Annotated in this window: 45 protein-coding genes and 1 tRNA gene (1 of these 46 running past the window's edge); 17 read left to right on the forward strand and 29 right to left on the reverse strand. The window is 71.4% G+C overall.

What is annotated here, in order from left to right:
* Both ACIP94_RS17740 and ACIP94_RS17745 read right to left on the reverse strand, forming a co-directional pair.
* Nucleotides 1-440 carry the beginning of an MMPL family transporter gene (locus tag ACIP94_RS17740; RefSeq protein ID WP_402425990.1) on the reverse strand. The gene continues 1,786 nt to the left of window position 1, outside the view, so the window shows 440 of its 2,226 coding nt (coding positions 1-440); it begins with the start codon at nucleotides 438-440; its stop codon lies beyond the left edge, outside the window.
* A gap of 115 nt (nucleotides 441-555) precedes the next feature.
* Complete coding sequence (locus tag ACIP94_RS17745; protein ID WP_402425992.1) at nucleotides 556-1,155, reverse strand: TetR/AcrR family transcriptional regulator; 600 nt, start codon at nucleotides 1,153-1,155, stop codon at nucleotides 556-558.
* Nucleotides 1,156-1,433: 278 nt separating this feature from the next.
* Between ACIP94_RS17745 and ACIP94_RS17750 the strand changes: the two genes are divergently transcribed.
* Nucleotides 1,434-4,943 carry a S41 family peptidase gene (locus ACIP94_RS17750; protein ID WP_402425994.1) on the forward strand — a complete coding sequence of 1,170 codons (3,510 nt, stop codon included), beginning with the start codon at nucleotides 1,434-1,436 and terminating at the stop codon, nucleotides 4,941-4,943.
* Between the two features lie 110 nt (nucleotides 4,944-5,053).
* Here the strand turns inward: ACIP94_RS17750 and ACIP94_RS17755 are convergent, their stop codons facing one another.
* From ACIP94_RS17755 to ACIP94_RS17770, 4 genes are all read right to left on the reverse strand, one after another.
* Nucleotides 5,054-5,311 (reverse strand): hypothetical protein, encoded by a 258-nt coding sequence (locus ACIP94_RS17755; protein ID WP_402425996.1) that lies wholly within the window; start codon nucleotides 5,309-5,311, stop codon nucleotides 5,054-5,056.
* 76 nt (nucleotides 5,312-5,387) lie between these two features.
* Nucleotides 5,388-6,272, reverse strand: a complete 885-nt coding sequence (locus tag ACIP94_RS17760; RefSeq protein WP_402425998.1) for an SDR family oxidoreductase — start codon at nucleotides 6,270-6,272, stop codon at nucleotides 5,388-5,390.
* A complete protein-coding gene (locus ACIP94_RS17765) occupies nucleotides 6,269-7,195 on the reverse strand; it encodes an alpha/beta fold hydrolase (RefSeq protein ID WP_402426000.1) in 927 nt (308 codons plus the stop codon). The genes ACIP94_RS17760 and ACIP94_RS17765 overlap by 4 nt, the downstream gene beginning before the upstream one ends.
* Nucleotides 7,192-8,727 carry a flavin-containing monooxygenase gene (locus tag ACIP94_RS17770; protein WP_402426002.1) on the reverse strand — a complete coding sequence of 512 codons (1,536 nt, stop codon included), beginning with the start codon at nucleotides 8,725-8,727 and terminating at the stop codon, nucleotides 7,192-7,194. The genes ACIP94_RS17765 and ACIP94_RS17770 overlap by 4 nt, the downstream gene beginning before the upstream one ends.
* A gap of 168 nt (nucleotides 8,728-8,895) precedes the next feature.
* Between ACIP94_RS17770 and ACIP94_RS17775 the strand changes: the two genes are divergently transcribed.
* Nucleotides 8,896-9,549 (forward strand): MerR family transcriptional regulator, encoded by a 654-nt coding sequence (locus ACIP94_RS17775; RefSeq protein WP_402426004.1) that lies wholly within the window; start codon nucleotides 8,896-8,898, stop codon nucleotides 9,547-9,549.
* A gap of 19 nt (nucleotides 9,550-9,568) precedes the next feature.
* Here ACIP94_RS17775 and ACIP94_RS17780 read toward each other — a convergent pair whose 3' ends face one another.
* A complete protein-coding gene (locus ACIP94_RS17780; protein ID WP_402426006.1) occupies nucleotides 9,569-10,369 on the reverse strand; it encodes an exodeoxyribonuclease III in 801 nt (266 codons plus the stop codon).
* 68 nt (nucleotides 10,370-10,437) lie between these two features.
* On the opposite strand from ACIP94_RS17780, the gene ACIP94_RS17785 reads away from it, so the two are divergent.
* A complete protein-coding gene (locus ACIP94_RS17785) occupies nucleotides 10,438-10,914 on the forward strand; it encodes a GNAT family N-acetyltransferase (RefSeq protein ID WP_402426008.1) in 477 nt (158 codons plus the stop codon).
* Nucleotides 10,915-11,191: 277 nt separating this feature from the next.
* On the opposite strand, the gene ACIP94_RS17790 is transcribed toward ACIP94_RS17785, so the two are convergent.
* The 7 genes from ACIP94_RS17790 to galU all read right to left on the reverse strand — a co-directional run bounded on the left by ACIP94_RS17790 (nucleotide 11,192) and on the right by galU (nucleotide 16,947).
* Nucleotides 11,192-11,265, reverse strand: a tRNA-Ala gene (locus tag ACIP94_RS17790).
* Between the two features lie 95 nt (nucleotides 11,266-11,360).
* On the reverse strand, nucleotides 11,361-12,590 hold the full coding sequence (glpR, locus tag ACIP94_RS17795) for a gephyrin-like molybdotransferase receptor GlpR (RefSeq protein ID WP_402426009.1): 1,230 nt from the start codon (nucleotides 12,588-12,590) through the stop codon (nucleotides 11,361-11,363).
* A gap of 173 nt (nucleotides 12,591-12,763) precedes the next feature.
* A complete protein-coding gene (locus tag ACIP94_RS17800) occupies nucleotides 12,764-13,396 on the reverse strand; it encodes a GNAT family N-acetyltransferase (protein WP_402426251.1) in 633 nt (210 codons plus the stop codon).
* Nucleotides 13,393-13,974, reverse strand: coding sequence for a molybdenum cofactor biosynthesis protein B (locus tag ACIP94_RS17805; RefSeq protein ID WP_402426011.1), 582 nt, complete (start codon nucleotides 13,972-13,974; stop codon nucleotides 13,393-13,395). The genes ACIP94_RS17800 and ACIP94_RS17805 overlap by 4 nt, the downstream gene beginning before the upstream one ends.
* Complete coding sequence (gene moaC / locus ACIP94_RS17810) at nucleotides 13,971-14,450, reverse strand: cyclic pyranopterin monophosphate synthase MoaC (protein ID WP_402426013.1); 480 nt, start codon at nucleotides 14,448-14,450, stop codon at nucleotides 13,971-13,973. The genes ACIP94_RS17805 and moaC overlap by 4 nt, the downstream gene beginning before the upstream one ends.
* A 267-nt stretch (nucleotides 14,451-14,717) precedes the next feature.
* Nucleotides 14,718-16,040: a gephyrin-like molybdotransferase Glp gene (glp, locus tag ACIP94_RS17815; protein WP_402426015.1), complete on the reverse strand. Its 1,323-nt coding sequence runs from the start codon at nucleotides 16,038-16,040 to the stop codon at nucleotides 14,718-14,720.
* A 4-nt stretch (nucleotides 16,041-16,044) separates the two neighbouring features.
* The gene (gene galU, locus ACIP94_RS17820; protein ID WP_402426017.1) at nucleotides 16,045-16,947 is read right to left on the reverse strand and encodes a UTP--glucose-1-phosphate uridylyltransferase GalU; all 903 of its coding nucleotides are present in this window, start codon (nucleotides 16,945-16,947) and stop codon (nucleotides 16,045-16,047) included.
* 157 nt (nucleotides 16,948-17,104) lie between these two features.
* Between galU and ACIP94_RS17825 the strand changes: the two genes are divergently transcribed.
* A complete protein-coding gene (locus ACIP94_RS17825; RefSeq protein WP_402426019.1) occupies nucleotides 17,105-17,656 on the forward strand; it encodes a 5-formyltetrahydrofolate cyclo-ligase in 552 nt (183 codons plus the stop codon).
* Nucleotides 17,657-17,802: 146 nt separating this feature from the next.
* Here ACIP94_RS17825 and ACIP94_RS17830 read toward each other — a convergent pair whose 3' ends face one another.
* Nucleotides 17,803-20,631, reverse strand: a complete 2,829-nt coding sequence (locus ACIP94_RS17830; RefSeq protein ID WP_402426021.1) for a penicillin acylase family protein — start codon at nucleotides 20,629-20,631, stop codon at nucleotides 17,803-17,805.
* Between the two features lie 256 nt (nucleotides 20,632-20,887).
* Here ACIP94_RS17830 and ACIP94_RS17835 point away from each other — a divergent pair, with 256 nt between their 5' ends.
* From ACIP94_RS17835 to mscL, 6 genes are all read left to right on the forward strand, one after another.
* Nucleotides 20,888-22,414, forward strand: a complete 1,527-nt coding sequence (locus tag ACIP94_RS17835; RefSeq protein WP_402426023.1) for a potassium/proton antiporter — start codon at nucleotides 20,888-20,890, stop codon at nucleotides 22,412-22,414.
* A gap of 486 nt (nucleotides 22,415-22,900) precedes the next feature.
* On the forward strand, nucleotides 22,901-24,169 hold the full coding sequence (locus ACIP94_RS17840) for an MFS transporter (RefSeq protein WP_402426025.1): 1,269 nt from the start codon (nucleotides 22,901-22,903) through the stop codon (nucleotides 24,167-24,169).
* A 68-nt stretch (nucleotides 24,170-24,237) separates the two neighbouring features.
* Nucleotides 24,238-24,522 (forward strand): FmdB family zinc ribbon protein, encoded by a 285-nt coding sequence (locus tag ACIP94_RS17845; protein ID WP_402426027.1) that lies wholly within the window; start codon nucleotides 24,238-24,240, stop codon nucleotides 24,520-24,522.
* Nucleotides 24,523-24,693: 171 nt separating this feature from the next.
* Nucleotides 24,694-25,527: an S-methyl-5'-thioadenosine phosphorylase gene (locus tag ACIP94_RS17850; RefSeq protein ID WP_402426029.1), complete on the forward strand. Its 834-nt coding sequence runs from the start codon at nucleotides 24,694-24,696 to the stop codon at nucleotides 25,525-25,527.
* Nucleotides 25,528-25,921: 394 nt separating this feature from the next.
* Nucleotides 25,922-26,452, forward strand: a complete 531-nt coding sequence (locus tag ACIP94_RS17855; RefSeq protein ID WP_402426253.1) for a hypothetical protein — start codon at nucleotides 25,922-25,924, stop codon at nucleotides 26,450-26,452.
* A gap of 134 nt (nucleotides 26,453-26,586) precedes the next feature.
* Nucleotides 26,587-27,057, forward strand: a complete 471-nt coding sequence (gene mscL, locus ACIP94_RS17860) for a large conductance mechanosensitive channel protein MscL (RefSeq protein WP_402426031.1) — start codon at nucleotides 26,587-26,589, stop codon at nucleotides 27,055-27,057.
* A gap of 54 nt (nucleotides 27,058-27,111) precedes the next feature.
* Here mscL and ACIP94_RS17865 read toward each other — a convergent pair whose 3' ends face one another.
* A complete protein-coding gene (locus ACIP94_RS17865; RefSeq protein ID WP_311695516.1) occupies nucleotides 27,112-27,306 on the reverse strand; it encodes a hypothetical protein in 195 nt (64 codons plus the stop codon).
* Nucleotides 27,307-27,714: 408 nt separating this feature from the next.
* On the opposite strand from ACIP94_RS17865, the gene ACIP94_RS17870 reads away from it, so the two are divergent.
* The 3 genes from ACIP94_RS17870 to ACIP94_RS17880 all read left to right on the forward strand — a co-directional run bounded on the left by ACIP94_RS17870 (nucleotide 27,715) and on the right by ACIP94_RS17880 (nucleotide 31,021).
* Entirely contained in the window at nucleotides 27,715-28,743 is a 1,029-nt protein-coding gene (locus ACIP94_RS17870; RefSeq protein WP_402426033.1) for a P1 family peptidase, read from the forward strand.
* 138 nt (nucleotides 28,744-28,881) lie between these two features.
* Entirely contained in the window at nucleotides 28,882-30,105 is a 1,224-nt protein-coding gene (locus ACIP94_RS17875) for an Ig-like domain-containing protein (RefSeq protein WP_402426035.1), read from the forward strand.
* 157 nt (nucleotides 30,106-30,262) lie between these two features.
* Nucleotides 30,263-31,021 carry a DUF6227 family protein gene (locus tag ACIP94_RS17880; protein ID WP_402426037.1) on the forward strand — a complete coding sequence of 253 codons (759 nt, stop codon included), beginning with the start codon at nucleotides 30,263-30,265 and terminating at the stop codon, nucleotides 31,019-31,021.
* Nucleotides 31,022-31,267: 246 nt separating this feature from the next.
* Here the strand turns inward: ACIP94_RS17880 and ACIP94_RS17885 are convergent, their stop codons facing one another.
* The 5 genes from ACIP94_RS17885 to ACIP94_RS17905 all read right to left on the reverse strand — a co-directional run bounded on the left by ACIP94_RS17885 (nucleotide 31,268) and on the right by ACIP94_RS17905 (nucleotide 37,636).
* A complete protein-coding gene (locus tag ACIP94_RS17885; RefSeq protein ID WP_402426039.1) occupies nucleotides 31,268-31,555 on the reverse strand; it encodes a hypothetical protein in 288 nt (95 codons plus the stop codon).
* 208 nt (nucleotides 31,556-31,763) lie between these two features.
* A complete protein-coding gene (locus ACIP94_RS17890; RefSeq protein ID WP_402426041.1) occupies nucleotides 31,764-33,974 on the reverse strand; it encodes a fructose-specific PTS transporter subunit EIIC in 2,211 nt (736 codons plus the stop codon).
* Between the two features lie 208 nt (nucleotides 33,975-34,182).
* Nucleotides 34,183-35,136, reverse strand: a complete 954-nt coding sequence (pfkB, locus tag ACIP94_RS17895) for a 1-phosphofructokinase (protein WP_402426043.1) — start codon at nucleotides 35,134-35,136, stop codon at nucleotides 34,183-34,185.
* Nucleotides 35,133-35,894, reverse strand: a complete 762-nt coding sequence (locus tag ACIP94_RS17900) for a DeoR/GlpR family DNA-binding transcription regulator (RefSeq protein ID WP_402426045.1) — start codon at nucleotides 35,892-35,894, stop codon at nucleotides 35,133-35,135. Before ACIP94_RS17900 ends, pfkB begins: the two co-directional genes overlap by 4 nt.
* Before the next feature lie 230 nt (nucleotides 35,895-36,124).
* Entirely contained in the window at nucleotides 36,125-37,636 is a 1,512-nt protein-coding gene (locus ACIP94_RS17905) for an MFS transporter (protein WP_402426047.1), read from the reverse strand.
* Nucleotides 37,637-37,697: 61 nt separating this feature from the next.
* Here ACIP94_RS17905 and ACIP94_RS17910 point away from each other — a divergent pair, with 61 nt between their 5' ends.
* Complete coding sequence (locus tag ACIP94_RS17910; protein ID WP_402426049.1) at nucleotides 37,698-38,669, forward strand: helix-turn-helix transcriptional regulator; 972 nt, start codon at nucleotides 37,698-37,700, stop codon at nucleotides 38,667-38,669.
* Between the two features lie 93 nt (nucleotides 38,670-38,762).
* Here the strand turns inward: ACIP94_RS17910 and ACIP94_RS17915 are convergent, their stop codons facing one another.
* Together ACIP94_RS17915 and ACIP94_RS17920 are read right to left on the reverse strand one after the other, a co-directional pair.
* Complete coding sequence (locus ACIP94_RS17915; RefSeq protein ID WP_402426255.1) at nucleotides 38,763-39,353, reverse strand: TetR family transcriptional regulator; 591 nt, start codon at nucleotides 39,351-39,353, stop codon at nucleotides 38,763-38,765.
* A 475-nt stretch (nucleotides 39,354-39,828) separates the two neighbouring features.
* Complete coding sequence (locus tag ACIP94_RS17920; protein WP_402426051.1) at nucleotides 39,829-40,827, reverse strand: RNA polymerase sigma factor RpoD/SigA; 999 nt, start codon at nucleotides 40,825-40,827, stop codon at nucleotides 39,829-39,831.
* A 168-nt stretch (nucleotides 40,828-40,995) separates the two neighbouring features.
* Here ACIP94_RS17920 and ACIP94_RS17925 point away from each other — a divergent pair, with 168 nt between their 5' ends.
* On the forward strand, nucleotides 40,996-41,514 hold the full coding sequence (locus ACIP94_RS17925) for a GNAT family N-acetyltransferase (protein WP_402426053.1): 519 nt from the start codon (nucleotides 40,996-40,998) through the stop codon (nucleotides 41,512-41,514).
* Nucleotides 41,515-41,524: 10 nt separating this feature from the next.
* On the opposite strand, the gene ACIP94_RS17930 is transcribed toward ACIP94_RS17925, so the two are convergent.
* Nucleotides 41,525-42,292, reverse strand: coding sequence for a dioxygenase (locus ACIP94_RS17930; protein WP_402426257.1), 768 nt, complete (start codon nucleotides 42,290-42,292; stop codon nucleotides 41,525-41,527).
* Nucleotides 42,293-42,434: 142 nt separating this feature from the next.
* Between ACIP94_RS17930 and ACIP94_RS17935 the strand changes: the two genes are divergently transcribed.
* Nucleotides 42,435-42,938 (forward strand): MarR family winged helix-turn-helix transcriptional regulator, encoded by a 504-nt coding sequence (locus ACIP94_RS17935; RefSeq protein WP_402426055.1) that lies wholly within the window; start codon nucleotides 42,435-42,437, stop codon nucleotides 42,936-42,938.
* Nucleotides 42,939-43,198: 260 nt separating this feature from the next.
* On the opposite strand, the gene ACIP94_RS17940 is transcribed toward ACIP94_RS17935, so the two are convergent.
* The gene (locus ACIP94_RS17940) at nucleotides 43,199-44,743 is read right to left on the reverse strand and encodes an MFS transporter (RefSeq protein ID WP_402426057.1); all 1,545 of its coding nucleotides are present in this window, start codon (nucleotides 44,741-44,743) and stop codon (nucleotides 43,199-43,201) included.
* Between the two features lie 313 nt (nucleotides 44,744-45,056).
* On the reverse strand, nucleotides 45,057-45,701 hold the full coding sequence (locus tag ACIP94_RS17945) for a TetR/AcrR family transcriptional regulator (protein WP_402426059.1): 645 nt from the start codon (nucleotides 45,699-45,701) through the stop codon (nucleotides 45,057-45,059).
* Nucleotides 45,702-46,385: 684 nt separating this feature from the next.
* On the opposite strand from ACIP94_RS17945, the gene ACIP94_RS17950 reads away from it, so the two are divergent.
* Nucleotides 46,386-47,660, forward strand: a complete 1,275-nt coding sequence (locus tag ACIP94_RS17950) for a M6 family metalloprotease domain-containing protein (RefSeq protein ID WP_402426061.1) — start codon at nucleotides 46,386-46,388, stop codon at nucleotides 47,658-47,660.
* Nucleotides 47,661-47,696: 36 nt separating this feature from the next.
* Here the strand turns inward: ACIP94_RS17950 and ACIP94_RS17955 are convergent, their stop codons facing one another.
* The 3 genes from ACIP94_RS17955 to ACIP94_RS17965 all read right to left on the reverse strand — a co-directional run bounded on the left by ACIP94_RS17955 (nucleotide 47,697) and on the right by ACIP94_RS17965 (nucleotide 50,854).
* Nucleotides 47,697-48,329, reverse strand: coding sequence for a ScbR family autoregulator-binding transcription factor (locus ACIP94_RS17955; RefSeq protein ID WP_402426063.1), 633 nt, complete (start codon nucleotides 48,327-48,329; stop codon nucleotides 47,697-47,699).
* A gap of 161 nt (nucleotides 48,330-48,490) precedes the next feature.
* Complete coding sequence (locus tag ACIP94_RS17960; protein WP_402426065.1) at nucleotides 48,491-49,723, reverse strand: cytochrome P450; 1,233 nt, start codon at nucleotides 49,721-49,723, stop codon at nucleotides 48,491-48,493.
* Nucleotides 49,724-50,167: 444 nt separating this feature from the next.
* On the reverse strand, nucleotides 50,168-50,854 hold the full coding sequence (locus tag ACIP94_RS17965; RefSeq protein WP_402426067.1) for a ScbR family autoregulator-binding transcription factor: 687 nt from the start codon (nucleotides 50,852-50,854) through the stop codon (nucleotides 50,168-50,170).
* Nucleotides 50,855-51,322: the final 468 nt, after the last annotated feature.

A 51,322-nucleotide genomic window follows, 5' to 3' on the forward strand; every position in this document is an offset into this window, starting at 1 on the left:
AGGGCGTCCTTGGAGGCGTCCTTCAGCTCCATGCCGGAGACCCTGTACTTCACCTGGGCGTAGGCGATGGTGCCGTCCTTGCTGACGCTGTGCGCCACGAACGGGTCGGCGACGGAGACGACCTCGGAGCCGTCGCGCAGCTCCCGGACGGTCTTCTCGACGACCGCCTTGTTGTCCTTCGCCGTCACCTTCTCGCCGCCGGGCGCCTTGAAGACGACACGCGCGGTCGCCCCGTCGGCGCTCATCCCGGGGAAGCGCTGTTCCAGCAGGTCGAAGGCCTTCTGGGCCTCGGTGCCGGGTACGGAGAAGGAAGAGGAGCCCGCTACGGGGGCGCTGGCGGCGCCGACGCCCGCGAGCGTCAGCAGCGCCACCCAGATCAGGGCGACGAAATGCCGTCGCCGGAAGGCGAGTCGGCCTAGTCGATAGAGAAACGTGGCCACGAGGACGTACTCCCGGTCAGGTCGTGGGGTGTTCAGGGCAGGGGTGATCAGCCCGACGACGTGAGCGGTGACGTCAGGAGGGGGCCAATTGGGGGGACTGGTCGGTGAGGTCCGGTCAGGTGGTGGGCACGCCGAGGGCGGGGAGGACCACGGCGTCGAGGTACGACGTGAGGAAGGCCTGGGTCGGCGGCTGGTTCTCGATCATCGCGCGGGTGACGAAGCCACCGACCAGCATGTGCACCAGGAAGTCCAACGCCGGGCAGTCCGGGCGGATCTCGCCCCGGTCGATGGCGCGCCGCAGCACCTGCTGGAACGCCGTCATCTCGGGGTCGATCAGCTGGTCCCGGAACGCCTGGCGCAGATCGTCGTTGTGATGCATCGCCATGGCGACGCCCCGCATCAGGGCCGAGTTCTGCTCCATCGTGCAGTCGTCCTCGAGCGCCACCAGGGCGTGCAGGTCGCCCCGGAGCGAACCGGTGTCGATCTCGCCGTTCCGGCTCGGCTTGCCGTGCCGGAGGGCCCTGACGACCAGTTCGGCCTTGCCGCCCCACTGGCGGTAGAGGGTGGCCTTGCTGGACCGGGTGCGGGTGGCCACGGCGTCCATGGTCAGGGCGTCGTAGCCGACTTCCCGGAGCAGTTCGAGCACGGCCTCGTACAGCTCGGCCTCGCGTTCGGGGGTGATCCGACTGCGCCGCGCCGTCGCGATCTCAGTCATACGGCTCACCTTCCTGCTGCGCGTCCGAAGCGGCAGCGCCTCGAACGACACGGTTTCGTACCACCACGAAGATACCCCGCCTCGCGAGCGAAACGAAACCGTTTCGTACGTGTCCTGTATCACGGGCTCGGCGCTCAACCGGTGCGCGGTCGCAAGGCGCGGGCGCCGTGCACTGGCAGCGGACAAAGAGGAGCGAGCGCCCCGGGCGGGATGCGCGCTCCGGCCACCTGAACGGCCTACGAGTTGCCGTCACCCGTCGGCAGGAAAAGCATGGGTAGGTGAGCGACACGAGCGACGTGCACGAGAACGCCGGCTACCTCCGCTTCCCGCACCTGCACGGCGACCGGCTCTGCTTCGTCGCCGAGGACGACCTGTGGGTGGCCTCGCTGGAGGGGCCCGGCCGCGCCTGGCGGCTGACCGTCGACCGCACGAAGATCGGCCATCCCCGCTTCTCACCCGACGGGCGCCACATCGCGTACACGAGCTGGCGCAGTCTGGTCCCGGAGATCCATCTGTCGCCGGTGGACGGCGGCCCCGGCCGGCGGCTCACCTACTGGGGCAGTTCCGACACCCGGGTCTGCGGCTGGACACCCCCCGAGACGGACGGCCACTCCGACATCCTCGCCGTCGCCTCGCACGGCGAGCCCTTCACCCATTTCACCTGGGCCTACAAGGTCCCCACCGACGGCGCCCCGGGTGGCAAGCTTCCCTGGGGCCCGGTCTCCGACATCGCCGTCGCCGATGTGGCGGGCGAACACATGACCCTGCTGCTCACCGGCGCCGCGCCCCACGAACCCGCGTCCTGGAAGCGCTACCGGGGCGGCGCGACAGGCCGGCTCTGGCTGCACGGGCAGCGGCTGCTCGCCGACCTCGACGGCCACCTTGACGCCCCGATGTTCGTGGACGGACGGATCGCGTTCCTGTCCGACCACGAGGGCATCGGAAACCTGTACTCGTGTGCCTACGACGGCTCCGGCCTGCGCCGCCACACCGACCACGACGCCTTCTACGCCCGCCACGCGTCCAGCGACGGCACGCGGGTGGTGTACCAGAGCGCGGGCGACCTGTGGATCGTCGACGACCTCTCCCCCGACTCGGTCCCCCGCCGCCTGAAGATACGCCTGGGCGGGCCGCGCGCGGGGCGCCGCCGGTACCAGGTGCCGGCCACACAGCACCTGGACGGCGTCGCGGTCGACGAGACCGGGCGTGCCAGTGCGGTCGTCGTCCGCGGCAGCCTGTACTGGCTCACCCACCGCGACGGCCCCGCCCGCACGATCACGGACACCCCCGGCGTGCGGGTACGGCTGCCGGAGATGCTGGGCCCCGCCGGGCAGGTCGCCTATGTCACCGACGCGGAGGGCGAGGACGCGATCGAGATCGCGTATCTGCCGCGGGCCTCGGGCGACCGCGCACCGCGCCGGCTGGCCGGCGGACAGCTCGGCCGGGTCCTGGAGATGGTGGCGGACCCGCAGGGCGAGCGGCTCGCGGTCGCCTCCAACGACGGACGGCTGCTGCTCGTCGACGCGTCGGAGCCGGAAGAGGCCGACGGGACGACGGACGCCCCAGGTGCCGGGGAAGCCTCGGGAGCGGGGGAAGCCTCGGGAGCCGGAGAAGCCCCGCAAGCCGAAGAAGCCACGCAAGCCGAAGAAGCCACGCAAGCCGAAGAAGCCCAGGATGCCCAAGGGCCCCGGGGAGCGAAAGAGGCGCCGGCGGAGGGCGCCGCCACGACGCAGGAGAGCGTCACGCAGGAGTCCCCGGCAGCGGCAGCCGGCACCGTCACCGTCACCGAGCTGATCCGTTCGGTCAACGGCCCGGTCCGGGATCTGGCGTTCTCCCCGGACGGGGCCTGGCTGACGTGGTCACACCCGTGGATCGGCCGGTCGCTGCGGCAGATCAAGATGGCGCGGATCCAGGACCGCCTCATCGTCGACGTCACCAACGGCCGCTTCGAGGACGAGAATCCGGTCTTCACCCGCGACGGCCGTTATCTGGCGTTCCTGTCCTGGCGCGGCTTCGACCCGGTGTACGACGTGCACACCGGAGACCTGTCCTTCCCGCTCGGCTGCCGCCCGTATCTGGTCCCGCTGTCCTCGGCGATCCCCTCCCCCTTCGCACTGAACCCGGAGGGACGTCCCGCGGCCGGCGGCCTCGACCCGCTGGAGGAAGAGGAGGGCGACGGGGTGGTGACCGTCGAGGTGGAGGGCCTGGCGAGCCGGGTGACGCCGTTCCCGGTCCCGGCGTCGAAGTACTCGTCGCTGTACCCCGTCGCGGGCGGGGGCCTGGTCTGGCTGCGCTGGCCGATCTCGGGCGCGCTGGGCGAGACGTTCCTGAACCCGGACGACATCTCCGGCCGGCCCACCCTGGAGCACTTCACCATCAGCAAGGCGAAGAAGTCCGAACTGGTCCCGCATCTGGACTGGTTCGCGGTGAGCGGGGACGGTACGCGGCTGGTGGTCGTCGACGAGGGCGAGCTGCGCGCGGTCCCCTCCACCGAGTCCGGCGACAGCGACACGACGGTCTGGATCGACGCGCGCCGGATCATGCACGAGGTGGACCCCGGGGCGGAGTGGCGGCAGGCGTACGCGGAGGCGGGCCGGATCATCCGCGCGTACTTCTGGGAACCGCGGATGTGCGGGATCGACTGGGACGCGATCCTGGAGCAGTACCGTCCGCTGGTCGAACGGGTCACGTCCCCGGACGACTTCGCGGATCTGCTGCGCGAGGTCCTGGGCGAGCTGGGCACGTCCCACGCGTATGTGGCACCGGCCCGGCGCAACGAGGGCCCGGCGCACTACCAGCGCTACCAGGGCCTGCTCGGCGCCAACTTCGTACGGCGTGACGGATGCTGGGTGGTGAAGAGGATCCTGCCCGGCGAGTCCTCGGACTCGAAGGCGCGCTCGCCGCTGGCGGGCACCGGAATCCGGGAGGGGGCCGTCCTGAGCCATGTGGACGGACGGCCGGTGGATCCGGTGACGGGACCGTATCCGCTGCTGGCGGGCGCGGGCGGCACGACGGTCGAGCTGACGTTCCGGCCGGCCGAGGGCGCGGGACAGCCGCGCAGGGTCGCCGTGATCCCGCTGGTCGACGAACGGCCGTTGCGCTATCAGGACTGGGTGGCCAAGCGCCGTTCGGTCGTCCGCGAGTTGAGCGATGGCCGCTGCGGCTATCTGCACATCCCCGACATGGGGGGATCGGGCTGGGCGCAGTTCAACCGGGATCTGCGGATGGAGGTCTCGCTGCCTGCGCTGATCGTGGACGTACGGGCCAACGCGGGCGGCCACATCAGCGAACTGGTCATCGAGAAGCTGACGCGCAAGATCCTGGGCTGGGACCTGACCCGCAACGCCCAGCCGGTGACGTACACCTCGAACGCGCCGCGGGGGCCGATCGTGGCGCTGGCCGACGAGGCCACGGCCTCCGACGGAGACATGATCACGGCGGCGATCAGGCTGATGAAGCTCGGCCCGGTGGTGGGTCAGCGCACCTGGGGCGGTGTGGTGGGCATGACCGGCCGCCACCGTCTGGGCGACGGCACGGTGATCACGGTCCCGATGAACGCGGCCTGGTTCTACGCGTACGGCTGGTCGGTCGAGAACCACGGGGTCGCCCCGGACGTGGAGATCCCGCGCACCCCGCTGGACTGGGCGGAGGGCCGTCACAGGCAGCTGAGCGACGCGGTCGAACTGGCCCTGGAACTGCTGGAGACCCAGCCGGCGGCCACACCGCCGGACTACAGCGACGTCCCGGACAGGACTCGCCCGAAACTGCCGCCGCGGACAGGGGGTTAGCCCTCTCTTCCGCCGCCCTGTACGGCGGGCCGGCCCGTTCCCCGGGCACACACGCGTGGAGCGCCCTCCAGAAGGGGACGCCCCACGCGAGGTCAAGGCCGGGCGGCACGCTACATGTCGTAGTCCTGGTTGAAGCGGTCCTCCGCGTCGTCCTGCAGTCGCCGCGTGTCCTCTTCGCGCTGCCGGCCGCGCTCCTGGGCCTGCCGGCCACGCTCCTGAGTCTGCTGGCCACGCTCCTGAGTCTGCTGGCCACGCTCCTGGGCCTGCTGGCCACGCTGCTGGGCCTGCTGCTTCGCCTGCTGCGCCTTCTGCTTGGCCTGCTGCTTCATCTGCTCGGCCTTGTCCTGGAACTGGTCCTTCATGCCCATGTGGGTTCACTCCCGTAGTGGGTGAGGGGATCGGGCTCGACCAGACTGACACGCACCGACACAGCACGCATTTCGATCAGTTACGCAGCGTACGGCGCTGCTGCTCATCGGCCTCCCCGCCGGCCCCCACCAGCCCTGTGCGCACCCCTTTGAGCCGGGGCTCGAACCGCCGGATCTCCCGCTGTCCCACCGTGGCGATGAGCCCCGGCAGACAGCCGCGCACGGCCTGCATCCCGCGCAGCCACGCCTGCCCGTAGACATGGCTGGAGCGCCGCTCGATCCCGGCCACGAGCCGTTCCACCGCCGGTCCGAGCGGGTAGGTCCTGCCGGCCGGCCACGGCAGCCGCTGCCGCAACTCCCGCATCACGTCGTCCCGGTCGGCGCCCCGGACCATGTCCGTGTCGGTCCAGGACAGATACCCGACCCCGACGCCCACACCGTGGTGCGCGACCTCGGCGCGCAGACTGTGGGCGTACGCCTCCACGCCCGACTTGGACGCGCAGTAGGCCGTCATCATCGGCGCGGGCGTGATCGCCGCGAGCGAGGCGATCTGGAGCAGATAGCCACGGCTCTCGATCAGCGCGGGCAGAAAGGCGCGGGCCGTCACCGCCGAGCCGATGAGGTTGACCTCGATCACGCGCCGCCAGGCCTCGGGATCGGAGGCGGTGAACGGACCGCCGTTCGCCACACCCGCGTTGGCGACCACGATGTCGACCTTCCCGAACCGCTCCTTCACCTCCCCCGCGACCCGAGTCATCGTCTCGTGGTCCGTGACGTCGGCGTGCCAGTGGTCGCTGTCCCCGTACAGCCGCTCCGAGGTCTGCTTGAGCGCGTCCGGCTCGAGACCGACGAGCGCGACCCTCGCCCCGCGGACCGACAGCTTGCGGGCCAGCAGCTCACCGACACCCCGCGCGGCGCCGGTGACGACGGCCACCCGGCCCTCCAGGTTCACCCTGCTCATGCGCCCTCCTTGACCTCTGCGTCGCCCGTGTACGCGGTGACGAGTTCTCGGATCCTCCCGGTCACCAGCTCCGGTGCCTCGACCGGCGTCATATGGCCGAGCCCCGGCAGTTCCGTGCTGCCCACGCAGTGCGGCAGCGCCGCGACCAGCGCCCGTGTGTGCACCGGCGGGGTGAGCCGGTCGGCGGTGCCGACCAGGACCTCCGTCGGGACGGTCAACTCCCCTGCGCCGTCTTCCAGATCCAGTGCCTCCAGCATGCGGGACCAGGCGTGGCGCACCTCGCGCGGGCAGCCGTGCACCACCCGCGCGCACGCCTCCACCATGGCGGGCGTCGAACCGGGGCCCATGGTCGCGTACTTGAGGATGCGCAGGGAGACCGGCGTGATCGGCCCGAGCGGGGCGCGGGAGCCCAGGACGCGCGCCGTGAGCCAGGTGCGCACACGCCCGGCGCGCATCGGAAGCACCCTGGCCTCGGCGACCAGGCGCGCACTCCCGGTGCTGCACAACAGGACGGCCGCCGTGTGCGCCCTGAAGCGGGGGCGCGTGGCCGCGGCCAGCACCGTCATCCCGCCCATGGAGTGCCCCACGACCACGGCCTTCTCGCCCGGCGCGAGCGTGGCGGAGAGCACCGCCTCCAGATCGTCGGCGAGCGCTTCGGCGGTGCACGCGGGGCTCGCGGGACTGCGCCCGTGCCCCCGCTGGTCGTAGGCGACCACCCGGTGGTCGACGGCCAGGTCCCGGATCTGCGCCGCCCAGAAGGCGGTCGAGCAGGTCCAGCCATGGGCGAGGACCACCACGGGCGCACCCTCGGGCCCATGGACCTCGACATGCAACCGGGCGCCGTCGGCGGAGCAGACGCGTAGTTCCCGGACGGGCGCGGGCGGCGCGTACGGCCCGCTCGTGACGTGTGCCGGCCGCCTCATGCGCGCGCCTCCGTCCGCGTCCCGGCGGGCTGCTCGCCCGGCTCCGCCGTCCGGGGGGCGCGGACCACCTCGTACTCCCCCAGGTCGACTCGGCGGGTCGCACTGCGGAACTCCGTCGTCGTGCCCGGCCAGATGGTGGTGTTGCGGCCGCTGGCGTCGAGGTACCAGCTCGTGCAGCCGCCGGTGTTCCACACCGTGCGCTTCATGCGCTCCTGCACCTTGTGGTTCCAGGCGTCGACGGCACCCGGCCGGGCGTCGAGCGCGACCCGGCCGCCGAGCACCTCCAACTGCCGCAGGTAGTCGGCCATGTAGTTCAGCTGGGACTCGATCATGAGGATCATCGAGGAGTTCCCGAGACCGGTGTTGGGGCCGATGATCGACATCCAGTTGGGGAATCCGGCGGCGGTCGCGCCGCGCAGCGCCTTCATGCCGCCGCTCCACGTCCGGGCGAGCGTCCGTCCCTCCGCGCCGACCACCCGGTCGGCGATCGGCATGTCCGTGACATGGAAGCCGGTGCCGAAGACGATCGCATCGGCCTCGCTCTCGGTGCCGTCCGCCGCGACGAGGGTCGAGCCGCGGATCTCGCTCAGACCGGAGGCGACGACCTCCACATTGGGGCGGGTGAGCGCCGGATAGTACGTGTTCGAGAGCAGGATCCGCTTGCAGCCGATGCGGTAGTCCGGGGTCAGCATGGCCCGCAGCGCCGGATCCTTGACCGCTCGCGCCAGGTTGCGCCGGGCCATCCGCTCGACCAGGCCCAGCTCGTCGGGGTGCTTGGTGAACGCCTGGACCTGAAGTTCCCGGATGCCCCACAGAAACCCGCGGCGCAACTGCGTGGTGAACGGCAGCGCGCGGTGCAGCCGCCGCTCCAGGGCGCTGATCTCCCGGTCGACCCGGGGCATCACCCAGGGCGGGGTGCGCTGGAAGAGGGTGAGCCTGCCGACGACGGGCTGTATCTCGGGAACGATCTGGATCGCGGAGGCGCCCGTGCCGATCATGGCGACGCGCTTGCCGCGCAGGTCGTAGTCGTGGTCCCAGCGGGCGGAGTGGAAGATCTTCCCCGGGAAGCCGTCCAGCCCCGGGACCTCCGGGATCCTCGGATCGGACAGCGGCCCGGTGGCGGAGACGACGACATCGGCGGTGAGCGGCCCGCTGCCGGTCTCGATCGCCCAGTGCAGCTTCCCGGCATCCCAGGTCATCACCTTCACTTCGGAGTCGAAGCGGAGGTGAGGACGCAGCCCGAAGACGTCCGCCACATGCTCCAGATAGGCGCGGATGTGCTCCTGTCCGGAGAAGGTGCGCGGCCAGTCGGGGTTGGGGGCGAACGAGAACGAGTACAGGTGCGACGGGACGTCACAGGCGCAACCGGGGTAACTGTTGTCGCGCCAGGTGCCGCCGATGCCGCTCGCCCGCTCCAGCACGACGAAGTCGGTGACGCCTTCCCGGCGCAGCCGCACGGCGGCCCCGAGCCCTCCGAACCCGGATCCGATCACCGCCACCCGTACATGAGGCACATGCTCGTGCTCGGCCATCCAGAAGCCTCCCGGTCCCTGCGGCCGGCTCAGCTGACACTGGGTCAGGGGAGCCGGTAAGACTCCGCCAGTGAACACTGGCGCAATGGGGAGGGTAGGGCAGCGGCGTACCGATGGATAGAGGGCGGCACGAGGAAAGTTACCGCCGGTACGACGTAGGGTGCGGGCGTGGCAGAGGACGGGGAGCGGCATGAGTACCGCATGGAGGAGCTGGCCGAGGAGGCCGGGATCACGGTGCGCACCCTGCGTTTCTACCGCGAACGCAAGCTGATCCAGCCACCGCGCCGAGAAGGCCGTATCGCCTGGTACGACGACACCCATCTGGCCCGGCTGCGCACGATCTCAGCGCTCCTGGAACGCGGTCACACCCTCAGCGGCATCGCCGAGCTGGCCGAGGCGTTCGACCACGGACGCGACGTCGGCGATCTGCTGGGCCTCGGCGGCCCCACCGAGGAGATCCCGGTACGCCTCACCCCGGAGGCCCTGGCCGACGAGTTCGGCGCCGAGGCGACTCCGGAGAACCTCGCCGCGGCCCTCGATCTCGGCTATCTCGGTACGGACGGCGGCGAGATCGTTCACATCAGCCGCCGGCTTCTCGACGTCTCGGCGGCCCTGGTGCGCGAGGGCATACCGCTCGCGGACGTCCTGGCCGCCGCCCGCCGCGTGCGCGAGCACACCGAGGCCCTGGCGGACGTCTTCTCGGACCTGATGTCCGCCCACCACCGTTCCCCCGAGGACGCCCGGCGGCTGCGCCCGCTGGCCCAGAGCGTGGTGCAGGCGGAGCTGTCCCTGGCCCTGGACCGTCGCCTGCGCGAGCCGTAGGTCCCGCGCGGGACTCAGCTCACTCGAAGACCACCGTCACGGGAGCGTGGTCGGACCAGCGCTCACCATGGCCGGCCGCGCGCTCCACCAGGGCCTTGACGGCCCGGCCCGCGAGTCCGGGGGTCGCCACGGCCAGGTCGATCCGCCATCCCGAGTCGTTGTCGAAGGCGCGCCCCCGGTAGGACCACCAGGTGTAGGGCCCCTCGGCATCCGGGTGCAGCGCCCGCACGACGTCGACGTATCCGCCGTCCTCGGGGTCGAGAACCCGGCCCAGCCACGCCCGCTCCTCGGGCAGGAAGCCGGAGTTCTTCCGGTTGCCGCGCCAGTTCTTGAGGTCGGCCTCGCGGTGGGCGATGTTCCAGTCACCGCACACGAGGACCTCGCGTCCGTCGGCGGCGGCCCGCTCCCGCAGCTCCTTCAGATAACCGAGGAACCCGGCCATGAACCGGACCTTCTCGTCCTGCCGCTCGGTGCCGACCTCACCGGAGGGCAGATAGAGGCTGGCGACGGTGACCCCCGGCAGGTCCACCTCGACATACCGCCCGCTGCCGTCGAACTCGGCCGACCCGAACCCGACGCGCACCCGGTCGGGCTCACGGCGGGTGTAGAGCGACACCCCGGCGCGCCCCTTCGCGGCGGCGGGCGCGTGCACGGCATGCCATCCGTCGGGCGTGCGCACCTCCACGGGAATCTGCGCCGGCTCGGCCCTGACCTCCTGGAGGCACAGCACATCGGCGGAGGTCCCGGCCAGCCAGTCCACGAAGCCCTTCTTCGCGGCGGCCCGGATCCCGTTCACATTCACGGAGGTCACAGTCAGCACGCCGGAACCCTACCGGCACACTGGAAACGACTCCGTCCGTGATGCTGCATACTTGTACGATTGGTAGCATGAATATTCGTCGCGTGCCCTTCGACCACCCTGACGCCGTCAAGCTCAGCGATGAGGTCCAGGCCGAATACCACCTCCGCTACGGCGACGGCGGCGACGCCACCCATCTGGACCCGGCGATGTTCGCACCTCCGTCCGGCCTGTACCTGATCGCCTACGACGAGCGGGAGCGTCCCGTCGCCACGGGCGGCTGGCGCGGCCAGGAGAAGAACGACGAGGGGTATCTCGACGGGGATGCCGAGCTCAAGAGAATGTTCGTCATCGCGGAGATGCGGGGCCGGGGGCTGGCGCGCCGCATCCTGGCCGCGCTGGAGGAGGACGCCCGGGCGGCCGGCCGCACCCGCATGGTCCTGGAGACGGGCAGCAAGCAGCCGGAGGCCGTGGCCCTCTACACCTCCAGCGGCTACGAGCCGTGCGCCAAGTTCGGCTATTACCGCCACCACGAGCTCAGCCTCTGCTTCGCCAAGCCGCTGTAGGGCCGTCCGGGGGCCGTCCGGGGTCTGTCGGCCCCTGCCGCACGCGGGGCCGCCCGTCCGGGCCCGCCTACCGGGGCCCGCCCGTCCAGGCCCGCCTACCGGGGTCCACCCTCCGTGGGCTCCCTCACAGCGCGCACCCACGCCGCGAACTCCACGGCGCACCGGCCGTGTTCGGCGGCGCCGGAGCGAACTCGGGTCACCACAGCAAAAATCCCGCCCGATCTTCCGATCGGACGGGATCTTCTCAACTTCCCCGAGCTTCAGGGAGTTGTTGCGGTGGACCTGAGGGGATTTGAACCCCTGGCCCCCTCGATGCGAACGAGGTGCGCTACCGGACTGCGCCACAGGCCCTTGCAACGAGTGAAACTCTAGCATCCCCATCGGCCGGTCTGGAAATCCGTTCCGCCCAGGTCAGCCACGGGGGCCGACCAGGGCGCGGCCGGCACCTACTCGTTGGCGGCCCGCGGACGTTCCCCGTCCTCGTACTGGTCGAACAGCGGGGTGCGCCCCCGCTCCCGCGACCGGCGCGCCGAGGCCGCCCTGCGGGCGTCGCACCGGCCCGCGTCAGCGGTCTCCGGCTGCTCCTGGGCCCCGGGGGCGGGTTCCTCCTCCGCATCCGGCTCCCCGCGGTCGGCCGCGGAGGCCCCGGGCACGGGCGCCGCCGCCTCCGCCGCGCTGGACCGGGCGGAGCTCCAGGCGTCCGGCGTCCCGTGGTCCACGCTCGGCGTCGCCCGGGGGGCGACCGGCGCGGTCACATACGTCGGCAGCGGCACCGGCACGGGATCCCAGCTCTCCCCGTGCCCGGGCCTGCGGCGGCGCTCACGCTGCTGGTCCACCCACTCGGCGTGGTCGGTCTGCTCGACCAGGGCCCGGCGGTCGGCGGCGAGCGCGGACAGTCCGGGGTCGGTCTCGGGTTCGGGTCCGCCCTCCGGCTGCTCATCGGTGTCGGAGGCGACCGGGGGCCGCCGCCGGGGCTGCCGCTCCCTCAGGCGCTGCGCCGCCGCCTCGGCCCGGCGCCGGTCCATCGTGTAGACGAACCGCTTGCGCTCCTGCGACCGCAGATAGGCGATGTACGCGCTCAGCAGCACGGCGGGCACGCCGGGCGCCCAGAGGAAGGCCAGCCCCCCGACCGCGGCGACGATCGCGCCGAGCGTGAACGCGAGGAAGAGCACCACGGTGGTGCGCCTGCGCCGTGCGAGCACCTTCGAGCGCCGGGCGCGCGCCCTGGCCTCCGCCGAGGGCGCCTTCCGTGCCCGGGGCGCGTCCTTGCCCGCCCGCGGACGGGCGGCCGGCTCCGGCCCGGGGCCGGCCTTGGGGTGCGCGCCGGACCTGGCCGCCTCCGGGGCCGCCGGCTCCGGCCGAGCCGGGCCCTCCGGCTCCACGCGCACACGCGCCTGCCGTCCGCTCGGAGGCATGGCGAAGGCCCGGACGTCCACCGAGCCGGTGACGCCGTCCGGGTGACCACCGGGCTCCCCCTCCTCGGCGGAGCGCGCCCGCAGGCCCTTGGCATATCGGCGCTCCATGCCCGCCCGCCCGGACAGCAGCCGGATGGCGGTGCTGAAGCGTTCCGTCGGACGAGACTCGTTCAGCTCGTCCTGCCTACGGAGCCACATAGGCACCAAGTAGGCGGCCCAGGCCCCGACAATGACTGCGTAGATGAGGCCGCTGCTGCTCACGCCTCACACGGTAGAGGGGTTTGCGTGAGGCCATCTGCCAATTGGGCCGGTGTGTCGCACGATCTGGCTGATATTTCGAACTTTTTTTGGGACCGATGCGATCAGCAGGCCGACGGGACCGCTAATGCATTGGCCCGAGCCGATCGCCACCCGATCAATTTCGAACATATTTTTTATTTTCCGGGGTGGGCCTGCTGAGAGCGTGACCGGCGCCAGCGCGCGAGCAGTCCCTCGGGCACCTCTTCGGCGGTGAGCGCGAAGACGAGGTGATCCCGCCAGGCCCCGTCGATGTGCAGATAACGAGGCCGGAGCCCCTCCTCGCGGAATCCGAGTTTCTCCACCACCCGGCGGCTCGGCCCGTTCTCGGGGCGAATGCATACTTCGATGCGGTGCAGCCCGACGCTCCGGAAGCAGTGGTCGACGACGAGCGCCACGGCCGTCGGCATCACCCCGCGGCCCGCCACCGCCTCGTCCACCCAGTAGCCCACATGCCCGGAGCACATCGAGCCCCAGGTGATTCCGGCCACCGTCAACTGGCCCACGAGGCGCCCCTGGTACTCGATGACGAAGGGCAGCATCCGGCCCGCGTTCGCCTCCCTGCGCAGATGCCGGACCATCTGGCGGTAGGTCGGCCGGTGCGCTATCGGGCCGCTCGGGGTGGGCGGCGGAATGGTCGCCTCCCACGGGCGCAGCCACTCCCGGTTGCGCCGGTTGACCTCGCGCCAGGTCCGCTGGTCGCGCAGCCTTATCGGCCGGAGGACGACATCGCCGTCCGCCAGCTCGACGGGCCAGGACGGGCTGTTCAGCTCGCACCCCCAGTCGGTCTGGGGCGGTCCTCGCCGGCCGCCGCCGCGCCCGCGTCGGCCCTCGCGTGGTCGCCGCCCCGGATCTGGTCGACAGCGTGCATCACCAGGGGCTCCAGGACGGCCAGCCCGTCCCTGACCCCGCCGGTGGATCCGGGCAGATTGACGATCAACGTCCGCTCGGCGACCCCGGCGGTTCCCCGGGAGAGGGCCGCCGTCGGCACCTTCTCCCTTCCGAACGCCCTGATGGCCTCGGGAATGCCCGGCACCTCGAAGTCGATCACCGCGCGGGTCGCCTCGGGGGTGCGGTCCGTGGGCGAGATCCCGGTGCCACCGGTCGTCACGATCACGTCGTAGCCGGCCCGGACGCCGGTCCGCAGCGCCTGCTTCACCGGGTGGCCGTCCGGGACCACCCACGGTCCGTCGACGGCGAAGCCGAACCGGGTGAGCGCCTCCACGATCAGGGGGCCGCCCTTGTCCTCGTACACGCCCGCGGCCGCGCGGTTCGACGCGGTCACCACCAGGGCCGCGTACGGCGCCGTCAGGGCGCCGCCGGCCGGCTGCTCGGCCGGTGCCGTCATGCCCGGCTCCAGTCGCCCGACTTCCCGCCCGTCTTCTCCTCCACGCGCACGTCCGTGATCACCGCTTTCTTGTCGACCGCCTTGACCATGTCGATCACGGTCAGCGCCGCGACACTGACCGCGGTGAGCGCCTCCATCTCGACACCCGTGCGGTCGGTGGTCTTCACGGTCGCCGTGATCTCCACGGCGTCGTCCGCGACCGACAGATCCAGCTTCACCCCCGACACCGACAACGGGTGGCACAGCGGGATCAGGTCCGGTGTGCGCTTGGCGCCCATGATGCCCGCGATACGCGCGGTGGCGAGCGCGTCGCCCTTGGGCACGCCCTCGCCGCGCAGAAGCTCCACCACACGGGGGGAGACCAGCACGCGTCCACTGGCGCGCGCGGTGCGCTCGGTCACATCCTTACCGGAGACGTCGACCATGCGGGCTGCCCCCGCCTCGTCGATGTGGGTCAGTCGGTCTGGCGTACTCATCTGCTGCGGCGCTCCATATCGGGGCCCGGCGGTGCGGCGCACGGGCCTGTTGTGCGCGACACGGTACCTCCAAGCAGGCGGGCCGGGCCGGGCGAGGTCCACGGACCGGACTCCCAGGTGGACACGCCCTCCCGGCCGCCCGGACGGAGGTCCTCGGCCCGGGCATCACCCGGAGGTGCCACCGCCCCGAAGTCACCGGTCTTGGGGGCGCCCGTCATGGGGCCGCCACACATGAGATCGCCGGTCATGGGGCCGCCAGTCATGCAGTCAGCCGAGGAGGACGACCTCGACCTCGGCGCCCGGCTCGACCGACGTGTCGTCCTCGGGGACGACGATGAGCGCGTCGGCCTGCGCGAGGGCGGCGATCAGATGCGATCCCGCCCCGCCGACCGGGGTGACGGTGCCGTCGGCGTATCGCCCGCGCAGGAACTGCCGTCGGCCCGCGGGGGAGGTCAGTGCCTTGTCCGCCTGGAGGACCGCCGTCGTCCTGGGCCGGTGCACGTCCTCCAGGCCCATCATGGTGCGGATCACGGGCCGCACGAACAGCTCGAAGGAGACATACGACGACACCGGGTTGCCGGGCAGCGCCAGCAGCGGCGTGTGCGCGGGGCCGATGGAGCCGAACCCCTGAGGCTTTCCGGGCTGCATGGCGAGCTTGCGGAACTCGACGCCGCCGCCTCCCGCCTCCGGGTCGCCCACGGCGGCGAGGGCCTCCTTGACGACGTCGTACGCCCCCACGCTCACCCCTCCGGTGGTGACCATGAGGTCGGCGCGGACGAGTTGGTCCTCGATGGTGGAGCGGAGCGTGTCCGCGTCATCGGCGACCGCGCCCACCCGGTAGCCGATCGCCCCGGCGTCCCGGGCGGCGGCGGTGAGGGCGAAGCTGTTGGAGTCGTAGATCTGGCCGTCCGCCAGTTGCTCGTCGGGCTGGACGAGTTCGCTGCCGGTGGACAGGACGACCACGCGCGGGCGCGGACGCACCCGGACGGCGCCGCGGCCGATCGCGGCGAGCAGCGCGATCTGCGGGGGCCCGAGCACGGTGCCCGCCGCGAGGGCGAGGTCGCCGGCCTGCACATCGCTGCCCTTGGCGCGCACATGGGCGCGCGCCTTCGCCGGGCGGTGCACCCGCACCTGCCCGGAGGCACCCTCGGGCGACAGACTGCGGGCGCGCATCCCGGAGACGGGGCCGCCGCCCAGTCCGCCGTCGGTCCACTCCACGGGGACGACGGCCTCGGCGCCGGGCGGCAGCGGAGCGCCGGTCATGATGCGCGCGGCCTGACCGGGCCCCACCTGGAGCAGGCCGGCCGCCCCAGCCGCGACATCGCCGATCACCGTGAGGACGGCCGGGAACTCCTCGCTCGCGCCCGCGACGTCCGCGACCCGTACCGCGTAGCCGTCCATCGAGCTGTTGTCGAACGGCGGCAGGGAGACGGGCACCGTGACATCGTCGACCAGCACACAGCCCAGGGCGTCGAGCAGTTGCAGCTCGATCGGGTCCAGCGGGCGGACCGCGGTGAGGATGTCCTCCAGGTGCTCGTCCACCGACCAGAGGCGGTCCTGGCCGGTGGCGGGGGTCGCGGCGGCGCTCAAATCGCTACATCTCCTCGGATACGTAACTGCGAAGCCAGGCCCGGAAGTCGGGCCCCAGGTCTTCACGTTCGCACGCGAGTCTGACAATGGCACGCAGGTAGTCACCACGGTCACCGGTGTCATAGCGGCGGCCCGTGAAGACGACACCGTGCACGGGGCCGCCGACCTTCTCGTCCTCGGCGAGCTGCTGGAGGGCGTCGGTGAGCTGGATCTCGCCGCCCCGGCCCGGCTCGGTCTTGCGCAGTATGTCGAAGATGTGCGGGTCGAGGACATAGCGGCCGATGACCGCGTAGTTCGACGGGGCGTCCGCCGGGTCCGGCTTCTCGACCAGCCCGGCCACCCGGACCACGTCGCCGTCCTCGGTGGCCTCGACGGCCGCGCACCCGTAGAGGTGGATCTGCTCCGGCGCGACCTCCATGAGCGCGATGACACTGCCGCCGCGCCGCTCCTGGACCTCGACCATGCGGGCCAGCAGGGGGTCGCGCGGGTCGATGAGGTCGTCGCCGAGGAGGACGGCGAAGGGCTCGTGGCCGACGTGCGGGGCCGCGCACAGCACGGCGTGACCGAGGCCCCTGGGGTCGCCCTGGCGGACGTAGTGCATGGTGGCGAGGTCGCTGGACTCCCGGACCTTCGCGAGCCGCTCGGCGTCCCCCTTCTTCTCCAGGGCCGACTCGAGCTCGTAGTTGCGGTCGAAGTGGTCCTCGAGGGGGCGCTTGTTACGACCTGTGATCATGAGGACGTCGTCGAGCCCCGCGGAGACCGCCTCCTCGACCACATACTGGATCGCCGGCTTGTCGACGACTGGCAGCATTTCCTTGGGCGTGGCCTTCGTGGCCGGGAGGAACCGGGTACCGAGGCCTGCCGCGGGAATGACAGCCTTGGTGATCCTGGGGATGGACTCAGTCATGCCCGCCACCTTATCGGGTGGCTTTGTGCGGTATCTGTGGCTCCGGTTAATTCGCTCTCATATGAGCAGATTAAGGAAGGCAGGGCAGTGACCAGTGGTTCCCATGGAACACGCGGCAGAGCCTGACAAACAAATGTTGCGTCGAGGGTTCCTCTCGATGAGAGGCAGGTTGACGGCGGATGACGTGGACCTGGCCGCGTACGCGCTCGCCGAGCGGGCGCTGGAGCTGCCCGAACTGGCGGAGGCGCGCACGGTCGCGGCGTATGTCTCCGTGGGGGAGGAACCCGGCACGCCGGCCCTTCTGGACGCCCTGCGCGCGCGGGGCGTACGGGTCCTGCTGCCGGTGCTCCTGCCCGACAACGACCTGGACTGGGGCGCGTACACCGGCCGGGACTCCCTGGTGCGCGTCCGGCACGGCTCCAGAATGGCCCTCCTGGAGCCCGCGGGCGAGCGCCTGGGCCCGGAGGCCGTGCGGCAGGCCGATGCGGTGCTGCTGCCCGGCCTGGCCGTGGACGCGCGCGGCATGCGCCTCGGGCGCGGAGGGGGCTCATACGACCGTGTGCTGGCCCGTCTGGAGCGCGCGGGAGCAGACCCGGCCCTGGTGGTGCTCCTGTACGACACGGAGGTTGTCGAACGCGTCCCGGAAGAGGCGCACGACCGTCCGGTGCACGCGGTGGTGACACCCTCAGGAGTACGCCGCTTCCGCTGATCGCCCACTGATCGCGGATCGGCGGCCGACCGCGGAACGATGGCCGATCGCGGAGCGCCGCTTGTGGAACGCCGCTTGTGGAGCGCCGCTTGTGGAAACGGCCCTCCACGCACGCGTGGAGGGCCGTTCTCACCGGGCACCCGGTGTCAGGGCTTGAGCAACAGGGTGTCGGTCGTGCTCTTGTCGACCGCGTCCTTGGTGAAGTGCCACGGCAGCAGTTCGCCCTGGGCCCATTTGTCCGTCTGGTCGGTGTAGTGGGCGCTGTAGGCGTGTCCCGACGCCCCGGACAGGTTGATCCACTTGGACTTGTCGAGGTCGGCCAGGTTGACCACCATGCGCATCGACGGCACCCAGACGGCGCTGTAACCGCCCGCGGCGTTCCAGCCGGTGGCGTTCACGGTCGCCTCTCCGCCGTCCAGCTTCCAGGGTCCACGGTTGAGCATGTACTGAAGGAGGCCGGGGCCGTCGGTGCCGAGGGTCTGGTTCTTCAGGAACAGCCGGTGCAGCCGGCCCCAGCTCCAGGTGTCCAGGTCGTTGCCGAGCTTGGCGGTCAGCTCCCAGCGCGCGTCCTTCATGGCCCGCGCGAACAGCTCGTCACGCGTCGTGGCGGCCGGGTCGGTGCGCGTCTTGGGCGTCTGCCACCAGTCGTTCTTGTCGTCGTCGACGATGTTGCGCACCACCTCGAACCAGCGGTCGCCGCCGTCGGGCTGCGCCTGGTCCGCGTCGCGCTGGCCGCACTCGCGCACCTTCCGGTCCGCGTCCGCGGGGCCGGTGCTGTCGGCCGGCTCGACCCACAGGCACTGGCCCTTGACCCGCAGCTCCTTGGGCAGCTTGTTGCCGAACGCGAGCTTGAGGATGTTGCGCCACACGGCGTTGAAGTAGGCGGCCGCCGCCGAGTCGGCGTCCTGGGTGTAGTCCCAGCCCTCCAGCAGCTTCTGCGTATCACGGACGTGCTTGTCCGCGACGTCGATCTTGAGCAGCTTGGGCACCAGGAGCTTGGCGATCTCGCTGCTGTTGTCGAGCTGGATCTGCCGCATGTCGTCGGTCGAGAGCTTGCCGCCGCCCCTGATCTTCGACTCGATCAGGTCGGTGATCCGCTGGCTGCGGGTGCCGTAGCCCCAGTCCGTGGTGAGGGTGTAGGGGTACTTGTCCTTGTCGACCACCGCCTGGTTGGCGGTGACGATGTAGCCGCGCTCCGGGTTGTACTCGTACGGCAGCGCGTCCTTAGGGATGAAGCCGGTCCACTGGTACTTGGAGTCCCAGCCGGGCGCCGGGACCGAACCGTCGTCGCCCTGCGGGCGGGTGGGGATCTTGCCCGGCAGCTGGTAGCCGATGTTGCCCTTGGTGTCGGCGTAGATCAGGTTCTGCGAGGGCACGTCGAAGGACCGGGCCGCCGTTCGGAACTCGTTCCAGTTCGACGCCTTGTCGATTCCGAAGACGGCGTCCATGGAGGTGCCGGGGTCCAGGGCGGTCCAGCGCAGCGCGACCGCGTAGCCGTCGCCGCGGTCGGGCGCCGCGGTGTTCACGGTGGCCTTCTTGCCGACGTTGACCAGCTCGTCGTCGCGGTCGGACAGCAGGGGCATGTTGTTCGCCTCGCGGATGACGATCTGCTTGGAGGCCCCTCCGGCGACCTTGATCGTCTCGGTGCGGGTGGTGAACGGCTTCACCTTGCCGTCGAAGAGGTATCCGTCGCCGGACAGCTTCTCGAGGTAGAGGTCGGTGACGTCGACACCGGAGTTGGTCATGCCCCAGGCGATGTTCTGGTTGTGGCCGATGACCACTCCGGGCATGCCCGCGAAGGTGTACCCGCTCACGTCGTACTGGCAGGAGCTGGAGAGCGTCGTGCAGTGCAGGCCCATCTGGTACCAGACCGAGGGCAGCGAGGCCGACAGATGCGGGTCGTTGGCCAGCAGCGGCTTGCCGGTGATGGTGTGGCTGCCGGCGACCACCCAGGAGTTGGAGCCGATGCCGTTGCCGTTCACGCCCACGGCCGTCGGCATGTCGTCGAGGGCCGTGGACAGGCGCGCCAGCTGGCCCTGGAGGCTCGAGCCGGTCGAGGTCGCGCCGCCGGACGTGGATGTGCCGGACGTCGACCGTCCGGACGTGGAGCCGCCGGACGCCGAGCCTCCGGACGTGGACCCGCCGGACAGAGAGGCCCCGGTCGCGGACTGGCCGCCCGCCGAGCCGCTCTGCTCGAAGGCCTTGGTGATGGCGTCGTACTGGCCGGTCTGGACGATCGGCTTGTTACGGCCGTAGGGGTACTCGGGATAGAGGTCCGCGATCTGCTTCGGGCCGAGCCGGCTGGTCATCAGCGAGCGGTCGATCTCGTCCTGCATGTTGCCGCGCAGGTCCCAGGCCATCGCCTTGAGCCAGGAGACCGAGTCGACCGGTGTCCACGGCTGGGGCCGGTAGTTGCCGGTGAGGGAGAGCGCCGCGTACTCCAGGGAGATGTCCTTGCCGTCCTTGCCCTTGAGGTAGGCGTTGACTCCCTTGGCGTACGCCTGGAGGTACTTCTTCGTGGCGGGCGACAGCTTGGTGTCGTACTCCTTCTGCGCGACCCGGTGCCAGCCCAGGGTGCGCAGGAACTCGTCGTTCTTGACCTGGCTCTTGCCGAACATCTCGGACAGGCGTCCGGACGTCATATGGCGGCGCACGTCCATCTCGTAGAACCGGTCCTGCGCCTGGACATATCCCTGCGCCATGAACAGGTCCTCGTCCGAGGAGGCGTAGATCTGCGGGATCCCGTAACCGTCGCGCTTGACCTGGACGGGACCCGACAGGCCGTCGAGTGTGATCGAACCCTTGGTCTGCGGGAAGGAGGCACGGACGGTGCTGAGGGACCAGTACCCGCCGTAGCCGAAGCCTCCCACAAGGGCCACAACCAGGACGATCACGAGCAGACGGGCTCTGCGCCCCTTCTTCCTGCCGGACTTGCCGGGCTTCTGGCCGGAAGAGGCGGTGGTGTTGGGGGGCATCGCTGTCCTTGCTGTCCTAACACGAGCGGCAGGGCGGGCTGTGCTTTCTACTGAGCGCTGGAGCAACCATAGGCGCAGGGCCCGCGCCGCCTTGACGCGGAGTCGGGAACGCGCCCCGGACGGGAGTTCGATCATGCGCCTCGGAGCGTCAAGAAAGCGTCAAGACTTAGGTAAGGTAACGAAGTACCTGTCCTGAAGATCCCGGCGGAACCCGATTCCTGCCGGGCCCGAGGCGTCCCCACAACGGCGCTCCGGATTGGCGAGAAGGGAACGGCCGCTGACTGTCCACCACCTCAACCAGCTCCTGCTCGTCTGTTCGCTCGTCCTGCTCATCGCGGTGGCGGCAGTCCGCCTCTCGTCGCGCAGCGGGCTCCCCAGCCTGCTCGTCTACCTGGGCATCGGCATCGCCATGGGGCAGGACGGGGTGGGCGGCATCCACTTCAACAACGCCGAGCTCACCCAGGTCATCGGCTACGCGGCCCTGGTCGTGATTCTGGCCGAGGGTGGTCTCGGCACGAAGTGGAAGGAGATCAGGCCCGCCCTCCCCGCCGCCTCCTCCATGGCCCTCCTCGGCGTCGCGGTGAGCGTCGGGGTCACGGCCACCGGCGCGCACTATGTGAGCGGCCTGGAGTGGCGGCAGTCGCTCATCATCGGAGCGGTGGTGTCGTCGACCGACGCGGCGGCGGTCTTCTCGGTCCTGCGGAAGATCCCGCTCCCCGCGCGCGTGACGGGCGTTCTGGAGGCCGAATCCGGCTTCAACGACGCCCCGGTGGTCATCCTCGTCGTCGCCTTCTCCAGCGCGGGCCCGGTGGAGCACTGGTACAGGCTGCTGCTGGAGATATGCGCGGAGTTGGCCGTCGGCGCCGCCATCGGCCTCGCGGTGGGCTGGCTCGGCTCCTGGGGCCTGCGGCATGTGGCGCTGCCCGCCTCCGGCCTCTACCCGATCGCGGTCATGGCCATCGCGGTCATGGCGTACGCGGGTGGCGCGCTCGCCCATGGCAGCGGCTTCCTCGCGGTGTATCTCGCGTCGATGATGCTCGGCAACGCCAAGCTGCCGCACTGGCCCGCCACACGCGGATTCGCGGAGGGGCTCGGCTGGATCGCCCAGATCGGCATGTTCGTCCTGCTCGGTCTGCTGGTCACCCCGCACGAACTGGGCGACGACGTGCTGCCCGCCCTCGTCATCGGGCTGGTGCTGACGATGGTGGCGCGCCCGCTGAGTGTGATGCTGAGCCTGCTGCCGTTCCGGGTGCCGTGGCAGGAGCAGACGCTGATGTCATGGGCCGGGCTGCGCGGAGCGGTCCCCATCATCCTGGCGACGATCCCCATGGTGAACGGCGTCGCGGGCAGCCGCCGCATCTTCAACATCGTCTTCGTCCTCGTCGTCGTCTACACCCTGGTTCAGGGCCCGACCCTGCCGTGGCTGGCCCGCATCCTGCGCCTGGGCATGGGACCCGAGGCCGCCGACCTCGGCATCGAGTCGGCGCCCCTGGAGCGGCTGCGCGGGCACCTGCTGTCCGTCGCGATCCCCGAGGGCTCCCGGATGCACGGCGTGGAGGTCAGCGAGCTACGGCTGCCGCCCGGGGCCGCGGTCACCCTCGTCGTCCGGGACGGCACCTCGTTCGTACCGCTGCCCACGACGGTGCTGCGGCGCGGGGACGAACTCCTCGTGGTCGCCACGGACCAGGTCCGCGACGCGGCGGAGCGGCGCCTGAGGGCCGTGGGCCAGGGCGGCAAGCTGGCCGGATGGCTGGGACTGGGGAACGGGGCGGCGGGATCCTGAGGGCGGGCCGCGGGCCTGTAGGGGACCCGGGCCCGCGGGATGCGCGGGGGCTCGAGGGCGGCCCGCGGGCCTTGAGGGGACCCGGACCCGCGGGATGCGCGGGGGTTCGGGCATGTGGGGGGCCGGTCGTCCGAGTGGGGCCGGCGGGGTGCATGGGGGAATCCGGAGCGGATGAGGCTGGCCGACGAAGGCGTTACGGGAACGTTTCGCTCTGTTCACACCTCCGGCAATCGCAGGCGAAGGACCCTGTGGTGCCCCGTTTCACAGGCACACTCAGCCCTCACCTCTGTACAATCAAGGCAACCTTGATCGAACCAACTCTGCCTGACGCAGAGCTGGCGCGACCGTATGGCGGCCGGACCCCCTGAGCAGTGGGCGCCGGTATCTACCGCAGTCCGCGCAAGAGGACAGCTCTCGGCGCGCCCCCGTGCGGCGAACGGGCCCACAGAACGGGCCGCGCTACCAGGCGGCAGAAAGGCACGGGCCGTGGTGTCCACGGTCACCTCGAAGTCGTCCCGACCGGGCTACGGACAGCTGCTGCGCACGCGTGGCGCCTGGACGTTCCTGCTCCCCGGTTTCGCGGCGCGTCAGCCGTTCGCGATGCTCACCCTGTCCATCGTCCTTCTGGTCCAGCACACGACCGGCTCCTACGGGGCCGCGGGCGCCATCGCCGCGGCCACCGGCGTCTCCATGGCGCTGTTCGCGCCCTACAGCGGCCGTCTCGCCGACCGCCACGGCCAGCGGGCGGTGCTGCTCCCCGGGGTGCTGGCGCACGTCGTCGCGGCCACGTCCCTGACGGCGCTCGCCCTGGCCCACGCACCCCTGTGGGCGCTGTTCGCGGCGGCCGTCCCGACCGGCGCCTCGGTGCCGCAGATCGGCCCCATGGTGCGGGCCCGCTGGGGCGTGAAGCTCAAGGACTCGCCCCTGATGTCGACGGCGGCGGCCTTCGAGTCCGTCACCGACGAGCTGACCTTCGTGCTCGGACCGCTGCTGGCCACGACCCTGTGCACCGCCGTGGCCCCGGCCGCCGGCCTGCTGGCCGAGGCGGCGCTCACGCTGGTCGGCGGTGTGCTGTTCGCCGCCCAGAAGGGCACACAGCCGCCCGCCGCCGAGGCGCACGCGCGCGTGGAGCACACCTCCGCGCTGAGCGTCCCCGGGGTGCGCGTGCTGATCGTGACCTTCCTGGGCATCGGTTCCGTCTTCGGCGGCATGCAGGTCTCGCTCGCCGCGTTCAGCCAGTCGATCGGCTCCCCCGGTCTGAACGGCGTCCTGTACGGCATCTTCGCCGCCGGCAACATGCTCTCCGGCATCGTCTGCGGCGCCGTCGCCTGGAAGGCGGCTCCTCAGCGCCGTCTCGTCATCGGCTACGCGGCCCTGGCGCTCGCCGCCTCCTCCCTGTGGACCGCCCACTCCGCGACCCCCCTCGCGGGCCTCGGTCTCCTGGTGGGCATGTGCATCGCCCCCGCCCTGATCACCGGCTACACGCTCGTGGAGGGACTGGTCCCGGCGAGCGCCCGCACCGAGGCGTTCACCTGGATGACCGGGGCGGTCGCGTTCGGCCAGGCTGCCGCGGTCACCGTCGCCGGTCAGCTGGAGGACCGCCTGTGGGGCGGTGCCGGATTCCTCGTCCCCATGGGGGGCACGGTGCTGGCCCTGGTGACCCTGGTGGCCCTGCGGTCACGGCTGGCGGCGCGGCCGGGCGGACGCACCGTGGCACGTGGTGTCGGTCACCGCTCCCCGGTCGCGGTGGACTGAACCCCAGGAATAGGCCACTATTGATGGTCGTTAGCACTCATCGAGTGAGAGTGCCAGGAGGAAGACTAGTGCCGACGTACCAGTACCAGTGCACCGAGTGCGGCGAGGGCCTCGAGGCGGTGCAGAAGTTCACCGACGACGCTCTGACCGAGTGCCCCAATTGCGGTGGCCGCCTGAAGAAGGTGTTCTCCGCGGTCGGCATCGTCTTCAAGGGCTCCGGCTTCTACCGGAACGACAGCCGCGGCTCCTCTTCGAGCAGCAGCCCGGCGTCGTCGTCGAAGTCGTCGGACTCCTCCTCGTCGTCCGGCGGATCATCGTCGACGAGCAGCTCCACGTCCAGCTCCGCCGCGTAAGGCTCCGCCTCGGACCCCGCCGTCGCACTGACGGCGGGGTCGGCAGGGCAGGCCCCTCGGGCACCCCCCGGTCGGCGGCCTTCCCGATCCCCCGCCTCGCTGCCCCTCGCCCCTGCTCTCGTCCGATGGCGGGCGATTCGCGGTGTCCGGGGGCCCGCTACTGTGCTCGCCATGGCGAACGCAGAAATCGGTGTCATCGGCGGTTCGGGCTTCTACTCGTTCCTCGACGACGTGACCGAGATACAGGTCGACACCCCGTACGGAGCACCCAGCGACTCCCTCTTCCTCGGTGAGATCGCCGGACGGAAGGTCGCCTTCCTCCCCCGCCACGGCCGCGGCCATCACCTTCCGCCGCACCGGATCAACTACCGCGCCAATCTCTGGGCGCTGCGCTCCGTCGGCGTACGGCAGGTGCTCGGACCGTGCGCCGTGGGCGGGCTCCGCCCCGAGTACGGCCCCGGGACGCTGCTCGTCCCCGATCAGATGGTGGACCGTACGAAGGCCCGGACCCAGACGTACTTCGACGGGTTCCCGCTGCCCGACGGCAGCGTGCCGAACGTGGTGCACGTCTCGCTCGCCGACCCCTACTGCCCCGTCGGCCGGAAGGCCGCGCTGGAGGCGGCGCGCGGACGAGACTGGGAGCCGGTGGACGGCGGCACACTGGTCGTGGTCGAGGGGCCGCGGTTCTCCACCCGTGCCGAATCGTTGTGGCACCAGGCGCAGGGCTGGTCCGTGGTCGGCATGACCGGCCACCCCGAGGCCGCGCTCGCCCGCGAACTGGAGCTGTGCTACACATCGTTGACCCTCGTCACGGATCTGGACGCGGGCGCCGAGACCGGTGAGGGCGTCTCGCACGACGAGGTGCTGAAGGTGTTCGCGGCCAACGTGGACCGGCTGCGGGGCGTGCTGTTCGACGCGGTCGCGGGGCTGCCCGCGAACGAGACGCGGGACTGCCTGTGCACGACCGCGCTGGGCGGGATGGATCCGGGTTTCGAGCTGCCGTGATGCCGTGCGCGTGTCCGGAACATCCCGTTCGGGTGGGCGAGTTGTCCACAACCGGCCGGTAGTCCACGGGCCTCGGCGAGGGGCGCCATGAAGCCTCATCGTGGATGGCGTCCCGCTCCCACGACGCAGGTTGGTGATCAGTATGGCCCGGCTCTCTCCGCGCCACCTCGACTCTTCCGTACACCCGCCGCACCCCGGCACCTCGGCGCACCCGCCGGGCGAGGGACCCGTCGAGCGCCCGCAGAGCGGGGGAGCCGTCGTTCACCCGCCAGGTGAGCGGTCCGTCCTGCACCCGCCACGTGAGGGGTCCGTCCTGCACCCGCCAGGTGAGCGGTCCGTCCTGCACCCGCCAAGCGAAGGGTCCCTTGTGCGCCCGCCCGACCGGGACGCCTTCGTGTATCCGCCGGACCTCGGTGTCGGTGACCGCTCGGGCGCGCCCCCGACATGTGCGGTGCCGCACTTCGCGCCCCTGCGCGTGCGCGGCGGGCGGCACCGGCTGCGCGGTCTGCTGCGGCACAGGAGGCGGGCCGTGGCCGTGGGTCTGGCGGTCACCGCGGCCGCGCTGGTCGCGGCGGGGCCGGGCGGCTCCGAGGGCGCACGAGGACATCCGGGCGCCGGCGGACACCCCCTGGAGACGGCAGGGCCAGTAGCGGAGCCACGACCCGTGGAGATGGTCACGGCCGCGGTACGGATCGCGGACGGGGCGACCGTGCGGCTGTTGCGGCCGGGCGACCGGGTCGATGTGATCGCGGCCGACGGCGGCGGCAGCGCCATGGTGGTCGCGCCCGGGGCACGGGTGATCCGGGTGCCGGATACAGAGCCCACGGAGAGCGGCGCGCTGGTCGTGCTCTCCGTGCCGCGCACCACGGCCGCGCGCCTGGCCGGTGCCGGCGCGACCTCACGACTGGCGGTGACGCTGTGCTGAGCAGGCCGGGCACACCCGTCGGCGGGCTCCGAGTTCCGTTTACCGGCCCCCGGGGTGGACAGACGCGGGAGGGCCTGACGTAGGTTGCGGAGCTGTTTGTTCCGCATGTTGCGCAGTCGAGGAGGGGCTCACCGGTGAGCGAGAAGAAGGCGCCGAGCGTCCTGCAGGGGTTCAAGGCGTTCCTGATGCGGGGGAACGTCGTCGATCTGGCGGTCGCGGTGGTCATCGGCGCCGCCTTCACCAACATTGTGAACTCGGTGGTGAAAGGGGTCATCAACCCGGTCGTGGGTGCGCTTGGTACCCAGAGCCTGGACAGCTACAGCTCCTGCATCAAGGAACCCTGCACGGGGACCGGGGCGAGCGCGACGGGGATCCGGATCCTGTGGGGCTCGGTCCTCGGCGCCACGCTCAACTTCGTGATCACCGCGGCCGTCGTCTACTTCCTGATGGTCCTGCCCATGTCCAGGTTCCTGGCCCGGCAGGAGGCGCGCCGCAAGGCGAAGGACGGCACGCACGAGGTGATGGAGGTGACCGAGCTGGAAGTGCTCAAGGAGATCCGCGACGCCCTCGTCGCCCAGCGCGGTTCGGGGCGCAACGGGTCATAGCGGACCGAGGCGGGAGAGACACCGACGGGCTGACCCCCCCGTGTCCGGGGGCACTCACAGGTGGTGGGGCGGCTTCTCGTCGAGGAACCGCGCCAGATCGGCCGCGCTGTCGCCACTCGTGCCGGGCCGCTCGCCCCATCCCTGGTCGGTGTCGTCGGAGGACGGCCGGCTCAGCGGGTCGTCGAAGACGAGGGCGTCCTTGGGGTCGGGCTTGGCATCGCGCGGCGCGCGGGCGGGGGTGGTGCTCATGCCTCCAGCGTACGTCCGCGGCGCCGGAGGACGGGCCCGGCGGGCGGGCCCGGGGGGCGGCGCGGAGAGTGGGCCCGGGGGCGGCGAGGAGAGCGGGCCCGGGGGGCGGCGCGGGGAGCGGGCCCGGCGGGCGCGGAGGACGACGCGGAGAGCGGGGCCAGCGGGCGGCGCCGAGAGCGGGGCCGGGGACGACGCGGAGAGCGGGCCCCGCGGGCGCGGAGGACGGCGCCGGTCTTGCGCCGGGTGGCCACCCACCCGGCGCCTCGCCGGACAGCCGCGGCCGACGTCGGCACTCGGCGGTCACCGGACACCCGCTACTGCCGTGCCGGGTGTCCGCCGGAGTGACCCCGGCGCCGCTGTGGTCGCACGGCCCGGCGCGGTTGTCCCCTGGCGACGGATCATGGGGGCATGACAGTTGACGCTCTGACAGATGTCGTGGGCCTCCGGGTGGGCCATGCCACACGGACCGGGGACGGCTGGCTGACCGGGACCACCGTCGTCCTGGCACCGGAAGGCGGGGCCGTCGCGGCCGTGGATGTGCGCGGGGGCGGGCCCGGCACCAAGGAGACCGACGCGCTGGACCCGCGCAACCTGGTGCGAAAGGTCGAGGCGGTCGTCCTCACAGGGGGCAGCGCATACGGGCTGGACTCGGCGTCGGGCGTGATGGCCTGGCTGGAAGAGCGCGGGCGCGGGGTGCGCGTCGGTCCCGAGCCGACGCACGTGGTGCCGGTCGTGCCCGCCGCCTGTGTCTTCGACCTGGGGCGCGGCGGCGACTTCAAGGCCCGTCCGGACGCGGCGGTCGGCCGGGCGGCGGTCGAGGCGGCCGCGGCGAGCGAGCCGGGCGCACCGGTGGCGCAGGGCTGCGTCGGTGCGGGCACGGGCGCGACGGTCGGCCCCTTGAAGGGCGGGGTCGGCACGGCGAGCACCGTGCTGGACTCAGGGATCACCGTGGGTGCGCTGGTCGTGTGCAACGCGGTGGGCTCGGTGTCGGAGCCGACGACCGGCGCCCTGTACGGGGAGTTGGCCCAGGGCCGGATCCACCTGCCCGTGCCGGAGGTGCACGAGGCCGCCCGGCGACGGCTCGCCGAGGTCGCGGCGCAGTCCGGCCGCCCTCCGCTGAACACGACCCTCGCGGTCGTGGCGACCGACGCCGACCTCACCAAGGCGCAGGCCCACAAGCTCGCCGGCACGGCGCACGACGGCTTCGCGCGCGCCCTACGGCCCGTACACCTGCTCAACGACGGGGACACGGTGTTCGCGCTGGCGACCGGCGCGCGCCCGCTGGCCCCGACGGGCCCCCTCGCGCTCAACGAGGTGCTCGCGGCGGGCGCGGACCTGGTGACGCGCGCGATCGTGCGGGCCGTGCGCGCCGCCGTGTCGGTCGACGGGCCGGGCGGATCGTGGCCGTCGTACGAGGAGTTGTACGGAGGGCGATAGGGGACGGGACGGGCGATTGTCCCGGTTCTGTCACATGGCGGTGTCCACCCGGCAGCCGCGGGAACCCTCTGCTGGGACGCCGGCTCTTTCTCCACGTATCCAAACGGATCACGCAGATCACTAGACCTGGAGAAGCCCGTGACAACGCCGGACATGCGAGCGCGGCGCGTACTGGGGGCCTGTGCCGCCCTGATGGTCGGCGCCCTGACCCTCACCGCCTGCGGCGGCAGCGCCAACGCCGACGACAACAAGGGCGGAAAGGACGCGAAGGACTCCGCCAAGACCTCCACGGCGACGATCGCCATCAGCGCCAAGGACGGTTCCACCGACGCGTCGATCAACGCGACCGGGGTGAAGGTCAGCGACGGGAAGCTGACCGAGGTGAAGATGACGGTGGCGGGGACGGGTACCGTCGTGCCGGGCGAGATCTCCGCGGACGGCACGTCCTGGAAGCCGAAGGAGCAGCTGGAGCGCGGGACGAAGTACGCGATCTCGGCGACCGCCAAGGATGCGAACAACCGGGTCGCGGCGGCCAACTCCATCTTCACCACGGTCTCTTCGGCGAACAGCTTCATCGGCACGTACACGCCCGACAACGGCACGACGGTCGGTGTCGGGATGCCGGTGTCCTTCACATTCGACAAGGCGATCACCGACAAGAGGGCCGTGCAGTCGCACATCACGGTGACCTCCAGCAGCGGGCAGCAGGTCGTGGGGCACTGGTTCGGCACCCAGCGGCTGGACTTCCGGCCCGAGGACTACTGGAAGGCCGGCTCCAAGGTCACGATGAAGATCGACCTGGACGGGGTCCAGGGCGCGAACGGTACATACGGCGTGCAGAAGAAGACCGTGACCTTCACCATCGGCCGCTCCCAGGTCTCCACGGTGGACGCCCGCACGCAGACCATGACGGTGGTGCGGGACGGCGGGACGCTCAAGACGCTCCCGGTCTCGACCGGCAGCCCGCAGCACACCACGTACAACGGGCAGATGGTGATCTCCGAGAAGTTCACGCAGACCCGTATGAACAGCCAGACGGTCGGGTTGGGCGGCGAGTACGACATCCCGGATGTGCCGCACGCGATGCGGCTGACCACCTCCGGGACGTTCCTCCACGGCAACTACTGGTACAACAAGGGCAATCCGCCCTTCGGCCGCGAGGGCACCAGCCACGGCTGCATCGGGCTCCCGGATGTGCAGGGCGCGCAGGGGGACACGACCGCGAAGTGGTTCTACGACAACTCGCTGATCGGTGATGTCGTGATCGTGAAGAACTCCCCCGACACGACGGTCGCGCCGGACAACGGCCTCAACGGCTGGAACATGACGTGGAGCGCATGGACCGCGGGAAGCGCCGTCTGAGCAGGCCGTTCTGACATGGATTCGGGCCGCGCGGGAACCTGCCGCGCGGCCCGGGCGTTTTTCCACCGTACGTTTTCTCGGTTCCTGGACATGACGCCCGACCGAGGGGCTACGGTATGCACCCACAAGGTGACATGCAGCAACGCCGGGAGAAACCTTGAGTGTTCCGTACGAGACGGCGGCGTACGAGCCGGCCGAGTCGCACGAGTCTCCGGAGGAGCACCTCGCGCGGCTGCTGGGCCGCGCCCTGAACTCCTTCGAGCTGCCGGACGAGACGATAGCGATACTCGACGGCGCGCTGGCCGACGACAGTTCGCTGCACTCGGCGCACCACAGCGCCGGCCTGCACCGGGAGACGTACCGGCACACCTGGCTGCTGGCGGACGGCTCGGCGGTCACCCTGTGGGAACTGGTCCACAACACAGGGCCCGGCGGCCATCTGGAACACGAGGTGTACGTGGACGAGGAGGAACTGCGCGCCGCCACGGCCCGGCTTCCGCTGACCCCGGACGCCCCCGACTTCGAGCTGCCCGTGCCGGTTCAGCTGTCCCCCGTCCCCGAGCCCCGTCACGCCTACCGGCCCGACGCCTCGGCGGACCATGCCCGCCGGCTGCTGCGCCGGGCCGAGAACGCGGACCGCCCGGACGCGGACCTGGAGTCGTTACTGCTGCGCTCGGCGTTCGCGCATGAGATCACACAGTCCTTCGGACGGCCGGGCCGGGCCGCCCGGGCGGGGCTGAGCTTCTCGCTCTACGAGCACGCGTTCCTGCTGCGCGACGGCCGGGAGCTGTCCCTGTGGGAGGTCGAGCACACGGCGACGCCGGACGGACGGCACATGTGCGAGGTGTACGCGACGGAGGAGGAGGCGCGGGAGGCGATGGACCGCCGGGCGGCGGCGCTCGGCCGACCCCGCTGACGGCCCCGGAGACCACGAAGGCCCCCGGGATTCAAGGGGCCAGGAACATGGTGCAGGGACGCCGGGCACTCCCACCGCGGAGCCTCCGCGCGCGCCAGGCACTCCCTCCGGGGAACCTCCGCGCACGCCAGGCACTCCCACCGCGGAACCACCGCGCGCCACCCCTTCCGCGGAACCTCCGCGCGCGCCAGGCACTTTCTCCGCGGAACCACCGCCCGGCACTTCCTCCGCGCCACTTCCCAGACGCTAGGAACGCCCCTCACGGAACTGCCGCATCAGGCCGGCGAAAGCGTCCTGTTCGGCGGGCGTGAGTTCGACGCTCTCCAGATCCGGGCCCGACTGCGGCTGGTGGGGCAGCGCTCCGAGTATCTCGCGGTGTCGTCGCGCGGCGTCCTCGGAGCGGTCGGACCGCCGGGCCTCCCCCTCGAAGCGGCGGCGACGCAGTACGCGGCCCACACAGCCGAGCCAGATGGCGGTCGCCAGGGCGAGGGCGGGCACGCCCAACAACTGGAAGGTCGACACATGCGCAGGCATGAACCCTAGTAGACACCACGATCCGGTCCTTTGACCCCGGACCGTGACGCATCTCGCAGGTGCGACCAGTAGGGCGAAGAGGTGATGAAGAGGTTCAGAGAGGGTTCAATGGGGCACCCGCCGCCGAACGGACGCTTCCGCGCACACGCGTCGGCCGCAACGCCCTCACCGGGGCTGCGGCCGACGCGTGTTGTGCTGCGGTGCCCGATCAGGCGGCGACCGGCTGCTTGGCCTCGGACGGGTGCGCCATGGCGTCGCCGGGCTCGCCCGCCGCGCTCTCGGGGTTCTGCTTGCGCAGGCCCTTCAGGACCACCACCAGGGCCGTGGTCACACACACGCCGACGGCGATGGCGAGCAGGTAGAGGAACGGGTTGCCGATGAGCGGGACCACGAAGATGCCGCCGTGGGGGGCGCGCAGAGTGGCACCGAAGGCCATCGACAGGGCACCGGTGAGCGCGCCGCCGACCATCGACGAGGGGATGACGCGCAGCGGGTCGGCCGCCGCGAACGGGATCGCGCCCTCGGAGATGAAGGACGCGCCCAGCACCCAGGCGGCCTTGCCGTTCTCACGCTCGGTGTGCGTGAAGAGCTTGCCGCGCACGGTGGTCGCCAGGGCCATCGCCAGCGGCGGGACCATACCGGCGGCCATCACCGCGGCCATGATCTTCATCGCGGAGTCGCTCGGGTTGGAGACCGCGATACCGGCGGTGGCGAAGGTGTAGGCGACCTTGTTGACCGGGCCGCCGAGGTCGAAGCACATCATGAGGCCGAGCAGCGCGCCGAGCAGGACGGCGTTGGTGCCCGTCAGACCGTTCAGCCAGTCGGTCAGGCCCTTCTGCGCGGAGGCGATGGGCTTTCCGACGACGACGAACATCAGGAATCCGACGACCGCCGAGGAGATCAGCGGGATCACCACCACCGGCATGATGCCGCGCAGCGCCGCCGGGATCTCGATCTTCTGGATGGCCATCACCACACCGCCGGCGAGAAGACCGGCGACCAGACCGCCGAGGAAGCCCGCGTTGATGGTGAGGGCGATCGAGCCGCCGACGAAGCCGGGCACGAGACCGGGGCGGTCCGCCATGCCGTAGGCGATATAGCCGGCCAGGACCGGGACGAGGAAGCCGAAGGACACCACGCCGATCTGGAAGAGCAGCGCGGCCCAGCTGTCGGTCTGGGTCCACACGAAGTGGTCCATGACCGACGGCGCCTTGTTGATCTTGTAGCCGCCGATCGCGAAGCCGAGGGCTATGAGCAGACCGCCCGCGGCAACGAACGGGACCATGTAGCTCACACCGGACATCAGCCACTTGCGCAGCTTGGTGCCGTAGCCCTCCCCCGCGTCACCGGACCGCTCGACCGGCGTCGCCGGGGCGCCGGCCGCCGCGGTGACCTCGCCACGCGCGGCCTTGTCGCGCACCTCGGCGATCAGCTCGGCGGGCCGGTTGATGCCCGCCTTCACGCCGACGTCGACGGTCGGCTTGCCGGCGAAGCGGTCCTTGTCCCGGACCGGCACGTCATGGGCGAAGATCACGCCGTCCGCCGCCTCGATGACGGCCGGGTCGAGCCGGGTGAAGCCGGCCGAACCCTGGGTCTCGACGACGAGTTCGATGCCCGCCTCGCGGCCGGCGTTCTCCAGCGCCTCGGCGGCCATGTAGGTGTGCGCGATGCCGGTGGGGCAGGAGGTGACGGCGACGACACGGAACAGGGGCTCGGCCGGAACACCGCCGGCCTCCGCAGCCGGCACGGCCGCCTCCGCGGCGCGCGAGCCCGGCACCGGGGCCGGGGCCGCGCCGCCCGCGGCGGCATCGGCTGCATCGGCTGCATCGGCGACATCGGCGGAAGCAGTGGAACCAGCCGCCGCGGACTCCGCGGAACCCCCCTCAGCGTCCTCGGCGTCCTCGGCGTCCTCGGCGTCCTCGGCGTCCTCGGAGCCCTCAAGGACTTCGGAGCCCTCGGCCGACGCCGAGGCCGGGTCCTCGTCACCGCGAATGAGCGCGGCAGCGGCCGCCGCGTCGTCAACGGACCGCAGCGCGGAGGTGAACTCGGCGTTCATCAGCTGGCGGGCGAGGGAGGACAGGATCGTCAGGTGCGCGTCGTCCGCGCCCGCCGGCGCCGCGATCAGGAAGATGAGGTCGGCCGGGCCGTCCGGGGCGCCGAAGTCGACGCCCTGTGCGCTGCGGCCGAAGGCGAGGGTCGGCTCGGTGACGTGCTCGCTGCGGCAGTGCGGGATGCCGATGCCGCCGTCGAGGCCGGTCGGCATCTGCGCCTCGCGGGCCGCGACATCCGCGAGGAAGCCCTCCAGGTCGGTCACGCGGCCCTGGGCCACCATCCGTTCGGCGAGGGCACGTGCCGCCGCCTCCTTGGTGTCGGCGGACAGGTCGAGATCGACCAGGTCCGCGGTGATCATCTCGCTCATCGCGGGCTCCTTCGCACGCGTATCGCCCGGGAGGTGTGACGGGCGGTGGTGAGGACGGGGGTGCGGGGGGTTGGTTCGGGCAGGAAGGGGAGGGCGGGGGGTCGTACGGGGAGAAGGGGGGAGACGGGACCGGGGAAATCCCGCCTCCCCCCGGCCTCGGGGGAACCGCTCGGGTGCCGAGTCGGGCGCGGGGAGGTGCGGCGCGCGCTCATGACACCGGCTCCGTCAGGACGCGGTCCAGGGGCACCTGCGACGTGACCGTCACGGCGGAGGGGTCCAGATCGGCCGGGGTCGGCATCACGCTGCCGGGCAGCCGGACCGCCGCGGCTCCATGGGCGACGGCCGAGGCCAGGGCCTCGGGTCCGGTGCCGCCGGCGATCAGGAAGCCGGCGAGGGAGGAGTCACCCGCGCCGACATTGCTGCGTACGGCGTCGACGCGGGCGCTGCCGAACCACACTCCCGCGTCGGACACGAGCAGCTGCCCGTCCGCGCCGAGGCTCGCGAGCACGGCGCCCGCACCCATGCCGCGCAGTTCCTCGGCCGCCTTGGCCGCGTCACCGACGGTGGCGAGGGGGCGCCCGACGGCCGCCGCGAGTTCCTCGGCGTTCGGCTTCACCACGTCCGGGCGCTCGCCCAGCGCCTCGAGAAGCGCGGGCCCCGAGGTGTCGAGCGCGATCCTCGCGCCCGCGGCGTGAGCGCGGGCGACCAGGTCGGCGTACCAGGACGGGGCGAGACCGCGCGGGAGGCTGCCGCAGCAGGTGATCCAGGTGGTCTCAGCCGCGCGGTACTGCTCGCGGACCGTCTCCAGGAGCAGTTCGGCCTCGCCGGGGGACAGCTCGGGTCCGGGCGCGTTGATCTTCGTGAGGGTGCCGTCGGGCTCGGCGACCGAGATGTTGGACCGGGTGGCTCCGGCGACCGGCACCGGCGCCACGGTGATGCCCTGGTCGTGGAGCAGCTCGGCGACGAGCGCACCGGGCGCCCCGCCCAGCGGCAGCACGGCGACCGTGCGCCGTCCGGCGGCCGCGACCGCGCGCGAGACATTCACGCCCTTGCCGCCCGGGTCCATCCGCTCACCGGTGGCCCGGATGACCTCGCCGCGGTCGAGGGAAGGAACCTCGTACGTACGGTCGAGGGAGGGGTTCGGGGTGACGGTGAGAATCATGCGCGCACTACTTCCGTGCCGCCGCGCTCGATCGCGATGGCGTCCTCGGGGCTCAACCCGCTGTCGGTGATCAGCAGGTCCACATCGCCGAGGTCACCGAAGCGGGCGAAGTGCTCCTGGCCGTGCTTGGAGGAGTCGGCGAGCAGCACCACCCGGCGGGCGGCGCGGATCGCGGCGCGCTTGACGGCGGCCTCGGCGAGGTCGGGCGTGGTCAGTCCGTGTTCGCCGGAGAAGCCGTTGGCGGCGATGAACACGACATCGGCACGGATCTCGGCGTACGCGCTCAGCGCCCAGGCGTCCACGGCAGCTCGCGTACGGTGCCGTACGCGCCCCCCGACCAGATGGAGCTGGATGCCGGGGTGGTCCGCGAGACGGGCCGCCGTGGGAAGGCTGTGGGTGACGACGGTGAGAGAGGCGTCCAGGGGGATGGCCCCGGCCAGCCGGGCGACGGTCGAGCCGGCGTCGAGGATCATCGTGCCCTCGCTCGGCAGCTCGGCGACGGCCGCCTGCGCGATCCGGTCCTTCTCGTCGGCCGCCGTGGACTCCCGCTCCGCGAGGTCCGGTTCGAAGTCCAGGCGCCCGGCCGGTATGGCGCCGCCGTGCACCCTCCGCACCAGACCGGCGCGGTCCAGAGCCTTGAGATCGCGGCGGATCGTCTCCGCCGTGACCTGGAACTCCTCGGCCAGCGACATCACGTCCACCCGGCCGCCGTCACGGGCAAGCCGGAGGATCTCCTGCTGCCGCTCCGGTGCGTACATGTCCGTTCGCCTCCGACTGATGCCCGAACGTGTGGTTTCACAGCGGAGGCTACGGCCCCCTTTCCGAAAAGTAAACAGGTTCGGGCATCGGAACGGACACAGCCGGGCGGAGTGTGGCCGGGCCCACGCACGGCGGCGCCCGGCGAGGGCGCGCAGAACGCGACCCGCCGGGCGCCACCGCCCCCCGAGCACGCGCGGGGACGAGCCCCCGCGCGTTCACAGACGCGCCGTCAGGAGACGAGCACCCGCTCGCCCTCGAGCCCCGCGTCCGCCTCCGCCTCGGCTCCGTCCATGTGCTGCGCCGGCCGCTTCGGCAGCGCGAACATCAGCAGGAAGATCACCACCAGCACGGCCGCGACCCAGCCCAGCGCGTGCTGGAAGGCGCGCACGAAGGCCGGACCCACCGCGGCGGGGGCGAGCCGGTCACCGATCTCCCCGAAGAAGACCACCGACACCAGCCCGAGGCCGAGCGCGTTGCCCATCTGCTGCACCGTGTTGATCAACCCCGACGCCGAACCGGAGTGCTCCCGCGGCACCTCGGAGAGGACCGCGTCCGTCAGCGGCGCGACGATCAGTCCCATGCCCGCCCCCATGACCACCAGCGGCAGCGCCATCTGCCAGGAGGCGATGGACAGCCCATACCGATGGGCCTCGGCTATGTAGACGAGCACACCCGCCGCCATCACCAGCGCGCCCGCCTGGAGCACCTTGCGACCGAAGCGCGGGACCAGCTTCTGCACCGACATCCCGGCCGCCGTCGAGACCGCCAGCGAGAACGGCACACCCGTCAGACCGGCCCGCAGGGCGCTCCACCCCAGCCCCACCTGCATGTACAGCGTCCAGACCAGAAAGAAGACGCCGAGGCCGATCCCGAACACCGTCTGCACCGCGATGCCCGCGGCGAAGCTCTTCACCCGGAACAGCGACAGTTCGACGAGCGGGGAGCCGTCCCGGGCGGCCTTGCGGCGCTCGTACGCCACCAGCGCACCGAAGACGACCAGCGCGCCCGCCATCGACCCATACCCCCACAGCGGCCAGCCCAGCTCCCGGCCGCGCGTGAGCGGGTAGAGCAGCATCAGCAGACCGAGCGTGACCAGAGCCACCCCGACGAGGTCGAGGCGCAGGGCCCGGGGGGCCTTCGACTCCGTGATGAAGCGCCGGCCGAGCAGATAGGCCCCGATGCCGACCGGCAGGTTGATCAGGAAGATGGGCCGCCACTCCAGTCCGAACAGGTTCCACTCGGTGAGCAGCGCGCCGAGCAGCGGCCCCGAGACGGCGCCCAGCCCGACGATGGCGCCGAAGAGGCCGAAGACCTTGCCCCGCTCGTGCGCCGGGAAGGTGGCGTGCACGATCGACAGCACCTGCGGAACCATCATCGCGGCCATCCCGCCCTGAAGGATCCGCGAGGCGACGAGCATCTCCGGGTCGGCGGCGAAGCCGCACAGCGCGGATGCGAGTGTGAAGCCGCCGACGCCGATCAGGAAGAGGCGCTTGCGCCCGTGGATGTCGCCGAGCCGGCCACCGGTGATGAGCCCGGCGGCGAAGGCGAGCGCGTATCCCGCGGTGATCCACTGGATCTGGCTGAAGGAGGCGCCCTCGTCCCGCTGGATGGAGGGGATCGCGATATTGACGATCGTGACGTCGACCAGGTCCATGAAGGCCGCGGTCATCACGATCGCGAGCGCGAACCAGCGACGCCGGTCGCCCGCGTCCGTGCTGCGTGTGCTGTCGGTGGAGGTCATGCTCGGAAGGTAGGGGACCAATAGGTCAGATCATGTCCTCTTACTCATGCATCCTCGACGTATGACGACCGACACCCCGGCCCGGCTCCTCCAGCTGCTGTCCCTGCTCCAGACTCCCCGGGAGTGGCCCGGCAGCGAACTCGCCGAGCGGCTCGGGGTGTCCCGGCGCACCGTCCGGCGCGATGTCGACCGGCTGCGCGAGCTGGGCTACCCGGTCCAGGCCAGCAGGGGGGCCGATGGCGGATACCGCCTGGTCGCGGGGAAGGCCATGCCCCCGCTCGTGCTCGACGACGAGGAGGCCGTGGCGATCGCGGTGGGGCTGCGCGCGGGTGCCGGACACGCGGTCGAGGGCGTGGAGGAGGCCTCCGTGCGGGCCCTGGCCAAGCTGGAACAGGTGCTGCCGGGCCGGCTGCGTCATCGCGTCGCCACGCTCCAGGCGGCCACCACCGCGCTGACCAGCGGCGACGGGGCGAGCATCGCGCCGGAGACACTGACCGTGATGGCCTCGACGATCGCGGGCCGGGAACGGCTGCGGTTCGCCTACCGCGCCAAGGACGGCACGGAGTCCCGGCGCCTGACCGAGCCGTACCGGCTGGTGTCGACGGGACGCCGCTGGTACCTCGTCGCCTACGACCTCGAACGCGACGACTGGCGCACCTTCCGGGTCGACCGGGTCGCCGCGCCCTTCGCGACGGGCGAGCGGTTCACGCCGCGCGAGCTGCCGGCGAAGAGCGCGGCGGAGTATCTGCGGCGGTCGATGTACCGACGCGAGGAGACCTACGAGTTCGAGGCGACCTTCGCCGCGCCCGCGGACATCGTGGCGGCGCGCCTGCCCCGGTGGTTCGACGCGCCCGAGCCCCTCGACGACAACAGCTGCCGGCTGCGCGGCACGACGAACGACTCCGCGGAGTGGCTGGCGGTACGGCTTGCCCTGGTGGGCTGCGCGTTCACCGTCCAGGCGCCGCCGGAACTGGTCGATCGCACCCGGGAGTTGGGGGCGCGCCTGAGCCGGGCGGCGGACGTGGGGCCGTAGCGAGAGAACCGAACCGAGCCCCACCGACCCGGCCCGAGCCCCGAACCGAGCCCCACCGACCCGGCCCGAGCCCGTCCGATCCGGCCCGAGCCCTCAGCCGCTCCCCCAGGCGAACTCCCCGAGGGCCTCCAGATTCCGTACGGCGAGGGCGGCCGGGCCGTCGGGGCCGTCGGCCGGCCGGTTCCCCGCCGCCCAGGTCTCCACGGCCACCCGCACGGCGGCGCCGGCGATGGCGGCCGCGAAACGGAGGGCGGGCGTGACGACCACTGACGCCTCGTCACCTTCCTGTGTCCGCTGCGCCAGCACCTCGGCCAGCTCCCGCTCCGCGGCCTGGCAGATCTCGGCCCAGACCCTGGTGAGCGCGGAGTTGGTGTCGATGAGGCACAGCAGGGCGCGGACCCACTCCAGGGAGGTCGCGGACACGCCCGCGCCCGGGGTCAGGGTGTGGGCCGCCGCGTGGCGCAGCGCCTCGGCGACGCTCAGCTCGGCGGGGGCCTCACGGACCGCCTGTGCCCATCGATGGGCACCCTCGGAGAACAGCGGCGCGAGCGCCTCCTCCTTGGTCGCGAAGTAGCGGTAGAAGGTGCGCGGGGCGACTCCGGCGGCGCGGGCGATGTCCTCGGCCCGGGTGGCGCGCAGGCCGTTCGCCATGAACAGGCCCGCGGCGGCCCGGGCGATCTCCATACGGGTGGCCGCCTTGCGCCGCTCGATCAGCGACTCTCCCTTGTCGCGCCCGTCCCCGGAGGCGCCTTCGGGTTGTTGCGTCGTACGGCGGGACGGGGTCCCGCCCGTACGGTTGGTACCGGTCACGACGGCAGGTTATGCCGCTGTGGCACAATCTGCCATCCGGGCCGCCCCGGGGTTCAGGTCCGGGGCGGCCTGGTCGGCCTGTCCCTGGATTCCGCACCTCGCGGACACAGGAAGAGCCGGGCTCCGGCGCCAGGGGGGAGTGGCGCCGGAGCCCGGCTCCGGAAGAGTCCCGCCGCCGGGGGGAGTGCGTCGGGACTCGGCTCCGGGGGCGCGGACCGCGGGGTCCGGCCTGTGCGCGGGGGCCCGGAGGTCTTGTGCCCCGGACCCGGCGGGTTGAAGCGATGCAACAGCGCCAAGTCGCACCACCCGGCGCGAGGGGCCGGTTCGCGTCCCGGCCCCGCGGTCGCCGTCACGCCGCCGCGTCGAACCCGGTGTCCCGGGCCAGCTTCTTCAGCTCCAGCAGCGCGTGCTTCTCGATCTGGCGGATGCGCTCACGCGTCAGGCCGTGCTCCTTGCCCACCTCCGTCAGGGTGCGCTCCCGGCCGTCCTCGATGCCGTACCGCATCTTGATGATCGACGCCGTGCGCTGGTCGAGCCGGCCGATGAGGTCGTCCAGCTCCTCGCTGCGCAGCAGCGTGAGGACCGACTGCTCCGGAGACACCGCGGAGGTGTCCTCGAGCAGGTCGCCGAACTGGGTCTCGCCCTCGTCGTCCACCGACATGTTCAGCGACACCGGGTCGCGGGCCCAGTCGAGGACGTCGCTGATGCGCTCCGCCGTCGAGTCCAGCTCGGTCGCGATCTCGGCGGGCTCGGGGTCCCGGCCGTGCTCACGGTTGAACTCACGCTGCACCCGGCGGATCCGGCCCAGTTCCTCGACCAGATGCACGGGGAGCCGGATGGTCCGGGACTGGTCGGCGATCGACCGGGTGATGGCCTGGCGGATCCACCAGGTCGCGTACGTCGAGAACTTGAAGCCCTTGCGGTAGTCGAACTTCTCGACCGCGCGCACCAGGCCGGCGTTGCCCTCCTGGATCAGGTCGAGCAGCGGCAGGCCACTGCGCGGATAGCGGCGCGCGACGGCCACGACGAGCCGCAGATTGGAGCGGATGAAGATGTCCTTGGCTCGCTCGCCCTCGGCGGCCAGGGCCTCCAACTCCTCACGGGTGGCATCCGCCTTGGCCTCCTCCTCACCGTCGAGGATCTGCCGCGCGAACACGCCCGCCTCGATGGTCTGGGACAGCTCGACCTCCTTGGCGGCGTCGAGCAGAGGTGTACGCGCGATTTCGTCGAGGTACATGCCGACCAGGTCGCGATCGGCGATCTCGCCGCCATGGGCGCGAACACTGTTTGCCGCGTCGACGGTCTCGCCATCGGCGGCCTGGCGACGGGCGACGGCACGGGTTGCCATGCGTGCTCCCTTGCGATGGTGGGCTGGCGGATGGTTGTGGCGCTTGAGTCACCCTTCCGGGTGCCCGGCATCCGAAGGAAACAACGACTGCAATCCGGACAGAATTCCCAACCTGCCCCTCGTTTTTTCTGATCATGCAGTACCCTGTGCCGCCATCAGGGAGGCGGGATGGTGTCGGAACGTACAGAGGTGCAGGTCAGGCCGGGCGTCGAGGACGACCTCAAGGCCCTCACAGACATCTACAACCACTATGTACGTGAGACGCCGATCACCTTCGATACCGCGGTCTTCACGCCGGAAGAGCGACGTCCTTGGCTGCTCTCCCACCCTGAAGACGGACCGCACCGGCTGATGGTTGCCGTGGACGGCGACTCACAGGAGATCCTGGGGTACGCCACATCCAGCGGCTTCCGCGCGAAGCCCGCCTACGCGACCTCGGTGGAGGTGACGATCTATCTCGCCGCCCACGCCACGGGCCGCGGGGTGGGCACGAGGCTGTACGAGGCCCTCTTCGAGGCGCTCGCCGGCGAGGACCTCCACCGCGCGTACGCGGGCATCGCCCAACCCAACGAAGCGTCCGTGCGGCTGCACGAACGCTTCGCCTTCCGACATGTGGGCACCTACCGGCAGGTGGGCCGCAAGTTCGGCCGGTACTGGGACGTGGCCTGGTACGAGAAGGAGCTGTGACCGCGGCCGGTCAGCCGAACTGCACCGACCTCTTCGCCAGCCCCATCCAGAACCCGTCGATCACCGACCGCTGTGTGTCCAGCTCTCCCGTGGCGTCCGCCGCGCCCAGCGTCACGAAGAGCGGGGCGAAGTGCTCCGTGCGGGGGTGGGCGAGCCGGCCCGCCGGCGACTTGCGGGTGAAGTCGAGGAGTGCGTCGATGTCGCCGGCCGCCAGCGCGCGGCGGCCCCAGTCGTCGAACTCCGCCGACCAGCCGGGCACTCCCCCGCCCGTGTGGCGCAGGGCGGCCAGGTTGTGGGTGAAGAAGCCGGAGCCGATGATCAGGACGCCCTCGTCGCGCAGCGGGGCCAGCCTGCGGCCGATCCCGACGAGCTTGACCGGGTCGAGGGTCGGCAGGGAGATCTGCAGAACCGGGATGTCGGCCTCGGGGAACATCTCGACCAGCGGCACATACGCGCCGTGGTCCAGACCGCGATCGGGGAAGTCCTGGACCGGGACGCCGGGGGCGCGCAGCAGTTTGCGCACGGAGTCGGCGAGGTTCGGGGCGCCCGGGGCGGCGTAGGTCACCCGGTAGTAGTGCTCGGGGAAGCCCCAGAAGTCGTAGACCAGCGGGACCGTCTCCACCGCGCCGAGGGCGAGCGGTGCCTCCTCCCAGTGGGCGGAGACCATGAGGATCGCCCGGGGGCGGGGCAGGCCGGCGGACCAGGCGGCGAGCTGGCCGGGCCAGACCCGGTCGTCGGCCAGCGGGGGCGCGCCATGGCTGAGATAGAGGGCGGGCATGCGCTCGGGCGCGGTGCGCTCCTCGGTGACGGCGGACATGGCGGCGGCTCCCTCCGGGCATTTTTGCTTGAAGTATCAAGCTCTTGCCAGCGTAGCGCCGACTTGTTTAAGTTTCAAGGAGGAGCCTCGTACAGTGGAGCACATGAACACGGCACCCGCTGAGGACACCCGCTGGCTCACCGACGAGGAGCAGCGCACCTGGCGTGCGTACATGCACGCCGTCACCCTTCTCGAGGACCACCTGGACCGTCAGCTCCAGCGCGACGCGGGCATGCCGCACGTGTACTACGGACTGCTCGTCCAGCTCGCCGAGGCGCCGCGCAGGCGGATGCGGATGACCGAGCTGGCGATCGGGGCGAAGATCACCCGCTCCCGGCTCTCGCACGCCATCGCCCGTCTGGAGAAGAACGGCTGGGTGCGCCGCGAGGACTGTCCCTCCGACAAGCGAGGACAGGTCGCGGTCCTCACGGACGAGGGCTACGCGGTGCTGGCCCGCACCGCGCCCGGCCATGTGGCGGCCGTGCGCCAGGCCCTGTTCGACCGGCTCACCCCCGAGCAGCAGAAGTCCCTCGGCGAGATCATGTCGGTCATCGCGGAGGGGCTGCAGCCCAAGGAGGCCGGGGCGGACCTGCCCTGGCTCCGCTGAACCCCGGGCCCGCCTCCGCACAGCCGACCGCCCCGGCCCCGCCGGGGTGGCGGAGCCGGGGCGGACCCGGGAGGCACGGGCGAGACGTCCCCGCCCTGCCCGTACACGGAGTGCCGTGACGCGAAGTACCGCGCGGAAGGCCTCACGCGCCTGCGGTCAGCGGACGACGCCCACGCCTGCGGTCAGCGGACGACGCCCACGCCTGCGGTCAGCGGACGACGCCCACGCCTGCGGTCAGCGGACGACGCCCACGCCTGCGGTCAGTGGGCGACCACCGGCACCTGCACCTCGTCCTCGAGGCCCTCGCCCGCGCCGCCCGTGCCGGAGGCCTGCACGGCGCCCGGACGTCCGGCGTTGACGAAGGTCAGGGCGACCGCCGCGGCGAGCGCGAGGATGCCGACGGCGACCCAGATCGCATTCGAGTAGCCGTGCACCATGCCCTGGAGCTGGACCAGCTGCTGCTGCGGCTTGGAGGCCGCCGTCGCGATGTGGTCCTTGACGTAGGACGTGGTCGCCGAGGACGCGATCGTGTTCAGCAGGGCCGTACCGATCGCACCGCCCACCTGCTGGGAGGTGTTGACCATCGCGGAGGCGACACCGGCGTCCCGCGGCTGCACACCGTGCGTGGCCAGGGACATGGCCGGCATGAACGCCGAACCCATGCCGAGGCCGAGCAGCAGCAGGGCCGGCAGCACGAGGGTCGCGTACGAGGAACCGATCTCCAGCTGGGCGAACAGCAGCATGCCGACGGCGGCGACCAGGAAACCGGGACCCATCAGCAGCCGCGCGGGGACGCGGGTCATCAGCCGGGTACCGATCTGGGTCGAGCCGGTGATCATGCCGGCCACCATCGGCAGGAAGGCGAAGCCGGTCTTGACCGGCGAGTAGCCCTTCACGACCTGGAGGTAGTAGGTCAGGAAGAGGAACGTGCCGAACATCGCGATGATCGCGAGGCCGAGGGAGAGGTAGACGCCGCCACGGTTGCGGTCGGTGACCACGCGCAGCGGCAGCAGCGGGGCCTTGACGCGGGACTCGGTGACCACGAACGCCACCAGCAGGACCGCCGCCGCGACGAACAGACCGACCGTCACGGAGTCGCTCCAGCCGTCGGACTCGGCGCGCGTGAAGCCGTAGACAAGGGAGACCAGGCCCAGGGTGGAGAGGATGACACCCGGGATGTCGAGCGGCGAGCGGTTGCGGCCGCCCTCCGGCTCCCGGATGACGAAGTAGGCGCCGGCCGCCGCGACGATGGCGAACGGGATGTTGACGAAGAACGTCCAGCGCCAGTCCAGGTACTCGGTGAGGAAGCCGCCGAGGATCAGACCGACGGCACCGCCACCACCGGCGATGGCGCCGTAGATGCCGAACGCCTTGGCGCGCTCCTTGGCGTCCGTGAACATCACCGCGAGCAGGGACAGCGCGGCGGGGGCGAGCAGGGCGCCGAAGACGCCCTGGAGGGCGCGGGCGCCGAACATCATCGCGCCGGACTGCGCGGCGCCGCCCAGCGCGGAGGCCGCGGCGAAACCGGTCAGACCGATGACGAACGCGCGCTTGCGGCCCCACAGGTCGGCGATACGGCCGCCGAAGAGCAGCAGACCACCGAAGGCGAGGGCGTAGGCGGTGACGACCCACTGACGGTTGCCGTCGGATATCCCGAGGTCCCGCTGGGCGGACGGCAGCGCGATGTTCACGATGGTGGCGTCGAGGACGACCATCAGCTGGGCGAGCGCGATGAAGACGAGCGCGCGCCAGCGATGGTTGTCGGGGGTGGATGCGCCGGGGGCGCTACGGGCAGGTGCGGACATGGAGGTACCCACTTCGGGACTTCGTGACGGAAAGGTCGGAACTAGGAGGCGGAGAAGGGCGTCGAACGGCACGGCTCGTCGGCGGTGGCGGCCGGAGCGTCTGTCGTGGTCACATCTGCCGCGCCGTGGAACGTACGTGTACGTACGGGTTCGCCGCAGACGTCGTCGGTCGCGCGGAGGTACGTCCTCGCGGACGCCCGCCGGCACTGACATCCGTCGGCACGACGTCCATCGGTACAGACGTCCACCGGCATGGACGGGTTGAGTTCGCGGAACTGATCGGTACGGGTCGCTGGTGCTCGCTACAGGTCGCTCAGGGTCGGCGCAGATCCTCCATGGTCACGGCCGTACCCGGCAGCTCGGAGCGGGCCGGGGCCCGCAGTCCGTCCAGGAACAGCTGGAGATGACGGTGCATGAAGCGGTCCACGCTGAGGCACTCCGTCCCGGCCGGCGGCCTGCTGAGCTGGGCCACGGCGATCGTCAGATCACCGACGCCCACGTCGGGACGGAGCTGTCCGGCGGCCTTGGCCCGCTCCATGATGTCCTCGATGAGCCGCTCGATCCGTTCACGCGCGGCTTCGAGGTCGGGGTGGTTCTGGTCGAACGTGTCGGAGAGCATCGGGCACAGCGCGCTGAGCCGCTCGTCGGCCGCGGCGTGCGCGAAGCGCTCCAGCGCCTCGAAGGCGTCGGCGCACTCGGCGAGCGCCCGCTCGGCCTCCTCGGACGTACGGTCGAGGACCGAGCAGACGACCTCGCGGGCGAGTGCGTCGCGATCGGGGAAGTTGCGGTACACCGTGGCATTGCCGACACCGGCCCGGCGGGCGATCTCGTCGAACGGCACATCGGCCCCGAACTCGACGAACATCTCCCGGGCGGCGGTGACGATCCGCTCCCGGTTGCGCTGGGCGTCGGCGCGCGGCCGGGACGCTCGGCGCTGCACGGTGGTCGCGGTCGGCACGGCGTACTCCTCGGGTGAGCGGGGCGCGATCCGGGGAATCCTTCTCCGTTTCGCTTGGACACCGGTCTAAACGGGGATTCGGTCCCCGGTTATTTCCCCCTGGGGCTCCACTTCATGTGAGCTGCGTCACACCCGTCGCCTCGGGGGGACATCCGCCGCCTCGGGGACATCCGCCGCCTCGGGGACATCCGCCCCCTCGGGGGATGCGACGCCGACCCTGCCCGCCGGGACGATCCGCTCCCACCCCCCACTCCCCAGCCGGGACGACCCGCTCCCACCCACCCCCGCTCCCATCCCACTCCCAGCCGGGACGACCACCCGCCACCCTCACTCCCAGCCGGGACGACCACCCGCCACCCTCACTCCCAGCCGGGACGACCCGCTCCCACCCCTACTCCCATCCCACTCTCCAGCCGGGACGACCACCCGCCACCCTCACTCCCAGCCGGGACGACCCGCTCCCGACCTCACTCCCCGCGGCACATACGGTGGCCTCGCCCCCGCGGCCCCCTCCCCACGGCGTTCCCCCAGTTCACGCCTCCCCTCCCCCGCCTTCACCCCGCCCGCGCCCGAGAACCCCTCGTTCGGGCTCCTCCAGCGCGCGCCCCCGGACCGAGCGCCGGAGGGTGATCGCAAGGGTGCAGCCGGGGACCGGCGGCTGCCGTGGGAGCGGAGGGCCACCGTATGCAGCCGTCCCGTCGCCGCGTACACCCCCGCCGCGCCGCCTCCCTGGCCTCGGTCACCGCTCTGACCCTGGTGGTCGCCACCGCCGCCGGCACCGGACAGCTCACGGCGGGCCCCACGACGGCGGGCCCCATCGCCCCGGCCCGTTCCTCGGCACTGCGCCCCTGCATGATCCACGGCCATCCGAACATCCAGATGTCCGAAGGCATCCCGACCTCTTCCGGCTACGCCCACTCCACCGGCACGGTCCACGCCCTGATCCTGATGATCGACTTCTCCGACGCCCCCGGCCAGGGCAGCGCGCTCAACCGGTTCGCGGAGTTCTTCCCGCAGACCCGGCAGTGGTTCACGACCAGCTCCTACGGCCGCCTCGACTACCGCCCCGAGGCCCCCATACGTCACTGGCTGCGGATGCCCAAGCCGTTCAAGGCCTACGGGATAGAGCGCGGCGCCCCCTTCGATCCCGGCTACCGCCAGCTCGTCCAGGACATCGTCGCCGCCGCCGACGCGGAAGTGGACTTCCGCCGCTACGACATCCTGAACGTGCTGGCCACCCCGAACGCCGGCCCCTCCGCCCTGGACACCGTTCTGTCCGTGACCTTCGCGGGCAACGCCGACGCGCCCCTCGCCGACGGCGTCCCCATCGCCAACGCGTCCTTCATCTACAGCCGCCAGGACGACGGCTCGGGCTCCTACTCCGTGACCGGCTACCGGGTCCTGCCCCACGAGAACACCCACACCTTCGGCCTGCCCGACCTCTACACCCAGGAGGGCGGCACCGCCGTCGGGCACTGGGACATCATGAGCGAGGACTGGGGCGCCGACAACGACCTGCTCGGCTGGCACAAGTGGAAGCTCGGCTGGCTCGAGGACTCCCAGGTCGCCTGCGTCACCACGCGCGGCACGACCGCGTACACACTGACCCCGCTGGCCCGCAAGGGCGGACGCAAGCTGGTCTTCGTACCGCTCAGCTCCCGGGCCGGATACGCCCTGGAACTGCGCACCCGCGAGGGCAACGACGCCGCGGTGTGCCGGCCCGGGATCCTCGTCTACCGCGTCGACGCGGACGTCGACACCGGCAACGGGCCCATCGCGGTCCGCGACTCCCGGCCCGGCAGCGGCGGCTGCACCCGCAGCCCCAATGTGCAGGCCGAGCTGTCCGACGCGACGTTCGTGCCCGGGCAGTCCTTCAAGGACACGAGGGCCGGCGTCGTCATCAGCGTGGTGGGGAAGGACCGGTCGGGCAACTACCGGGTGCACGTGACCCGCCGCTGACCCCCCCGGCCGGGCGACGTGGACCGGGCCGGAAGGTCAGCTCGCCTCCGCCGGCCGTCCTGCCGCCGCCACCCCCCGCAGTGCCGGTGCCGAGGCTATGCGGGGCAGGAGCAGCGACCAGAAGCGGGTGAGGGTGGTGTGCGACAGCCAGCGCACATCGCACTCCCCGAGCGCGGCGAAGCCGACCGTCGCGCCGACCACCGTGGCCACCAGATCGCGCTGCGGCACATCGGAGAGCAGCCCCTCGTGCGCGGCTCGCACGACGGCGTCCTCCACCCAGGCGTGCCACCGCTCGTACAGGTCTCCGTTCCGACGCGCGTCCCGCGCCCTGTCGCCGAGGTCGAACCCGGCGCGCAGGACGACATCGTGGCGCAGGCTCTGGAGCAGGGCGTGGCTCGTGTCGACGAGCGCTTGCAGGGAACCGCCGAGCTGCGGCGGCGGCCGCTCGGCGGAGGTGATCCGACCGAACCGCCGGACCGCCGCGTCCCGCACCGCCGCCGCGAGTGCGGCCTTGCTGGGGAAGTGGAAGTGCAGCGCGCCGTTGCTGACCCCCGCCCGGGCGCTGATCGCCGAGAGCGAGACGGACTCGAAGCCGTCCTGGGTGAAGAGTTCGGCGGCGGACTGGATCAAGGCGTTGCGCGTTCGTACCGCACGTTCCTGCTTGGCCATCACACGCTCCGTTGGGCTGGATCAGGAGCATAACAAACCGCACATGCGGTTTTCAATTGCATGGGCAACCATCCCGGGGGCCTTCCCGTGACGCGCCCGGGAAGGCGGAATCCCCTCACCCGAAAGCACAGGATCCCGCCCGAACCGGCAGAGAAACAGGATCAGTTCGGACGCAGTACGACCGGAAGTGATCCGTACCCGTTCACGATGAAGGACCGCACCGGCTCCACCCCCTCCACCGGAATTACAGACTCCAGATCGGGGAAGCGGGCGAAGAGCGCCGACAGCGCGGTGGTCGCCTCGAGCCGGGCCAACGGCGCGCCCACACAACGGTGCACGCCGTACCCGAAGCCCAGATCGTCCCGCCGTCCGGTCCTCAGCACATCGAAGACACCGACGTCCTCCCCGTACGCCTCCGGATCCGAGACGGCACCGGCGAAGGAGACCAGGATCGGGTCGCCCTTCTCGATCCGCACGCCGTCCAGGTCGATGTCCTCGACGGCGAAGCGCATCGGCGAGTACGCGGCGGGGCTGTGGGTGCGCAGCGTCTCACCGACCACGTCGGCCCACTGGGCACGGCCCTCTCGCACATGCGCGCGCTGTTCCGGGTGGGCCAACAGCGCACCGATCGTGTTGGTGATGAAGGTGCAGGTGGTCTCCTGGCCGGCGGCGATCATCAGATAGAGGGTGCCGAGGAGTTCCTGCTCGGTGAGCCGGCCGTCGACGCCGTCGCGGGCTTCGATGAGAGCGGTCGTCAGATCGTCACCGGGCACGGCCCGCTTCTCGGCGACCAGTTCGGCCAGCATCCCGAAGACCCTTACCTGCGCCGCGGCCATCTCGTCGCCGGGCACGGCCGTACCGAACACGAGGTCCAGGTCCGCGCACAGGGGTTCACGGGCTTCCTCCGCGACGCCGAACAACTCGCAGATCACCCGCATGGGCAGCGGCTTGGCGAACCGGGCCCGCACATCGACCGGTTCCCCCGCCGGCAGCGTGGCCAGCTCGTCGAGCAGCTCCTCGGTGATCTCCTCGACCCGGGGCCGCAGGGCCTGCGTGCGGCGCGCGGTGAAGGCAGCGGCGACCAGCCGGCGCAGCCGCCCGTGGCGCTCCCCGTAGGCGAAGAGCATGTTCTCGTTCGCCACCCACGGGTAGAGCGGCCAGTCCGCGCCGATGCGTCCCTCGACGAAGTCGGGCCAGTGCTGCCGGGCATCCTTGGACACCCGTGGATCCAGGAGGAGTTGCTTGACATACCTCTGTCGCACGACGGCCCAGGCGCGCACCCCGCCGGGCAGCTCCACCTCGACGGCCGGCCCCTGCGCCCGCAACATGGCGGTCTCACCGCCCAAATCACGCCCCGTCACATCAAGGGCGTACGGGCATCCGGTCATCTCCATCCGTGCACTCCGTTCGGTCGGTCGGCCCGTTCGGCATTCGACGCGGCACACCACCCGGCGCACCACGGTGGAACTCACTCACTTGGACGGAGGAGAGGAGACGCGTCCGCCCCCGCGCGGGAGCCGGAAGGCTCCACCCGGCTCCATCGCCCGGTCCGGCGCCCAACTCCCGCATCCTGCTCCCGCGTCCCACTCCCACTCCCGATCCCAACTCCCGCATCCCCCCTTTCGCCTCGCCTGACGCCCGACGCCCGGCGCCCGGCGGTCGGCGGTCGGCGCCCGACACTTGGGGGTCGGCGGTCGGCGGTCGACACCCGACACTCGGCGGTCGGCGGTCGGCGGTGGACGGTGGACAGTCGGCTGACTTGCCCGGACCGGCGGCGCGACAGCGACCCTGCGCCGCCACTGAAGCCCCGCCGCCACCGCAACCCTCCCCCCGCCCCCTCACGGAGCCGCGCTCGCCGCCTCCGACTGGCGCTGCCTCACGGCGGCCTCGTACACCTTCGGCCCCCGGTCGGGGGAGAAGTCCAGGCGGACCAGCACCCCCGGCACGGCGACCGCGGGCATCAGATGCCGGTAGAGATCCGCGACCCGCTCGGCCAGATCCGCCCGCTCGGTCATGATCCGTGAAAGGACCTGGACACCCGTGAAGGCCCCCACGAACAGTTTGGCGAGAGCATCGACATCGGCGTGCGGCAGGATCTCGCCCCGCAGCTTCGCCTCCTCGAAAAGGGCCCGCGTGTGCTCGGTCCACGCCTGCATCGGCACCCGCCGGTTGAGGTGGTCCTTCGGCGACCCCTGGTCCACGGTCAGCCGCACACTGCCCTGGACGATCGGATCACCGGTGTCCTTCCGGAGCAGATAGGCCAGCAGCAGCGCCTCGTCCAGCGACTCCTGCAACTTCAGTTCCTGCTCCGGAACGCGCGGGAGGGAGGAGACCTGCGCGGCAAGAACGGCCTGGGCCAGCTCTTCCTTCGAGGTGAAGTGGAAGTAGAGGGCGCCCTTGGTCATCCCCGACCGCTGCAGTACGTCGGAGATCGTCGCCGCCTCGTACCCGACCTCGTCGAACACCTCGGCCGCGGCCAGCAGAATCGCCTGCCGCGTCCGAATGGCCCGCTCCTGCCGTGCCACAAGCACCCTCCGCACCAGCCCGCGCCGCGGGGAAAGAGACCGGACGGTCCCCGTCGATGCTTCAGGACAATAAAACCAGCCATACGGTTTTTCAACCCTGAAACTTCGACCCCCTAATCGGACGCATTTACCCTACGAAATCCGGCAATCCCACAGCGGCCCCAGGGAGCCAGGCAGGGGGACCCTTGAAATAAAAACCGGATGGTACGTATCTTCGCTCCCGCGCTTCACACCTGACCGAACCCAACCAGGGGGAACCCGATGACGGTCACGACATCCGAAACCATGGCTGCGGGGACCACAGAAGACCCGGAGATACTCGACCACACGGCACCGCGCGAACGTACAACGACACACGAACGCACGGCGACACACGAACGCACGGCGACACACGAACGCACGGCGACACACGAACGCACGGCGACACACGAACGCACGGCGACACACGAACGCACGGCGACACGAACG

Origin of the sequence: Streptomyces sp. NPDC093261, from assembly GCF_044753645.1 — a bacterium.
GTDB lineage: Bacteria > Actinomycetota > Actinomycetes > Streptomycetales > Streptomycetaceae > Streptomyces.

Coding starts and splice junctions, on each gene's coding strand:
- ACIP94_RS17785 (WP_402426008.1), top strand. CDS start 10,438: ATGAATATTCGTCGCGTGCCCTTCGACCACCCTGACGCCGTCAAGCTC.
- ACIP94_RS17830 (WP_402426021.1), bottom strand. CDS start 20,631: ATGCCCCCCAACACCACCGCCTCTTCCGGCCAGAAGCCCGGCAAGTCC.
- ACIP94_RS17805 (WP_402426011.1), bottom strand. CDS start 13,974: ATGACGGCACCGGCCGAGCAGCCGGCCGGCGGCGCCCTGACGGCGCCG.
- ACIP94_RS17870 (WP_402426033.1), top strand. CDS start 27,715: ATGACAGTTGACGCTCTGACAGATGTCGTGGGCCTCCGGGTGGGCCAT.
- pfkB (WP_402426043.1), bottom strand. CDS start 35,136: ATGATTCTCACCGTCACCCCGAACCCCTCCCTCGACCGTACGTACGAG.
- ACIP94_RS17940 (WP_402426057.1), bottom strand. CDS start 44,743: ATGTCCGCACCTGCCCGTAGCGCCCCCGGCGCATCCACCCCCGACAAC.
- ACIP94_RS17935 (WP_402426055.1), top strand. CDS start 42,435: ATGAACACGGCACCCGCTGAGGACACCCGCTGGCTCACCGACGAGGAG.
- ACIP94_RS17900 (WP_402426045.1), bottom strand. CDS start 35,894: ATGTACGCACCGGAGCGGCAGCAGGAGATCCTCCGGCTTGCCCGTGAC.
- ACIP94_RS17960 (WP_402426065.1), bottom strand. CDS start 49,723: ATGGAGATGACCGGATGCCCGTACGCCCTTGATGTGACGGGGCGTGAT.
- ACIP94_RS17955 (WP_402426063.1), bottom strand. CDS start 48,329: ATGGCCAAGCAGGAACGTGCGGTACGAACGCGCAACGCCTTGATCCAG.
- ACIP94_RS17890 (WP_402426041.1), bottom strand. CDS start 33,974: ATGAGCGAGATGATCACCGCGGACCTGGTCGATCTCGACCTGTCCGCC.
- ACIP94_RS17760 (WP_402425998.1), bottom strand. CDS start 6,272: ATGAGCAGGGTGAACCTGGAGGGCCGGGTGGCCGTCGTCACCGGCGCC.
- ACIP94_RS17930 (WP_402426257.1), bottom strand. CDS start 42,292: ATGCCCGCCCTCTATCTCAGCCATGGCGCGCCCCCGCTGGCCGACGAC.
- ACIP94_RS17770 (WP_402426002.1), bottom strand. CDS start 8,727: ATGGCCGAGCACGAGCATGTGCCTCATGTACGGGTGGCGGTGATCGGA.
- ACIP94_RS17950 (WP_402426061.1), top strand. CDS start 46,386: ATGCAGCCGTCCCGTCGCCGCGTACACCCCCGCCGCGCCGCCTCCCTG.
- moaC (WP_402426013.1), bottom strand. CDS start 14,450: ATGAGTACGCCAGACCGACTGACCCACATCGACGAGGCGGGGGCAGCC.
- ACIP94_RS17910 (WP_402426049.1), top strand. CDS start 37,698: ATGACGACCGACACCCCGGCCCGGCTCCTCCAGCTGCTGTCCCTGCTC.
- ACIP94_RS17850 (WP_402426029.1), top strand. CDS start 24,694: ATGGCGAACGCAGAAATCGGTGTCATCGGCGGTTCGGGCTTCTACTCG.
- ACIP94_RS17755 (WP_402425996.1), bottom strand. CDS start 5,311: ATGGGCATGAAGGACCAGTTCCAGGACAAGGCCGAGCAGATGAAGCAG.
- ACIP94_RS17915 (WP_402426255.1), bottom strand. CDS start 39,353: ATGGAGATCGCCCGGGCCGCCGCGGGCCTGTTCATGGCGAACGGCCTG.
- ACIP94_RS17920 (WP_402426051.1), bottom strand. CDS start 40,827: ATGGCAACCCGTGCCGTCGCCCGTCGCCAGGCCGCCGATGGCGAGACC.
- ACIP94_RS17825 (WP_402426019.1), top strand. CDS start 17,105: ATGAGAGGCAGGTTGACGGCGGATGACGTGGACCTGGCCGCGTACGCG.
- ACIP94_RS17865 (WP_311695516.1), bottom strand. CDS start 27,306: ATGAGCACCACCCCCGCCCGCGCGCCGCGCGATGCCAAGCCCGACCCC.
- ACIP94_RS17885 (WP_402426039.1), bottom strand. CDS start 31,555: ATGCCTGCGCATGTGTCGACCTTCCAGTTGTTGGGCGTGCCCGCCCTC.
- ACIP94_RS17925 (WP_402426053.1), top strand. CDS start 40,996: ATGGTGTCGGAACGTACAGAGGTGCAGGTCAGGCCGGGCGTCGAGGAC.
- ACIP94_RS17745 (WP_402425992.1), bottom strand. CDS start 1,155: ATGACTGAGATCGCGACGGCGCGGCGCAGTCGGATCACCCCCGAACGC.
- galU (WP_402426017.1), bottom strand. CDS start 16,947: ATGACTGAGTCCATCCCCAGGATCACCAAGGCTGTCATTCCCGCGGCA.
- ACIP94_RS17905 (WP_402426047.1), bottom strand. CDS start 37,636: ATGACCTCCACCGACAGCACACGCAGCACGGACGCGGGCGACCGGCGT.
- ACIP94_RS17765 (WP_402426000.1), bottom strand. CDS start 7,195: ATGAGGCGGCCGGCACACGTCACGAGCGGGCCGTACGCGCCGCCCGCG.